Raw genomic sequence first — 57,671 nt, 5'->3', positions numbered from 1 at the left:
GCGCGGGCAAATTGTAGAGCAAGCCGAATGCGCCACGCTGTTCAGCTCGCCACAGCACTACTACACCCAAATGCTCATAAATGCCGAGCCCAGCGGGCTGCCGGCGCACAACCCGGTGGGCTCGCCGCTGCTGGAGGTGGATGACCTCAAGGTGTGGTTCCCGATCAAGAAGGGGCTGCTGCGGCGCACGGTTGACCATGTAAAGGCCGTGGACGGGGTCAACTTCAGCTTGCCGCAAGGGCAGACGCTGGGGATTGTCGGGGAGTCCGGGTCGGGCAAGTCGACGCTCGGCCTGGCGATCCTGCGGCTGATTTCCAGCCAGGGCGGCATCCGCTTCCATGGGCAGAACCTGCAAGGGCTGAACCAGAAGGCCGTACGGCCGCTGCGGCGGGAAATGCAGGTGGTGTTCCAGGACCCGTTTGGCAGCCTGAGCCCGCGCATGTGCGTGGCGGACATTGTGGGTGAAGGGCTGCGCATTCACGGCATTGGCACCGCGCAGGAACAGGAAGCGGCGATTATCGCGGCCCTGGAGGAAGTAGGCCTGGACCCGCGCACGCGCCATCGCTACCCCCATGAGTTTTCCGGCGGGCAACGCCAGCGCATCGCCATTGCCCGGGCGCTGGTGCTGAAGCCCGCACTGATCCTGCTGGACGAACCCACCTCCGCGCTGGACCGCACCGTACAGCGGCAAGTGGTGGAATTGCTGCGTAACCTGCAGCAAAAGTACAACCTGACGTACCTGTTCATCAGCCATGACCTGGCGGTGGTCAAGGCGCTGAGTCACCAGTTGATGGTGATCAAGCATGGGCAGGTGGTGGAGCAAGGGGATGCGCAGGCGATCTTCCATGCGCCGCAGCATCCGTATACACGGCAGTTGCTGGAGGCGGCGTTTTTAGAGGTGAATGCCGTTGGTTAGCTTTGGGGGGCTGCTGCTTCGGCCAAAATCCCCGGCTTCGATCCTGGTGATGACCTCGATGCATGAGCTGGAGGCGCTGCGGGTTTTGCTTGAGTCGGCATTGATCAAGGTACAGATACCCGCTGAGCCCAGAACTTCGCCCTAAGGCTGATCAACGTGCTGCAAAGGCCGGCCCTTTCGCGGGCATGCCCGCGAAAGGGCCGGCGCAGGCACTAGAGATTTTTCAGGGGATTGAACAATGACAACAGAAGACACCCAGTTCACCGTCGGCAAAACCACCTCCTAACAAGGCGAAAACGGCACCCACCCACTGTTCCGCATCGAGCCAGGCATCCCCTGCAGGGACGCCCGCGAGCAGTCTTCGGAATTGATGGGTTATGTTTGCGAGCTGCCTATTACCGGCTTGATGGATGAAAAGCCGATGATGATCTGGGCTGCGCATTATCTGAGCGACATGGCCAAGGTACTAATGGATGACGCCGAGCTGGGCATGATGCGCTGAGGATGAGGTTGCCGGGGCCCCGTTGGCTGTCCCCCATCGAACGTCATCCACTCCTCCGAGCAACCCTCCATTCAACCGGTCGTTTCGTTTATTGCGATTTTCGAATATTTCGAATATAACTCGAACTCAGGCTGTTGCATCGTCGCCACAGCCCCGCAATCGATACCGCTCTGGAGATGCTCATGACAACCGCCAACCTCTCTCGCAATGTTCTTCCTGATGAAAAAGAAATTGCCGTGTCTGTCGAGTCAAGCCGCACGCTAGCGGCGTTCCTCTCGACAAAATCAGATACCCAACGGATCGAACTGCTCAACGAGGAAAATCAGCGCCAGGTTGTTGAAGTGCCTACTTTCGCCCTACGCCTGTTCGGCGAGATTCTCAGCGAGCTGGCGTTGGGGAACTCGGTCAAAGTCGTCCCAATCCACGCCGAACTGACGACCCAGGAAGCAGCAGACCTGCTTAACGTCTCCCGGCCGCACTTGGTAAAGCTGCTCGACGAAGCGGTGATTCCGCACACCAAGACGGGCCGCCATCGGCGTGTCAGATTCTCCGACCTGGTTGCCTACAAGGACCAACGTGACGGGGTGAGCCGCGCTGCAATGGATGCGCTGGCAGCCCAAGCTCAGGAATTGAAGATGGGGTACGAATGAAGCACTCGCCCTTCACGGCCATATACGACGCGAACGTACTTTACCCTGCTCCCCTGCGTGATTTCCTGATGAACCTGGCGCTGACGGGTATTTACCGGGCACGCTGGTCAGCGGGCATTCATGACGAGTGGAAGCGCAATCTGCTACTCAACCGACCTGACCTTACGCCTGAACATGTGGATCGCACGTCGTCGCTGATGGATGCTGCGGTACCAGATGCACTCGTCACTGACTACGATTCACCGGTCGAAGGACTGGACTTGCCAGATGAGGATGATCGACATGTCCTCGCAGCAGCAATAAAGTGCAACGCCTCGGTCATCGTCACCTTCAATTTGAAGGATTTTCCCAAGTCGGTTCTCGGGGTCTTCGATATTGAACCCTTGCATCCGGACGACTTCATCGCTGACCTGTGGGACCTGGACAAGGCAGCAGTCCTCGAAGCTGCCCAGCGCCAGCGAATATCGTTGAAGAACCCACCTCATAGCGTGCAGCAGTATCTCGACAGGCTGCTTCAGCAGAAGCTTCCCGAGACAGTGAAATTGCTTTCAGGATTCAAGTTCCTCCTGTGAGTACTCTCAGCAGTGGCTTTCTGGGGAGCAAGGCGATTAGCCGGCAAGCAATAACGATGCAGCCCCGAACACCCAGAAAATTTTTCTGGGTTACCCCGCTCTTCGCCTCGCAACCAGAAATCAAGGGCAGTGATCAATTTTTCTGACAACAATCGTCTTCCATCATCAATCGATTCGGGCATAAATTCTTCACCGTCAACCCCAAGTACCAACGGTAGAGCCATGTCCAGCCCACAAAACCCGCCCGCTTCCCCTGCCCTGGCCACGCTGATACAGCGCTCTGGCCGGCCCAGCCCAACGCTGAGCGAAACCCACGCCCACGCCGTGCTTCAGGCCCACTACGGCGTTGCCGGCAACCTTTCGGTACTGGGCAGCCAGCAAGACCTGAACTTTCGCGTGACCACGCCCCAGGGTGGCTATGTGATGAAGGCCTGCCATGGCAGCTATGCCCAGCTGGAACTTGAAGCGCAGCACGCCGCCTTGGCCTTCCTGCGCGAGCAGGGTTTGCCGGTACCCGCCGTACGCTTGGCCCACAACGGCATGGGGTTGCTGGAACTGGACATCGACGAACAACCACTGCGCCTGCGGCTGCTCGATTACATCGAAGGGCAGCCGCTGACCCGTCTCAAGCACATGGAGCCACACCTGATGGCTGAGCTGGGCGGGCTCTGTGCGAAGCTGGACAAGGCCCTGGCCGGCTTCGACCACCCAGGCCTTGCGCGCACCCTGCAATGGGACCCGCAGCATGCCCAGGCGTTGATCGATCATCTGCTGCCGGTACTGCAGCACAGCGGGCAGCGCGCCCGCATCGAACACGCCACCCGCCAGGCCCGAGAGCGCCTGATGCCGCTGGTTGATGATTTGCCAAGCCAGGCCGTGCACCTGGACATCACCGACGACAACACCGTGTGGGCCCGTGATGCCCAGCGCCAGTGGCAACTGCAAGGCGTGATCGATTTCGGCGACCTGCTGCGCACCTGGCGCATCGCCGACCTGTCGGTAACCTGCGCTGCGCTGTTGCACCACGCCGAGGGCGACCCACTGCGCATCCTGCCAGCCGTGCGGGCCTACCAGGCGCTCAACCCGTTGACCGAGGCCGAACTGCGCGCGCTGTGGCCATTGGTGCTGAACCGCGCTGCCGTACTGGTGCTGAGCAGTGAAAAGCAGCTCGCCGTCGACCCGGGCAACCAGTACACCCGCGACAACATTGCCCACGAATGGGAAATTTTCAACACTGCCACCGCCGTGCCCATCGCCCTGATGGAGGCGGCCATCCTGCAGGCTGCGGGCCTGCAACCCAAGGCGCCGGACTTCAACGGTTGCGCACCCCTGCTCCCCGAGCTGGCCAGGCAGGCGGTAACACGGGTGGACCTGGGGGTACTCAGCACACACTGCGAGGCCGGCAACTGGGAGCAGCCCGGTTTCGACCAGCGTCTGCTGGCTTCGCAGGCCGCTCCGGCCTGCAGCCTGCACGGGCAATATCGCCTGTCGCAAACCCACATCGACCGCCCCGAAGAGCCCGCCACCTGCGCCCTCGGCGTTGAGCTGCACCTGCCCAACGGTACCCTGGTGCAAGCGCCAGCACCCGGCACCTGGCAGCGACACGGCGACGGCCGTGGCTGCCTGCGCACCGCGCATTGGGCTTTGTGGCTGCACGGCCTGGAAAACGCACCGGCAGAAGGCCAAGCCGTGGAAAAAGGCCAGTCCCTGGGCAACAGCTGTGGTTTCCTCAGCATACAGGTGTGCCTGGACGACGGCATCCAGCCGCCATTCTTCGCCACCCCGTCACACGCTGCCGCCTGGCTGGCCCTGTGCCCGTCGCCAGCCGCGCTGCTGGGCTTCGATTGCGATGCCCAGCCGCTACCCGATCCGCAAGCCCTGCTGGCCCGCCGCGACGCCAGCTTCGCCCGTTCGCAGAAGCACTACTACGCGCAGCCGCCACACATCGAACGCGGCTGGCGCAACTACCTGATCGACATGCAGGGCCGTTCATACCTGGACATGCTCAACAACGTCGCGGTGCTAGGGCATGGCCACCCTCGCATGGTCGCCGAGTCGGCGCGGCAGTGGTCGCTGCTGAACACCAACTCGCGCTTCCACTACGCCGCCATCACCGAGTTCTCCGAGCGCCTGCTGGCGCTGGCACCCGAAGGTTTCGACCGGGTGTTCATGGTCAACAGCGGCACAGAAGCCAACGACCTGGCGATTCGCCTGGCCTGGGCCTACAGCGGCGGGCGTGACCTGCTCAGCGTGCTGGAGGCCTACCACGGCTGGTCGGTGGCCACCGATGCCATCTCCACGTCCATCGCCGACAACCCGCAAGCCCTGGAAACCCGCCCGGACTGGGTGCACCCGGTCGAGGCACCGAACACCTTCCGCGGGCGTTTCCGCGGTGCCGACAGCGCCGCGGACTACCTGCAGGACGTCGACGCCAAACTGGCTGACCTGGATGCCCGTGGCCGCCAGCTGGCGGGCATCATCTGCGAGCCGGTGTACGGTAATGCCGGCGGCATCTCGTTGCCGGCCGGCTACCTGAGCGATGCCTATGCCAAGGTCCGCGCCCGTGGCGGGGTATGCATCGCCGACGAAGTGCAGGTGGGTTATGGCCGCCTGGGCGAATACTTCTGGGGTTTCGAGGAGCAGGGCGTGGTGCCCGACATCATCACCATGGCCAAGGGCATGGGCAACGGCCAGCCGCTGGGCGTGGTCATCACCCGCCGCGAAATCGCCGAGGCGCTGGAGGCCGAGGGTTACTTCTTCTCCTCGGCCGGTGGCAGCCCGGTCAGCTGCCGCATCGGTATGGCGGTGCTGGACGTGATGCAGGAAGAAGGCCTGTGGGACAACGCCCGCGACACCGGGCGCTACTTCAAGGCCCGCCTGCAGGCGCTGGTCGACAAGCACCCACTGGCCGGGGCGGCACATGGCTCGGGCTTCTACCTGGGGCTGGAGCTGGTTCGCGACCGCGCAACCCTGGAGCCGGCCACCGAAGAGACCATGACGTTGTGCAATCGCCTGCGTGACCTGGGCATCTTCATGCAGCCGACCGGGGACTACCTGAATATCCTCAAGATCAAGCCACCGATGTGCACCACCCGGGCGAGCGTGGACTACTTTGTCGACTGCATTGACCGAGTGCTGGGCGAAGGCCTGTAAGTATCACGGCGTGGGCCCGATGGCTGCGGCCCACGCCTGCAATGCCCCCGTTGCTGCCATGGCGATCTGTTCATCCGTGCGCCCGCTGAACTGGCGCTCGATCGCATCGGCGGCAATCAGCCCGGCAATGGTGGGCTTGCCTACGGCATCAGTCAGGTCCAGCCACTCACCCCAACTGGCAGGCACGTCATACCAGCGCAGGTAGCCGGAGGGTGAACACGGCCACCAGCGCTCATCGAACTGCAGAATCACCTTCTCCAGCTTGCCCATGCCCAGATGTACCAGCGCTTGTTGCTGTGTTTCAGGTAACGCCGGGGTGAAGTGCAACATCTTCAACGCCCCCACAGGGACAGTGCAAATGCAGAAATCGCACACCTCTTCATTCACCTTGACGCGCGCGCTCGACCAGTCGATGTGGGTTACCGGAGTGTTCAGGTGGATATCCAGGTCCTTTGCCAGCAAGTCGACAAGCTCGCTGTAGCCGCCTGGCAGCATGCTATCGCCATGCCCGACACCCTCTTCGTCCAGCGCACTGAGCGACAGTTGCTCCACTGGCAAACACGCTTCCAGGACAAGATTGGCGTCGATGGCAAACTGTGTGGCGCGCCTGCGCGCAGGGTCGAGTGTGGCCAAGTAGCGGTTGATCGCCTCAGACAAGGGCTGCCGCCGGTCGATACTTTTGGTCAAGGCAGCCCAGGCGCCGTCGACATCGGGCAGTACCCCGCCCCTTGCAGCTGCAAGCGGGCGGCTGAAGTCGGTCTCGACGCAAGCCAAGCCGTGCTGCTGCGCAACGGTGGCCAATGGGTTCTCAGCGAAATGCTGCAGCCATGCAGCGCCTTCATCCGCCTTTATGCCGCCCAGGTCGACAGAATGCGTGCGGCCACCTGTTCGCCCCCGTGCCTCCAGCACAGTGCAATCGACACCCTGCGCCCGCAGGCGTTGTGCTGCAGCCAGGCCTGCACAGCCCGCGCCGATCACGATCACCCTGCGCGCGCCGGCACTCAAGGCTGCCTCGGCGGCACGCAGCCCGTCATTCCAGGCGCCATGAGTCATTGCCGGGGCGCTGGCGTCACAGGCTTCCCCGGCGATGACCAAACGCTCATGCAGCACCTGGCCCAGGTCACTTCGATGCTGCGGTGTCCCTCCAGGCAACAGCGCGCTGTAGGCACCGAGGCTGAACGGGTCTGTACTCCAGTGAGTGACATGCCACGCGGTTGGTCTATGCACGCTCTTCTCCATCGGGGGGGACTGTCCTGTACGCGCATTAGTGTTCATAATTTCTAGCAATAAAAGATGATCATCATCAGGTTTACTGACAATGGCCTTTACCAGCGACTCCTTGGCAATTTTCCTCGCGGTGCTGGATGCCGGCTCGTTCTCCGCCGCCGCGCGCAAGCTGGGCCGCGTGCCTTCGGCCGTAAGCATGGCAATCGCCCAACTGGAAGCGGAGCTGGACCTGCCGCTGTTCGACCGGGCCACGCGCAAAGCCTTGCCCACCAGCGCCGCCCTGGCGCTTGAGCCCCAGGCCAGGCAGGTGATCTGCCAGCTCAACCTGCTGGATGCCCAGGCCCTGCAACTGCACAAGGGCCTGGAAAAACGCCTGACCATCGCCGTGGCGCCCGAGCTACAGACTGGCCGCTGGAGCCAGCCACTGGAAACCCTCGCCCAGGAATTTCCCAGCCTGGAAATCGAAGTGCGCTCCGCCACCCAGACCGAAGCCATTCGCCTGTTGCATGACGGCAGTGTGCAACTGGCACTGGTGTTCGAACGGCCCGGCATCGACGAACGTGAGTCGTTCCTCGAAGCCGGCAGCCAACTGCTGGTGGCCGTCGCCTCACCGCGCCATCCGGCCGGGCAGAACAGCGGCACGCCACTGCCTGAAGAGGCCTTTGCCGAACAACGGCAGATCATCGTGGCCTCGGGCAAGGCCACCGGGTCGGACCCGCGCATGGTGCTGTCGCGGCGCATCTGGCTGACCGACAGCTACCTGGCCACGCTGGAGCTGGTGCAGTCCGGGCTGGGCTGGGCCTATCTGCCGCAGCCGCTGGTTGAACCGCTGATTGCTTCCGGTGCACTGGCCGAGGTGCGCTTTGACAACATGGCCAGCCGCCTGCGCCTGTGGGTGGACATCATCTGGATCAAATCGCGCCCGTTGGGCCTGGGCGCTCGACGCTACCTGGAGGTAATGCGCCAGCTGTTCGAGAAGGAGCCACCCAGGGCGTGAAGCCCCTTGCAGGCGTCGCTGCCCTTTTGGAGATTGCCCAGGCCTTTAGGCTGCGCTGTCACGTATAGAACAGGGGTAATGAGCTCGTTGCTGTGGAAGCGGGTCAGGCTATCGGCGCCACCAATCTGTATCCCACCCCTGCCTCGGTGATGATGAACCGTGGCGCCGTGGGGTCATCACCCAGCTTCTGCCGCAGATGCCCGACCACGATCCGAAGGTAGTGGGTATTCTCTACATGGGTAGGCCCCCAGACATCCTTGAGCAGTTGCTGCTGGGTAATCACCCGCCCTGGGTGCCCGGCCAATAGCGCCAGCAAGGCATACTCCTTGCGCGTCAACGCCACCTCCACACCGTCCAGGGTCACCCGGCGAAAGGCAAAATCCACGGTCAGTGGCCCAAAGCTGGCTGCCACTTCCGAGCCCCCGGCCTGTGGCACCTGGCGTAGCAAGGCCCGCACCCGCGCCAGAAATTCCTGGATGCCAAAAGGCTTGGTCACGTAGTCATTGGCCCCGCCGTCCAGCGCATCCACCTTCTGCACTTCACTGGCGCGCACCGACAGCACCATCACCGGCACCGCGCTCCATTCGCGCAGTTCACGCAGCACCTGCTGGCCGTCCATGTCCGGCAGGCCCAGGTCGAGCACCACCAGGTCCGGCTTGCCCAGTGCAGCCTGGGCCAGCCCTTCCTGGCCGGTAGCGGCTTCGAGCACCTTGTAGCCCTGCGAGGCCAGGCTGATGCGCAGGAACTTGCGGATCTGCGGTTCATCGTCGATGACCAACAGGGTGGCGGACTGGCTCATGGGGTTTCGCTTTCGGCTTCAGGTTGAGGGGGTAGCGGCAAGCATAAAGTGATGCCGGTGCCCTGGCCATCAATGCCTTCGCCCACCAGAATCTGCCCGCCATGGGCGCCGATCATGCCCTGGCAGATTGCCAGGCCCAGGCCTGTGCCCTGCCCGCCGCGGTCACCACGGGCAGCGGTATAGAACATGTCGAAAATCTTCTCGCGGTCGGCGACTGGAATGCCCGGGCCCTGATCGCTGACGGTAAAGCGCAACTGGTCTTCATGCACGGCCACTTGCAGCTCCAGCCGACCATTGGCCGGGGAGAAGCGTGCGGCGTTTTCCAGCACGTTGACCAGCGCCTGTTCGATCAGCGCCGCATGCACGAACAGCAACGGCAGCTCGGCCGGTACGTCGGTGTGCACCCGCAGCGGCGCCAGCACGACGCGCAGGCGGTTCAGCGCACTGCCAACGATGTCGCCCGGGGCTACCCAGTCGCGGGCAAGCTTGAGGCCACCATGGCCCAGGCGGGTCATGTCCAGCAGGTTCTGGATATAGCGGTCGAGGCGTTCGGCCTCGTTGCGGGTGCCCTCCAACAGCTCGCGGCGGTCTTCAGGCGGGATCGCTTCGCCCAACGCCAGCAGGCTGTCGATACTGCCGCGCATGGCGGTCAACGGCGTGCGCAGGTCGTGGGAGACGGACGCCAGCAAGGCGCTGCGCAGCTGCTCAGTTTCGCCATGCAGGCGCGCAGCCTCCAACTGCTCGGCCAGACGGGCGCGGGCCAGGGCCTGAGCCAGTGGCTGGCCCAAGGCCGTCAGCAGACGCCGGCGTGGGTCGTTGAGCGGCTGCCCGTTGCGCGGGCGCACACCCAGCAGTGCCAAAGGCTGTTCGTCCACCGCCAGCGGCCACCACCACCAGCGGCCATTGGGCAAGGTGTCGCTGCCATGGCCAGCGGCCTGGCCGTGCTGCCAGGCCCAATCGGCGGCAGCCCGTTCGGTGTCGCTGAAGGCGTGGGCTTCGCCGCTGGCCACCTGCAGCTGGCCTTCAGCGTTGCGCTCCAGCAGGCACACCTGCATGTCTTGCCAGCCGTCCAGATGCTGGCCGGCGGCATTGAACACGGCCTGGCGGTCGGTGGCCACGGTCAGTCGGCGCGACAGGTCAAGCAACTGGCTGGTCTGCGCCTGGGTTTCGCGCAGCGCCTGCAACTGGCGGCGCTGGCGCGCGGCGAGGTTGCCGGTAAGCGCGGCCATCAGCAGGAAGAACACCAAGGTCAGCACGTCTTCTTCGCGCTGGATGCTGAACGAGAAATTGGGTGGAATGAACAGAAAATCGTAAGTCAGGAACGATAACGCGGCGCACGCCAGCGCAGGCCCCAGGCTGCTGCGCACCGCCACCAGCAACACCGCAGCCAGAAACACCAGCGAGATGTTGGGCAGCGCCAGCACACTCGACACCGCCCAGGCCAGCCCCGCCGCCATGACCGTGGCCAGCAGCGCCAGCAGGTAGTGGCGCCACACCCACACCCGCCGCACCGCCGACCGCGGTGCGTGCGGCTGCATGTCGCGGTCCAGCACGTTGATTTCCAGCCCATGGCTTTCGCGCAGCAGCCGCGCAGCCACACCGGCACCGAACAGGCGACGACGCAGGCGGTCACGGGACTGCCCCACCAGCACCAGGCTGGCCCGCCGTTCGGCGGCATGCTGGATCAACGTGCGCGCCACTTCGCCAGCCCTTAGCAGCACCACCTCACCGCCCAGGCGCTCGGCCAGCTGCTGCGCGGCCTGCAAACGGTGACGCGCGGTTTCGTCGCGCAGGCGGCCGTTGTCCACATGCACCAGGCTCCAGGGCAGGTGGCGGCGTTGCGCCACGCGGCTGGCATGGCGCACCAGGCGTTCGGCCTGGTCGTCGCCGTCCACGCCTACCAGAAGCCGCCCGCGCAAGGCCGGGGCCTCTTGGCCACGCTGGCGATAGCCGTCGGCGAGGTCGGCATCGACCTGCGCGGCGGCAGTTTGCATGGCCAGTTCGCGCAAGGCGGTGAGGTTGGTTTGCGAGAAGTAAGCATCGATGGCCGCCCGCGCCTGCTCGGGCACGTAAACCTTGCCTTCACGCAGGCGTTCGAGCAGTTCACGGGGGGGCAGGTCGATCAGCACCAGTTCGAAGGCTTCCTGCAGCACCCAGTCCGGCAGGGTTTCACGCACTTGTACCCCCGTGATGTCGCGCACCTTGTCGTTGAGGCTTTCCAGGTGCTGGACGTTGACCGTGGTGTACACGTCGATGCCGGCGGCCAGCAGCTCCTGCACGTCCTGCCAGCGCTTGGCGTGGCGGCTGCCGGGGGCGTTGGTGTGGGCCAGTTCGTCGACCAGAGCCAAGGCCGGCGCAGCCTTGAGCAGGCCGTCGAGGTCCATTTCCTCAAGGGTGACGCCACGGTACTGGCTGCGCAGCAACGGCTGCTGCTGAAGGCCGGCGAGCAGCGCTTCGGTTTCAGCACGGCCGTGGGTTTCCACCACCCCGGCCAGCACCTGCACACCCTGACGTTGCTGGCCGTGGGCGGCCTGGAGCATGGCGAAGGTCTTGCCGACGCCGGGGGCGGCGCCGAGGAACACCTTCAGCCGACCCCGGCCGGTGCGCGGTAGGTTAGCCAACAGCGCATCTGCGCGGGCGGAATCACTCATGTTTCATCCTTTGCTTTTTCAGGGGCAAGCACCGTAACTGTGGGAGCGGGTTCACCCGCGAATGCGTTGCCGGCAGCACTATCGCATTCGCGGGTGAACCCGCTCCCACAGGGTCCCTGCTACCGCTTCAATTTCATTTGGTAATTGCGAGCTTTTCCAAGGCCTTGTTCAACGCCAGTACATTGACCACCGGTGGGCCGATCAATGGGTGGAGGGTGGCCTCTTCCTGCAAGGCTTGCAAGCGCTCCACCGGCAGTTTCCGCGCCGCCGCCACACGTGGGATCTGATAGGCAACCGCCTCCGGTGGCAGGTGTGGGTCGAGGCCGCTGCCCGAGGTGGTCAGCAACGCCTGCGGCACCGGCCCCTGCTGCACCTGATACAGCGCAGCCGCCTCCCCCTTGACCCGCTCGGCCAGCGCCGGATTGCTTGGCGAAAGGTTGCTGGCACCGCTGGCCACCGTGGCGTAAGCGCCTGCCGACGGCCGTGCATGGAACCAGCCATCACCCTTGAATTCCTGGGCGATCAGTGCCGAACCGCGCACCTGGCCCTGGTCATCCCGCACCAGGCTGCCATTGGCCTGGTCCGGAAAAACAACCTGGGCGGTGCCGGTCACTGCCAGCGGATACAGTGCGCCGGTCACCAGCGTCATCAACAGGGCCAGGCTCAACGCCGGGCGTACATAAGCATTCATGGCGGCCTCCTCAGACCAGGTTCAGGGCATTGAGCAGCAGGTCGATCAGCTTGATCCCGGCAAATGGCACCAGAATGCCGCCCAGGCCGTAGATCAGCAGGTTGCGCCGCAACAGGTGCGCCGCACTGGCCGCCTGCACCCGCACGCCACGCAACGCCAGCGGGATCAGCACGATGATGATCAGCGCGTTGAACACGATGGCCGACAGGATCGCGCTCTGTGGGCTGGCCAGGTGCATCAGGTTGAGTACGCCCAGCTGCGGGTAGATGGCCGCAAACAGCGCTGGCAGGATGGCGAAGTACTTGGCCACGTCGTTGGCAATAGAGAACGTGGTCAACGCACCGCGGGTCACCAGCAACTCCTTGCCGACCTGTACTACATCCAGCAGCTTGGTCGGATCGCTGTCCAGGTCGACCATGTTGGCCGCCTCGCGCGCGGCCTGGGTGCCGTCGTTCATGGCCATGCCCACATCGGCCTGGGCCAGTGCCGGGGCGTCGTTGGCGCCGTCGCCGCACATGGCCACCAGGCGACCGTCGTTCTGCTCCTGGCGAATGCGCGCCAGCTTCTTCTCGGGGGTGGCCTCGGCCAGTACGTCATCCACGCCCGCTTCGGCGGCGATGGCAGCGGCAGTCAACGGGTTGTCGCCGGTCACCATCACCGTGCGGATGCCCAGCTTGCGCAGTTCGGCGAAGCGCTCGCGGATGCCGGGTTTGACCACGTCCTTGAGGTGGATCACGCCAAGCAGGCGCTTGTCGATACACACCAGCAGTGGTGTGCCGCCACTCTGGGCAATACGTTCCACTTCGCGGGCCAGCGCCGGGGGCATTTCCAGGCGTTGCATGCCGACGAACGCCAGCACTGCATCTACCGCGCCCTTGCGGTAGCGGTGCTGCTGGTAGTCGATGCCCGACAGGCGCGTTTCGGCGCTGAAGGCCACGGCTTCGAACTGACCGGCGGGAGGCTCGACGAAGTCGTGCAACTGGCGCAGGTACTCGACAATCGACTTGCCCTCGGCAGTATCGTCAGCCAGCGAGGCCAGCAAGGCGCCCTCCCCCAGTTCCTTGGCAGCGATGCCCGGTGCTGCATGCAGCGCGCTGCAGCGGCGGTTGCCGAAGGTGATCGTACCGGTCTTGTCGAGCATCAGCGTATGCACGTCACCGGCGGCTTCCACTGCACGGCCCGAGCGGGCAATGACGTTCAGCCGCACCAGCCGGTCCATGCCGGCGATGCCGATGGCCGACAGCAGCCCGCCGATGGTGGTGGGGATCAGCGTCACCAGCAACGCAGCCAGGAAGATCAGCGGCAGGCTGCCCCCCACAAATTGGGCGAACGGCTGCAAGGTCACCACCACGATCAGGAAGATCAGCGTCAGGCCGATCAGCAGGATGTCTAGGGCGATCTCGTTGGGAGTCTTCTGTCGCTTGGCACCTTCGACCAGGGCAATCATGCGGTCCAGGGTCGACTCGCCTGGGTTGCTGGTAATACGGATCAGCAGCCAGTCGGAGACCAACCGGGTGTTGCCGGTGACCGCCGAGCGGTCGCCGCCGGACTCGCGGATCACGGGTGCAGACTCGCCGGTAATGGCGGCCTCGTTGACCGCCGCGATACCTTCAAGCACCTCGCCGTCGCCGGGGATCATCTCGCCGGCTACCACGCGTACCACGTCGTCCTTGCGCAGCGCGCTGGCAGCAACCGTCTCGTAACTGCCATCACGCTGGCGACGCTGAGCGGTCAGGCCTTGGCTACCGGCCTTGAGGCTGTCGGCGCGGGCCTTGCCACGGCCCTCGGCGAGGGCTTCGGCGAAGTTGGCGAACAGCACGGTAAACCACAGCCACAGGGCGATTTGCACGGCAACACCCGTGCTCACGCCATTACCGGGGGCGAAGCACAGCACGGTGGTGAGCACTGCGGTCAGGGCCACCACCAGCATCACCGGCGAGCGTTTGAGCTGACGCGGGTCGAGCTTGACGAACGCCTGCACCAGCGCCGGGCGCCACAGCGCGGCGAAGCGGGTCTGGTCCTTGGCAGTGTGCCGGGTATTCACTTCAGGAATGGGCATGTTCATGATCGGTCCTCAAAAACCCAGGCTCAGGTGTTCGGCGATTGGCCCAAGGGCCAGGGTCGGCAGGAAGGTCAGGCCACCGACCAGCAAAATGGTCACCAGCAGCAGGCCGGTGAACAGCGGGCCGTGGGTGGGGAAGCTGTTCTGCCCCTGTGGCGCGCTTTTCTTCGCCGCCAGGCTGCCGGCCAAGGCCAGGATCGGCAGGATGTAGCCAAAGCGGCCGATGAGCATGGCCAGGCCGATCATCAGGTTGTGGTACACCGTGTTGGCGCCAAAACCGGCGAACGCCGAGCCGTTGTTGGCCGTGCCCGAGGTATAGGCGTACAGCAGCTGGCTGAAACCATGCGCCCCAGGGTTGGTGACCGCCCCCGCCGGGCCTGGCAGGCTGGCAGCAATGGCGCCAAGCACCAGCACGCCCACCGGCATCACCAGCAGGGTCGCCACCAGCAACTGCACCTCACGGGCCTGGAGTTTCTTGCCCAGGTATTCCGGGGTGCGGCCAATCATCAGCCCGGCCAGGAACACCGCGATCAGGACGAACAACAGCATGCCGTAGAGGCCAGCCCCGACGCCGCCGAAGATCACCTCGCCGACCATCATGTTGACCATCGCCACCATGCCGGTCAGCGGGTTCAGGCTGTCGTGCATGGCGTTGACCGAGCCGTTCGAGGCCGCGGTGGTAGTGACCGTCCACAGCACCGAACCGGTGGTGCCGAAGCGGCTTTCCTTGCCCTCCAGGGGGCCGGTCTGCTGCACCTGCGGGTTCTGCAGGGCCGGGTTGGGTTGATGCTCGGACCACAACGCCGTGCTGCCACCGATCAGGAACAGGGCAAGCATGCAGGCGAGGATGGCGCGGCTCTGGCGCAGGTCCTTCACGTAGTGGCCGAAGGTGAACACCAAGGCCACCGGAATGAGGATGATCGAAGCCACCTCGAACAGGTTGCTCCAGGCCGTGGGGTTTTCGAACGGGTGCGCCGAGTTGACGCCGAAGAAGCCGCCACCATTGGTACCCAATTGCTTGATAGCGATCTGGCTGGCAGCCGGCCCCAGTGGAATGGTCTGGTCAGCACCTTGCAAGGTCAGCGCATGGGCATAGTCGGCAAAGGTCTGCGGCACGCCCTGCCATACCAGCAACAGCGCCAACAGCAAGCACAGCGGCAGCAAGCAGTAGAGGGTGGCACGGGTCATGTCGACCCAGAAGTTGCCCAGCGTCGAGGTGCTGCGCCGGGCAATGCCACGGCACAGCGCAACCAGCACGGCCAGGCCGGTGGCAGCACTGACAAAGTTCTGCACGGTCAGGCCGAGCATCTGGCTCAAATAGCTGACCGAGGCCTCACCGCTGTAGGCCTGCCAGTTGGTGTTGGTCACGAAACTGACGGCGGTATTGAACGCCAGCGACCATTCCTGGCCTGGCAGGTGCTGCGGGTTGAGCGGCAGGTAGCCCTGCAATAGCAGCACGGCGAACAGCAGCAGGAACCCGACCAGGTTGAAGGCCAGCAGGGCCAGGGTGTACTGCCGCCAGTTCTGCTCCTGGCTGTCGTTCACCCCCGCCAGCCGGTAGCAAGCTTGCTCGACCGGGCCGAGTAGTGGCGACAGCCAGGTGCGCTGGCCTTCCATGACCTTGAAGTAGAACCGCCCGAGCCAGGGTGCCGGTAGCAGCACGATGGCAAAGAACGCCAGGAGCAAGGCGAAATCGTAACTGTGCATGGTCGCTCCCTAGCTGCGATCGGCGCGCAGCAGCGCCACCAGCAGATAAAACGCCAAGGCCACTGCCAGCAGCAGTGACAGCCCGTCGAGCATGTTCATGAGTGGTTCTCCCCGTGTTACGGCTTGGGCCGCTTTGGGGAAATTGTCTTAGGGAGGGGCGTAAAGGGGCGAGATCTGGGGATGGGGGGAGGTATAAAGAATGCGTAAAGATCAGCTTGTTGGGCTGCCTGTACTGGCCTCTTCGCCGGTGAATCCACCGGTACAACACAGGCCATGAAGACTGTGCAGTACATGTGGGAGCGGGCGTGCCCGCGAAGAGCCCGTTACAGGCTTATTGCTGTGGCGGCTGCTGTGCGGCGTTACGGCTCCAGTCCAGCAGCAGGCTGTAACCGACCGCCAGCAAGGTCGGCCCAATGAACAGGCCAATGAAGCCAAACGCAAGCAAGCCACCGAATACACCCAGCAGCACGATCACCAGTGGCAGGTTGCCGCCACGGCTGATCAGGTACGGCTTGAGCACGTTGTCCACGCCGCTGATGACGAAGGTGCCCCAGATACCCAGGAACACCGCCATGCCGTATTCGCCCTTCCACACCAGCCAGGCAGTGGCCGGGATCCAGGCCAGTGGCGGGCCCATGGGGATCAGGCTGAGCATGAAGGTCACCAGGCCCAGCACGATCGCCCCGGGCACCCCGGCAATCAGGAAGCCGATCAGCGCCAGCAGCGCCTGCGCCGCCGCCGTGCCGATCACCCCGTTGACCACCCGCTGCACGGTACCGGCTACCAGCTCCAGGTAATACTCGGCGCGCTCGCCCATCAGCCGGTGCAGCAAGCGCAACACGAAGGCTGCCAGACGCGGCCCGTCGCGGTAGAAGAAGAACACGAACACCAGGCTCAGGGTCAGTTCCAGCACACCGCTGCCGATCTGCGCACTGCGCGCCAGCAACCAGTTGCCCACCTGCCCGAAGTAGGGCTTGGCCGAGGCCAGCAAGGCCGCGCCTTGCTGGTCCAGCGATTGCCACCCGTTGACCAGGCGCTCGCCCACGAATGGAATGCCACCCAGCCAGGCCGGCGCATCGGGAAGGCCATCGACCTGCACGTCACGTACAAACGCCGTGGCATCGCGAATGTGATCGGCCAGGTTGAACCCCAGCCACACCAGCGGCAGTGCCACGATCAGGATCCAGGCCGTGGTCAGCAGGCTTGCCGCGAGGGTTTCACGCCCGCCCAGCACACGGGCCAGCAAGCGCATCAACGGCCAACTGGCAAAGGCCAGGATGGCCCCCCACAGCAATGCCGAAATGAACGGTGCCATCACCCACAGGCCGGCGCCCAGTAACGCCAGCAGCAGAATCTGGACCAGCAGGCGATCATTGTTAACCATGGTGGCGCTCGTTCAACGGATCAGTTCAAGGTGCAGGCCGTCTGTAGGCGCACTGCCGACCTCAAGGCGGCCATTGCGCACACCGGCCTTGACCAGCGCCTCGCGCCAGGCTTCGGCCTGGGCGCCACTGAGGCTGGCGCGCAAGGTGCTGTCGAGGTTAAGGCTGCGGGCCAGCAGGTTCACCCAGGTGTCTTGCGGTGCAGCAAGGTCAGGGTAGTCGAGCTTGCCGGTGTCACGCATTTCGCGCAGCACCGTGGCGGCGGTTGGCAGCAGCTCGCCCAGCGGGCTGCCGGCGACGAACTCCTCCACATGCAGGTAGGCGCGGCGGTTGCCACGGGTGACGCTGTACAGCGCGACCAAGGTGTCGGCCTCTTCTGCCGAGCGGCGCAGCAAGATGAACGCCTGCTGCTCGTCGCCACCGTTGAGGCGGGCATTGGCGAACACATCGTTGGCCCACAGGCTGGCCTCGCCGCAATCGCGGCCCTGGCACCAGAACAACGGGTAACCGCCGTCACGCTGCAGCTCTTCGCGGGCACTGGTGAAGGCTTCACGTGCAGTCCGTTCGACTGGCAGTTCGTAGGTTACCGAGCTGACCTGGCCGCGGCTCTCGACCTTGTTCTCGACCCGCAGGCGGCCGCTGATCTTGCGCAGCGGGCCCATGGGGTAGACACGCTCCTGCTCCACGGCCGGGCGCTGGTCAACGACCTTTGCGTCCACCGGCACCGGCAGGCTGCCCGCCCACAACAAAGGGCTGGCCAGCGCCAGGCAGGCGGCGACAGCAGTACGGATGGCAACAGGCGCGCTCATTGGCGAACCAGGCGGCGCGCGGCGCCGAAGTGAAGCTCCAGGATGTCTGGCAGTTGCATGGTTGTCTCCCTGTTCAACCCGCCAAGCCTCGACACTTGTCCGGTGCAAGTCAAGCAAAGCCAAAGAAGCGATTGATACAGTCTGCGACAAGGGCCGCGCCCTGCTCATCATTCAGGTGCAGGTGATGGCCACCGGGCAGCGTCACCTGCTCAAAGGGTAGCTGCTCAAGCAACGCGGCGTGGCGCGCCAGCATGCCGTCGGCGGCCACCACCAACAGCGCCGGGCAACTCACCCGGCGCACATGGGCCATGGCCTGGGCTTCACTCAGGCGCACCGGCGATGGCAGGGTGAGGCGGCTGTCACTGCGCCAGCTGTAGCCACCGGGTACCGGCATCAGGCCACGTTGCCCCAGCAATTCTGCAGCCTCGCGGCTGACCGCGACCATGCCTTTCATCCGCGCATGCACGCCTTCTTCCAGCGTTGCGTACACCGACTTGCGTTTGCCATCCAGCCGCAACTGGGCTTGCAGCGCCATCCCCAAGCGCTCGCCTGCGTCCTGCTCGGCACCGGTCGGCGGGATGACGCCGTCGATCAACGCCAGGTGGCTGACCCGGTCGGGCAAGGCGCCGGCCAGTTGTACCGAAATGATTGCGCCCAGCGAGTGGCCCAACAGGGCGAAACGCTGCCAACCCAGCTGCTCGGCAACCCGCAGCACGTCGTGGGCGTAGTCGGCCAGGGCATAGCCGGCACCAGGCGGACGGTGTTCCGAGTAACCGTGCCCGGCCAGGTCCAGGGCGACGATGCGCAGGCCCTTCAGTTGCGGCGCCAGGCGGGCGTAACTGTTGGCGTTATCCAGCCAGCCATGCAGGGCAATTACCGGCAGCCCGTCCTCGGGGCCGAACAGGTGAGCCGCCAGTTCGATATGGCCCAGGCTGAGGCGCACTTCCTGCACCTGCGCGCTCATGCCTGGCTCCAGCGGTCGAACAGGCCCTTGATCAGGCTGGCGGTGTCGGTCGGGCGCTCCAGCGGGAACATGTGGCCGCCGGGCACACTGTGGTATTCGCCTTTGGGCATACCGCGCACCGCCAGGGTGTGGTGACGGCGAATGACGTTGCTGCGCTCGCCGCGCACCATGGCCAGCGGCACCTGCAACTGCCGTGCGGGCGCGGGGCTGGTGTGCGGGATGCTGCGGTAGATACTGATTTCGGTGGCCGGATCGAAGCGCAGTTGCAGCCCCTGCTCCATCGCCTGCAGGCCATGTTCTACATAGGCTTCGAGGCAGTCGGGGTCAAAATGGCGAAACAGTGACTTGCCAGCAAAATAGTCCCGGGCACTGTCGCGGTCATTGAAAACTTCGCGGCGCCCCAACGTGCGGCCGGCCGGGGTAATGCGGTCAATGAAACCGAAACGCTTGGCGGTGCGCAGCAGCCACTGGTCGGCACGGGTGAGCACCGGCGAGTCGAGCATCACCACCCCACGGTAGTACTCGGGGCGACGCAAGGCAGCATGCAGGTGCAACACTCCTCCCAGCGAATGCCCGACACCCCAGATGGGCTGGTCCTGCTGCGCCAGGTGATGCAGCAGCTCATCGACCAGGCTCTGCCAGTTGTCGTCTACCGGAAAGCGCGGATCGTGGCCGTGCTGGGCCAGGTGCCGCACCTGGTAGTCCGGCGCCAGGGCAGCGAACAGCTTGCCATACGTGGCCGAAGGGAAACCGTTGGCATGAGCGAAGAAGATCTGCTGCGACATGGCGCCTGGTCCGGACGGAAGATGATGGCTCATTGTCGGCATCGGGGCGCGATTCAGCAACATTCGGAAAGGTCATCAACGAGGGCTATCAGGTCACGCCGAGCGGTCGAAGCTGGCCAAAGACCGGCGCAAGCAGGCCTGCATGTAGGCCAACTGGCTTTCCAGCGCCTCACGGGCCAAGCGCTGGTCCTGAAAGTCGAGTTGCAGACGGCGCAAGGCCAGGCAACTGGTTTGTAGCAGGTGGGAGACTCGCAGGCATGCGTCCTGCAGCGTGCGCAGGTCCCGATCGCTTTGCTGCCTGGTAGCAGGCTCCAGGTTGCCGTTGCGGTTGACCTTGTGCAGCAACTGGTAGAGCTTGGCGTCGGCCGAATCGCGCAGCAGGCTGTACTGGGCGAAGTCCAGCGTAACGCCTTGCTCCACCTTGTCCACGGTGGGTTGCAGGTCCAGGGAACTCAACAGCTCCCGCATTTCACCGCTCATCCGCTGCTCCCTGCCTGATTGCTTTGAGGCAACGCTAGCAAGGGGCCATCAAGTGCGGCAACTGACAAAAATGCCAGTTGCCTTATCGATTTGCCGGGGAATCACATCGGTGGGCTGATCGCTCGGAGGGTCATCAGCCCAGCCAAGGGCCACTCCCCTTCCAGCTCCGCCAGGCTGGCGGTGCTCATGGCGGCTGGTTGCTGTTGGTGACCATGCTCCAGCGCACCGATCAGATTCCCCACCAGCGGCTGGTGGCTGACCAGCAGTACATGCTCCAGCCCCAGGCGCTCGATTTCGCCGATGACCTGCTGCACATCACTCTCTGGCGTCAACCAGGGCACGGTACGCACCGGCTCCCTGAAACCCAGCGTGTCATGCACCAGCGCCGCCGTTTGCTGGGCGCGCACGTAGGGGCTGGCGATAATCGCCTGCAGCGGCTGCCCGAGCAGGCGGGCAGCGCTGTGCAGCACCTGCTCGCGACCATGGCCGGTCAGGCGGCGCTCGGCGTCAGTATTGGCCCGCGGCTCCGCCTCACCGTGGCGCAGCACCCACAGCTTCACAGCTTGGGTTCCTCGTCCCGCACCGGGTGCGGGGCCGGTGCCACGGCATGCGGCGCCTCGCCTTCCGGGGCACGCGGTGCTGGCCAGTCGGCAAATGGCCAGGGCTTCTGCTCAGTGTGGAAGCTGCCATAGCGGCCGATCTGCGCCAGGTACTGGCTCAGGCTGTCGCCGAAGTTCATCAGGCTGGCGCTGGGCGCGCCATACACCAGGCGGTAGATGAGTTGCACCAGTACCAGGCCGCCGAGCAGCAATTCGGCCAGTTGCCAGACCACCAGGAACACCAGCATCCACAGCACCCGCAGGATGATCGACTCGCGCTGGGCGCGTTCGGGCGTATCGTTCATGTGTTGCTCCTTGCTCGTGTCAGAGCCGCCAAGGGCTCAGTTGAAACCGCTGATGGAAATGAAATCGACATCGGTCTTGGGCTCGGCGCGCATCAGGTGCTCGATCACCTGGTTCAGTGTGCGGCCTTCGAACAGGATGGCATGCAAGCCCGCCACCAGCGGCATGTACACCTGTACCTCCTGCGCCTTGGCCTTGAGCACCTTGAGGGTGTTGACGCCTTCGGCCACCTCGCCCAGGCGGCTGACAGCCTGTTCCAGGCTCAACCCCTGGCCCAGCGCATGGCCCACCTGGTAGTTGCGGCTCTTGGGCGAGGAGCAGGTGACGATCAGGTCACCGACACCGGCCAGGCCAAGGAAGGTCATGGGGTTGGCACCCTGGCTGACGGCAAAGCGGGTCATCTCGGCCAGGGCCCGGGTAATCAGCATGCTCTTGGTGTTCTCGCCCATGCCCAAGGCCACGGCCATGCCAGCGATAATGGCGTAGACGTTTTTCAGCGCCCCACCCAGTTCGACGCCGAAGCGGTCGGCGCTGGCGTAGACCCGGAAGGTGCGCCCGTGCAGTACATCCTGCACTTGCTGGCAGAGTTGTTCGTCCTCGCTGGCGACCACTGTGGCGGTCAGCGCATGTTCGGCGATCTCGCGGGCCAGGTTGGGGCCCGACAGCACCCCGATGCGGGCGTCAGGGGCGATCTCTTCAAGGATCTGGCTCATCAGCTTGAAGCTCTGCGCCTCGATACCCTTGGTCAGGCTGACCAGGCCCTTGCCCCGCAACAGCTCGGCGTGGGGCGTCAGGACACTGCGCAAGGCACTTGATGGCAGCGCGACGAAGATCAACTCGCTGGCCTGCAAGGTGGCCAGCAGATCGTTGACCGGCTCCACGCCATCCTGCAGGCGGATGCCCTTGAGGTAGCGCGGATTCTCGCGATTGACGCGCATGGCCTCGGCCTGCGCCGTGTCGCGCATCCATTGGCGCACCGGCACACCGTTTTCCGCCAGCAGGTTCGCCACGGCGGTGCCGAAGCTGCCGCCTCCCAGAACTGCAACAGGTTGCTGTTCAGTCATATCCAATCCGTTAAAGCCAAAAATTAAGTGGCGACCCCGCCATTATACGGCTCGCCTGCTACAGAACCAGTGTCAGTACTGGCCTCTTCGCGGGCAAGGCCGCCCCCACAGGTACACACAGCGTTCAGCCGCTGTGAAAGCGGGCTCATCCAGGAAAGGGCCAGAACAGCCGACGCAGATCACTGGAAAATACGCCAAGGTCAGTTACCATGCCTGTTTCAATCCTGATACAAGGCTGCCCCGTGTTCCCTGGCTCGCCCCCGTTCCCGCGCCTGCTGATACTGACTGCCCTGCTCGGTGGCCCGGCCATGGCCGACGACCTGTTCATCGACAACAGCGACCTGCCGCAGGTTCTGACCGCCACGCGCCTGAAACAATCCCCGGCGGCAGTCCCGGGCAGCATGACCGTGCTCGACAGCGAGCTGATCCGCGCCAGCGGCGCCCGCGACATCCCCGAACTGCTGCGCCTGGTACCGGGCATGATGATTGGCTACGGCGCCGGCAACCAGCCGACGGTCAACTACCACGGCAGCAACGCCAGCGAAGCGCGGCGCATGCAGGTGCTGATCGATGGCCGCTCGGTGTACCGGGCTGGCCTGGCCACGGTGGACTGGAGCGACATCCCCCTGGCCATGGAAGACATCGAGCGCATCGAGGTGTTTCGCGGCCCCAACACGGTCAGCTACGGTGCCAATGCGCTGATGGCGGTGGTCAACATCCTCACCCGTAACCCCGCCGACAGCCATGGCACACGATTGAAAGTGACCCGCGGCGAGGACGGCATCAACGACTTCTATGCCAGCCACGGTTTCGGCTGGGATGGCGGCGACATGCGCCTGTCGTTGTCGGGCCAGCAGGACGACGGCTTCGACCACGACCAGTTCGGCCAGGACTACCGGGACAGCCGCCGGCTGACCCGTTTCAACCTCAGTGCCAGCCACAACCTGGCGGTCGACCAGACCCTGGAGTGGCAACTGGCGGCAAAAGAAGGCAGCAACCAGCGGCCCTATACCTACCAGCCGGTATTCCCCTACGTTACCCAGCGCGGCGACAATGCCGACGTCAATGCCAAGGACTACGCAGGGTCGGTGCGCTGGAACATCGACTTCAATCCCGACCACAGCCTGTATGTGCAGGGTTCGGCACAGCATTTCGACCGCCAACAGGTCTGGCGGGCGTGTGATGCCGCACTGTCGTTCAGCCCCGAACTGACCCGGCTGTGGCAGATGAACCCCAATTACGCCGAGCTGGTCGCACGCGGCGCCAACAACCCGCCACCCAGCAGCAACCCGGCAGAACAAGCGCTGGTCGATGCCATCAAGGATCAGTGGAACAACCAGGGCGGCAGCAGCGTGGTCTGCGGCGATGTGGACCAGAGCACCCGCGAAACCCGCTACGACCTGGAAATCCAGGACACCCTGAGCCTGACCGACAGCCTGCGCCTGCTCAGCGGCATGAACTACCGCTATGACCGTGCCGACTCGCAGACCTACTTCAACGGCAGCATCGACGACCAGACCTGGCGCCTGTTCGGCCAGCTGGAATGGCGCGCCGACGAGCACTGGATCTTGCAGGGCGGGGCGATGTTCGAAGACTCGCGCCTGTCGGGCAGCTCACTGACCCCGCGCGTTGCGGTCAACTACCTGATTACCCCGCGCCATGGCCTGCGCGCGGTGTATTCCGAGGCGGTGCGCTCGCCCGACATGTTCGAGAACAACATCAACTGGAGCTACACGGTCAAGAACCTCAGCCCCAATGCGTTCGGCCAACAGCATGGTGAGTATTTCGTCAAGACCCGCGGCCCAGGCGACCTCGATCAGGAGCGCATGCGCTCGCGCGAACTGGGCTACAACGGCTATTTCAGCGACCTCGATTTGAGCATGGACGTGAAGCTGTTCTACGACGAGATCACCGGCATGATCAGCGAGCCCCTGCGCAACAACCAGTACATCGCCAGCAACGCCAACAAGGCACGTTTCAGCGGCAGCGAGGCGCAACTGGACTGGCGCCCCACCCTGCGTGACCGCCTGCGCCTGACCTACGCCTATGTCGATGCCTGGGCCAGCAACCCCGACGACCGCCGCCTCAGCGCCCGCAACAGCGGCTCGGCCGGGTGGATGCGCGAATGGGGCGATGGCTGGTCGAGTGCGCTGTTCTACTACGGTGACGATGCGCTCAACCAGTACCGCTACGAGCGCCTGGACCTGCGCCTGGCCAAGCGCCTTCGGGTGCAGGGCAGCAACCTGGAGCTGGCGGCGCTGTGGCAACAACGCCTGGACGACGAGCCGACCACCACCGTTCAGAACCGCTACGACAGCCGCCACCGCCTCAGCTTCAGCGCGGAGCTGGCGTTCTGATGGCCCTGGTGCTGCGCCTGTTGCTGCTTTGCCTGTGGCCATTGGGGCCCTTGTCCGCCAGCGAAATTCTGCTGGTAGGCGCGCAAGACCAGCCCGGCATCCGCAGCTTTGTCGCCGCACTCGAAAGCCGTCGGCCGCACGATCATGTGCATTTCCAGACCACTGCCGACCTGCCCCCCCCTGGCAAGCTCAAAACCGACCAGCGCCTGATTCTGCTCGACAGTGCTGCCCTGGAGTGGCGCCTGGGTGAAAACGCCGGCCCGCCAGCCCTGGCCATGCGAATAAGCCGGGTGCAGGCTGAACAGCGCCTGGGAAAGTCGCGCCCGGCGTTTCTCACCTTGCTGTGGAGCGACCCGCCGTTGGGCCGGCAACTGCGCCTGGCGCGCTACCTGCTGCCACAGGCCCAGCGCATTGGTGTGCTGTACGGCGAGCACAGTGGTTTTCTGCTCGAAGAGCTGCGCCATGCGGCCCGCCCGCTGGGCCTGGAAATCATTGCCCAGGACTGGCCCGACCTGCGTGACAGCCGGCCCCTGCAGCACCTGCTGGGTAACAGCGATGTGCTGCTGGGCCTGGATGACCCGGACCTGTACAACTCCAAGACTGCGAAGAACCTGTTGCTGAGCAGTTATGGCCGGCAGATGGCGCTGATCGGCCCGAACGCCGGCTTTGTTCGCGCCGGCGCACTGGCCAGTACCTACAGCGACCAAGAGGACTGGCTGGCAGTACTTGACCAGTTGCTCGACCAGCCTCCGGGGCGCTGGCCGCGCAGCCTGTATCCGGCCCGTTTCGGCGTCAGTGGCAACCAGCAGGTGGCGCGCGCCCTGGGCCTGCAACCGATCGATCCGTCCGCCGCCGCCAAGGCCCTGGCCGAAGGAGAGCCCACCCCATGAGCAAAGGCCTGAGCTGGGACATCCACACCCGCACGCAAATCATAAGCCTTGGCCCTGCCCTGCTGCTGACCTTGCTGCTGATCAGCTTCTTCACCTTCGTGCGCATCCAGGACCTGCGCCAGGAGCTGAACCACACCGGGCAGCTGATCGCCAACCAGTTGGCCCCGGCCTCGGAGTACGGGGTGATCTCGGGCAACAACGAGGTGCTCGAAGGCCTGATGCGCGCCACCCTCAGCATCCCGCACGTGCGCTTCCTCGAGGTGCAGGACAGCCGCAACCACATCCTTGTGTACGTCGAGCAGTCCGACGAAAGCGCCAACCGCGCGCAGCGCGTAGAGGTGTTCCAGGCGCCCATACGCTTGCAGCAAATCCGCCTGGACAGCGACTTCCTGCAGCAGGGCAAGGCCGCCACACCCGCGATCGGCGATGACTACCTGGGCCGGGTGATCGTCGGCATGTCCGATGACGCCTTCAGCCAACGCCAACAGGAAATCGTGATCAAGGCCGGCATCCTGGCGCTGTTCGCCTTGCTGTTCACCTTCTTGCTGGCGCGCCGCCTGGCCCTGAGCCTGGCCAAGCCGATCAGCGACATGGGCCATGCGGTCAAGGCCATACAGCAGGGCCAGTACAACACCCCGCTGCCCGTGGTCGATGATAGCGAGCTGGGCCACCTGGCCCGCCATATCAACAACCTGGCCAACGCCCTGGAGCAGGCCAGCGATGAACAGAAGCAGGCCATTGCCGAGCTGATCCAGGCCCGCGAGGAAGCCGAACAAGCCAACCGAGCCAAATCGGACTTCCTGGCGATGATGAGTCACGAGCTGCGCACCCCGATGAATGGCGTGCTGGGCATGCTGCAGCTGCTGGAAACCACGCAGCTAAGTACCGAACAGGCCGACTACACCGCAGTGGCCAGCGAATCCACCGGGCATTTGCTGAAAGTCATCAACGATATCCTCGACTTCTCGCGCATCGAACGCGCTGCGCTTCAGCTGGAACACATCAATTTCAACCTGGGTGAGCTGATTACCAGCTGCGTCCTGTCGTTCCAGCACAGTGCCCAGCAGCGTGGCCTTGGCTTGCACCTGCAACTGCCGGCCGACATCGAGCAGTTGCAAGTGAACGGCGACCCCACGCGCATCCGCCAGATCCTGCTGAACCTGGTCGGTAACGCACTGAAGTTCACCGAACGCGGCCAGGTTCAGGTCGAAGCACGCTGGCAGGTGCTCGACCGGCAGTTGATCTGGCTCACCTGCAGTGTGCGCGACACGGGTATCGGGATCGATAGCGACCGCCTTGAAATGATGTTCGTGGCCTTCCAGCAGGCCGACAGCTCGATCTCCCGCCGTTATGGCGGCACCGGGCTGGGCCTGTCGATCGCCCGCACCCTGGCCGAACGCATGGGCGGCAAGCTGCGCGGTGAAAGCCGCGAAGGCCTGGGTTCTACATTTACCCTGGAGATGCCGCTGGCCCTGGCCAGCCCTCCCCCCAGCCAGCCGACGTTGCCAACGCACGCGAAAATGACGGCGCCCGGCAGTGATCAGGTGCTGCTGGTAGAGGACAATCCGGTCAACCAGAGCGTCATCGAAGCCATGCTGCGCAGCCTGGGCCTGGCGGTATGCACAGCCGAAGATGGACTTGAGGCCGTCGACCTGGTCAGCCGCCAGCGCTTTGCCGCCGTGCTGATGGACTGTCGACTGCCGCACCTGGACGGCTATGAAGCCACCCGGCGTATCCGCCAATTGCCCAACGGCACCGGGTTACCGATCATCGCCCTGACGGCCAATGCGATGCAGGGTGACCGCGAGCGTTGCATGGCCGCTGGCATGGACGACTACCTGAGCAAACCCTTGCGCCGTACCGAGCTGCAGCAGGTGCTGGAACGCTGGTTACCCGGTCAGACAACCGCGACTGGCGATAAATGCTAAAGTGCGGCAGTCTTAAACACTGGACAGGACCATCATCGGACCTGAAAATAGACGTTTCAGTGCACACCTGTACTTCTTTCACCGGGTGCACTGTGACTTTCACCACAACGCAATAGTCTACCTGTAGGCTGCCGTCTTGAACGCGATGCGTATCAGGCCGGCCGGGAAGATTCATCCCCTGCCGCAGGGGGTTATTGAGGAGCTCGCATGACCAAACAACACGCCTTTACTCGGGAAGACCTGCTGCGCTGCAGTCGCGGTGAGCTGTTCGGCCCAGGTAATGCGCAACTGCCCGCGCCGAACATGCTGATGGTCGATCGCATCACCCATATCAGCGAAGAAGGCGGCAAGTACGGCAAAGGTGAATTGGTCGCCGAGCTGGATATCAACCCGGACCTGTGGTTCTTCGCCTGCCACTTCGAAGGCGATCCGGTCATGCCGGGCTGCCTGGGCCTCGATGCCATGTGGCAGCTGGTAGGCTTCTTCCTCGGCTGGCAAGGCCTGCCGGGCCGCGGCCGCGCCCTGGGCTCGGGCGAGGTGAAATTCTTCGGCCAGGTACTGCCAGAGGCCAAGAAAGTCACCTACAACATTCAGATCAAGCGTGTCCTGAAGGGCAAGCTGAACATGGCCATCGCCGATGGCTCGGTCAGCGTCGACGGCCGTGAGATCTACACTGCCGAAGGCCTGCGGGTCGGCGTGTTCACTTCCACTGACAATTTCTAAGGGTTATTCGCATGCGCCGCGTCGTTATCACTGGTCTGGGCATCGTATCGTGCCTGGGCAATGACAAAGCTACCGTCACCGAAAACCTGCGTAAAAGCCGTCCGGGTATCCGTTTCAACCCGGAATACAAGGAAATGGGGCTGCGCAGCCAGGTTTCCGGGTCCATCGACCTCAACCTCGAAGAACTGATCGACCGCAAGGTATACCGCTTCGTCGGCCACGCCGCGGCGTACGCCTACCTGGCGATGCAGGACGCGATCAAGGACGCAGGCCTGACCGAAGAGCAGGTTTCCAACCCGCGTACCGGGCTGGTAGCTGGCTCCGGCGGCGCCTCGACCCTGAACCAGATGGAAGCGCTGGACACCCTGCGCGAGAAAGGCGTCAAGCGCGTCGGCCCATACCGTGTCACCCGCACCATGGGCAGCACCGTTTCGGCGTGCCTGGCCACCCCGTTCAAGATCAAGGGCCTGAACTACTCGATCTCGTCGGCATGCGCCACCTCGGCACACTGCATCGGTACCGCCCTGGAGCAGATCCAGTGGGGCAAGCAGGACATCGTCTTCGCCGGTGGCGGTGAAGAAGAGCACTGGAGCCAGTCGTTCCTGTTCGATGCCATGGGCGCCCTGTCGACCAAGCGCAACGAAACCCCGGAACTGGCCTCGCGTGCCTACGATAACGACCGTGATGGCTTCGTCATTGCTGGCGGTGGCGGCATGGTTGTGGTCGAAGAGCTGGAACACGCCCTGGCCCGTGGCGCCAAGATCTACGCCGAAATCGTTGGCTACGGTGCGACTTCCGATGGCTACGACATGGTTGCCCCGAGCGGCGAAGGCGCCATCCGCTGCATGCAGCAGGCACTGTCCACCGTCGACACCCCGATCGACTACCTGAACACCCACGGCACCTCGACCCCGGTCGGTGACGTTGCCGAGATCAAGGGCGTTCGCGCGGTATTCGGCGACAAGGCACCGAAGATCAGCTCGACCAAGAGCCTGTCGGGTCACTCGCTGGGCGCTGCTGGCGTGCACGAGGCGATCTACTGCCTGCTGATGATGGAAAACAACTTCATCGCCGGCTCCGCCAACATCGACGAACTGGACCCGGAGGTCGCCGACCTGCCGATCCAGCGCGAAACCTTGGAAAACGCCAAGATCGATACGGTCATGAGCAACAGCTTCGGCTTCGGCGGCACCAACGCCACCCTGGTGCTCAAGCGCTGGGAAGGCAAGTAAGACGCTGATGCGGTAATCGAAAACGCCCCGACTGGTTCGGGGCGTTTTCATTTGTGTTGCCTGTACCGGCCTCTTCGCGGGCGCGCCCGCTCCCACATGTTCCGAAGCCTCTACAGTACCTGTGGGAGCGGGCATGCCCGCGAAGAGGCCGGCACAGGCTATTGCTGATCCTTGGGCAACACTGCCAGAAAATTCTCCCGGGCCACTTTGTTGGCTACCTGTTCTGGCAATGCATCCAGAAACGGCCTGAACCCGTGCATCTGCTCCCCCAGGCTGCCAAAGCGCCCCACCACATCCGACCCCAGCATGAACCGCTCCGGGTACCGCTCGACCAATGCCACCCAGGCCTTGCGCGGCACGCCCTTGTCATCCAGCAGATAGGGCTGCAGCACACTCCACGACAGGTCGACATACAGGTTCGGGTAATCCTCCAGCAACCGCGTCAGCACCGGGAGCAAAAAGTCCATCTGCGTCTGGTGCCGGTGGATCTCCATGCTGCTGCCGGCGTGCGCCCAAATGAAGCGCGTGTGCGGGTGATTGCGCAGCGGCTCTTCGATCTCTGCCAGGTACAGCGGGTTACGCTCGCGTTTTGAAGTGATATTGGAATGCAGCAGTACCGGCAGGTCGCGCTCGGCCGCCAGATGGTAAATACGCGTCATGGCTTCGTTGTTGGCGCGCGGCGTGTCGCCACTGGTCAGCGCTGTCAGGTCATCGTGACGGGTGAAAACCTCGCCGATTCCCTCCCACAGCCCCGGGTACATATCGAGCATGCGCTCGATATGGCTGACAGCGTTCTTGTCCACCGGGTTGAAACCCGTCAGGAACGGGTGAAAGCGTTTGCGCTGCTCTATCGGCAACTGCTGCAGGGCGGCCGCCACGTAGGTATCGGTGGCGCTGTACCAGTAGGCATCGGCATCGTCACCGGCGTAATAACGCGGGCGCTTGGGCTCGTCTTCATGCCATTTCTTGGCCACCGGTATGCCGGAAATCATCGACTGCTCGATGCCTGCGGCATCCATGGCCTTTAGCAACGCCGGCATGCCTTCGCTCTCCTGGAAGAAGTCGACGTAGTGCAGGTGGGCATCGCTGTAGCGGTAGTCGCGTGCCTGTGCCGCCTGGCACAGCCAGCCAGACAACAACACGCAGGCCAGCGCTCGGGCAATCATGGGCAGCTTCCTTCTACGGGTATGGAAACAGTAGACCGGCCGGCAAACGATACGGTTCAGCCGCACCAGGCAAACCGCTATGCTTGAGGCATTTCCACCGCGCCTGGAGCCCACCCCATGAGCAGCCCCCTGATCATCCGCCCACGTGCCGAATCGGTCGAGGGCCAGCCGATCCTGCGTCCGCTGCCGGCAGCACAGTGCCGTAGCGTCGGCCCGTTCGTGTTCTTCGACCATATGCTCGAAACCGACTATGCCCCGGGGCATGGCATGGACATCCGTCAGCACCCGCACATCGGCCTGTCGACCCTGACCTACCTGTTCGAGGGGGCGATCCTGCACAAGGACAGCCTCGGCTCAGAGCAGCGGGTGCTCCCCGGCGATGTCAGCTGGATGACGGCTGGCAGCGGCGTGGCCCATGTCGAGCGTACGCCGGCAGATGCCCTGGCCCATGGTTCGCGCCTGCACGGCTTGCAAGTGTGGCTGGCTTCGCCGCGCGCGCACGAACAAGGCCCGGCGAGCTACAGCCATCACCCGGCGGCGAGCCTGCCGGTGAGTGACCACCTGGGGGTACGCATCTGCATGATTGCTGGCACCGGGTTCTGCCTGGAGTCACCGGTGCCGGTGCTCTCCCCTACCCTTTATGCGCACGTCCAGATGCAACCGGCGACGACGCTGCTGATACCGGCTGAACACGAGCAGCGGGCGCTTTACCTGCTGGATGGCGAGTTGCTGCTGGGCGATGAGGATGTGGAGCCTTGCAGCCTGGTAGTGCTGCCGGAGGGCGAGGACGTGACGCTGTATGCGGACGCAGAGTGCCAGTTGGTACTGATTGGCGGGGAGCCACTGGATGGGCCGCGGCGAATGAACTGGAATTTCGTGTCAAGCGACCCGGAACTGATCGAGCAAGCCAGGGCACGTTGGGCTGCGGGGGATTGGCCGGTGGTACCGGGGGAAACCTCAAGGATCGAGTTGCCCCGGTAATTTCGGGGCTGCTGTGCAGCCCATCGCCGGCAAGCCAGCTCCCACAAAGAGCGGCGTACGCTGTACCAGTGGGAGCTGGCTTGCCGGCGATGGGGCGCAAGGGGCCCCCTGCTATATCAGCGCTGGAACACTTCTGTCAGCAGGTTGTGCATCGCACGGAAAGCCCGTTCCGAGGTGCGGCGGTCATACTGCATCTTGCCCGGCACATTGGCATTCGGGTCGGTAAACGAGTGCACCGCCCCGCCATAGCTCAGCAACTGCCAGTCTACCTTGGCCGCGTTCATCTCCTCCTCGAACGCTGGCAACTGCTCTTTCGGCACCAACGGGTCGGATGCACCATGCAACACCAGCACCGAGCCCTTGATGTGCTTGCCATCTTCAGGCTTCGGGGTGTCCAGGGTGCCATGGAACGACACCGCCGCACGCAGGTCGGCACCACTACGAGCAAGCTCCAGTGCACAACAGCCACCGAAGCAGAAGCCGAACGTGGCAACCTTGCCAGGCTCCAGCAGCGCCTTCGACTGCCCCAGCAGTTGCGCCAGGGCTTCCTGCATACGCTTGCGCAACTCGCCACGGTCGTTTTTCAGCGGCATCATCGCCGCACCGGCCTCGTCGGCATTGGACGGGCGCACCGATTGGCCATACAGGTCGGCAATCAGCACCACATAACCCTTCTCGGCCACTTCCTTGGCGATGCGCTCGGCACCTTCGCCAATGCCCATCCAGTTCGGCGCCATCACCAGGCCTGGGCGGCCCAGCGCCCCTGGCTCATAGACCAGGCGGCTTTCGTAAGCCTTGCCGGACAGGTGATAAACCAGCGATTCGACGATTACCTTGCTCATCAAGCACTCCTTAGGCACTTTCGATAAAAAGCCCGCCATGAAAAAAGCCCGCCGAGGCGGGCTTTCCTTTACATCAACTTAAACAGACAGCTCTACCAGCAGCTTGTTCAGGCGACGAACGTAGGCCGCCGGGTCCTTCAAGCTGTCACCGGCCGCCAGGGCCGCCTGATCAAACAGAATGTGCGACAGCTCGGCGAAGCGGTCTTCGCTCTGCTCGTTGTCCAGTTTCTCGATCAGCGGGTGGCTTGGGTTGAACTCGAAGATTGGCTTGGACTCCGGTACCTTCTGCCCGCTGGCTTCCAGAATCTGGCGCATCTGCAAGCCCAGGTCCTGCTCGCCAATGGCCAGGATAGCCGGGGAGTCGGTCAGGCGGTGCGACACGCGCACGTCGGCCACGCTGTCACCCAGCGCGCCCTTCAGGCGCTCGACCAGGCCTTCCTTGTCCTTGGCGACTTCTTCCTGGGCTTTCTTGTCTTCTTCCGAATCCAGGTTGCCCAGGTCCAGGTCGCCACGGGCGACGTCGACGAAAGCCTTGCCGTCGAACTCGTTGAGGTAGCTCATCAGCCACTCGTCGATACGGTCGGTCAGCAGCAGCACTTCGATGCCCTTCTTGCGGAAGACTTCCAGGTGCGGGCTGTTCTTGACCTGCGCGTACGACTCGCCGGTGAGGTAGTAGATCTTGTCCTGGCCTTCCTTGGCGCGAGCCAGGTAGTCGGCCAGGGCAACGCTCTGCTCGCCGCTGTCGTCGTGGGTGGAGGCGAAGCGCAGCAGGCCGGCGATCTTCTCCTTGTTGGCGAAATCTTCGGCCGGGCCTTCCTTCAGCACCTGGCCGAAGTTTTTCCAGAAGCCCTTGTACTGCTCGGGTTCGTTCTTCGCGAGCTTCTCCAGCATGTCCAGCACGCGCTTGGTCAGCGCGGTCTTCATCGACTCGATGATCGGGTCTTTTTGCAGGATTTCGCGGGACACGTTCAGCGACAGGTCGTTGGAGTCGACCACACCTTTGATGAAGCGCAGGTACAGCGGCAGGAACGATTCGGCCTGTTCCATGATGAACACGCGCTGCACGTACAGCTTCAGGCCGCGCGACGCTTCGCGCTGGTACAGGTCGAAGGGTGCACGGGCCGGCACGTACAGCAGCGAGTTGTATTCGAGCTTGCCTTCGACCTTGTTGTGGCTCCAAGCCAGCGGGTTTTCGAAGTCATGGCCGATGTGCTTGTAGAACTCCTGGTATTCCTCGTCCTTGATCTCGGTACGCGGACGGGTCCACAGGGCGCTGGCACGGTTGACGGTTTCCCACTCTTCGGCTGGCTGCTCTTCGCCTTCGGCGGCAGCCTGCTCCTTCGGCAGCTGGATAGGCAGGGCGATGTGGTCGGAATACTTCTTGACCACGTTGCGCAGGCGCCAGCCATCGGCGAACTCTTTCTCTTCCTGCTTCAGGTGCAGGACGATACGGGTACCGCGCTGTGGCTTGTCGATGGTGGCGACTTCAAACTCGCCCTCGCCTTTCGACGACCAGTGCACGCCTTCGGCAGCAGGCTGACCGGCGCGACGGCTGTACACGTCGACCTTGTCGGCCACGATGAACGCGGAGTAGAAGCCCACACCGAACTGACCGATCAGGTGCGAGTCCTTCTTCTGGTCACCGGTGAGGTTCTTCATGAAGTCGGCGGTGCCGGACTTGGCGATGGTGCCCAGGTGAGCGATGACGTCTTCGCGGCTCATGCCGATGCCGTTGTCCTCAAGGGTAACGGTGCCGGCATCCTTGTCGAAGCTCAGGCGAATTTTCAGTTCATCGCCACCTTCAAGCAACTCTGGCTTGGCCAGGGCTTCGAACCGCAGTTTGTCCACCGCGTCGGAGGCGTTGGAAATCAGTTCCCGCAGGAAGATTTCCTTGTTCGAGTAAAGCGAATGAATCATGAGGTGCAGCAGTTGCTTTACCTCGGTCTGGAAGCCCAGCGTTTCCTTTTGTGTTTCCACAGTCATGGTCTTCGAAACTCCGATCTGATTGCAGTGGCGCCTGGCGGCCGGTTCGGCCTGCGTTAATGGCGGATGTCATTCAGATGGGGGCTGCCCGGATGATTTCAAGGGCTTTTCCGGCTCGATCTTGAAATGCGCACGGGCGGTGGCAATTGGCGCCTGCCTGTCGCCCTGCCATGCGGTAATGGCCACATTGGTCACCCGGCGGCCCTGGCGCCACAGCTGGCATTGGGCGTAGGTATCGCGAAAATGCCCAGCGCGCAGGTAGTCGATGGAAAAATCGATCACCTTCGGGATACTCGCGCTTTCGCTGTAGATCAGCAGGTACAGCGCGGCGGACAGCTCCATGAAACCCGCAATCACGCCACCATGGATGGCGGGCAGCAACGGGTTGCCGATGTTGTCGGGGTTTGCTGGGAGGCGGAACAGAAGGTCATCGCCCTGGCGCTCGCATTCGATGCCAATCAGCCCTGCGTAGGGAATCAGTGCCAGCAATGGCCGGTAATCACCGACCGCGTGGGCGGCGTTGAGTTGCTGGCGAACCGCGTACGGAATCATGCGCCTCCCTCCTTCAGGTTATTGCCGAACCGGATACCGCCCTTGATCTCCTGGCCCAGGCGCATGAAGGTCCCCACCACCTGGCAGATCGGCTGGTCGGGGTCGTCCTGGTAGGCGGTGCCACGGGTGAAGATCACGTCGCGGGTAACCCGGTAGCACTGGGCGTGGCCGTAGATGTCCTTGCCGGCTTCGGCCGGGTGCATGTAGTCGATGCGCAGATCCAGTGTCGGGCACACCTCGAAGCGCGGCAGCACGCAGAGGGTGGCCATGCCGCAGGTGGTATCCATCAGCGTGGTCAGCGCCCCGCCATGTACCGCGCCCGTTTGCGGGTTGCCGACAATGGCCGGCGACCAGGGCAATACCAGGGTCATGCCATTGCCATCGGCCTGGGCCACACGCATGTTCAGCAACTGGCAATGTTTAAGGGCCGAGAGAAAACGCTCGGCCATGGCCATCAAGGTTGAATCGCTCATTCGCTGTTTCCACCCGCACTGCCGCAGCGGCATAAAAATGTTAAAAAGTCTATATAGAACGGGGCGTTATATATCTGTAATCTTCGCGGAACTTATTCCGCGTAGTTGCACTCGAAGGAACAAGTCACTTATTCCACCAAGGAGAAACACCCCCATGCGTAAACCTTTTGCTTTTGCTCTGATGCTGGCCGCTGCCATGGGCCTGGCCGCTTGCGATAAAGCGAGCGAAGACAAAGCCCAGGACGCACAGCAACACGCCGAGCAAGCCCAGGAGAAAGCGGGCGAAGCTCAGGATAAAATGAACGAAGCCGCCAAGGAAAACGCTGAAGCCGCCAAAGATCAGGCTGAAGCCGAGCAGAAGGCTGCCGAAGAAGCCGCTCCGGCTACTCCGGCTCCGGAAGCCGCGCCAGCTACCCCTGCGCCAGAAACTGCTCCGGCAGAACCTGCCAAGCAGTAATTGGCTAAAACAAAAAAACCCGACACTGTCGGGTTTTTTTGTACCTGCAATTTACGGATTAAACGTTTCAGTTACCCGTGACCGTACTTTCCCGGGCCGGTTCACCCGGCACACTTTCCGTGGGCGTGAACACCATCACATCCAGCACATCCGAATGGAACTCGCGACGGTAGAGAATCAACACTACCCCCCACGCTCATGGCCATGAACAACCACGGGCTGATGAACCAGCTCAACATGGCCATGCCGAAGTAATACGAACGCAGGCCCAGGTTGAACTGGTTGGCGGCAAGCGACAATACCCGCGCCGCCCGCGAGGCGAATGCCTTGCGCTCCAGTTCGTTGACCAGCCGCTCTCCGATCATGGGCGCCGAACCCACCAGCACCGCTGCAAAGTTGTATTGGCGCATGCACCAGCTGAACGTGAAAAACGCGTAGACGAAGACCGTGGCCAGGCACAGCAGCTTGATCTCCGACATGCCCTGGGAGGTCTGCTGCACCAGCGGCAAGTCGGCCAGCAGCGACAGCACCCGGTCGGAGGCACCGAGCACGGTAAGGATGCCGGCGAGGATGATCAGCGTGCTGGAGGCAAAGAACGACGCGTTGCGTTCGAGGTTGCCGATCACGCTGGCATCGGCGATACGGTTGTCGCGCAGCAGCATGCGGCGCATCCAGTCCTCACGGTACAGGTGCAACACGCTGGCCAGGCACGCGGTGTCGCGGCCCTTCCAGATGGCATAGCGGGTATAGCCACCCCAGCACAGGGCAAACCAGGCGATAGCCAGCAGGTTGTTGAGGTTGGTTTGGATGAAGTTCATGCAGGGTTCCCGAAAGGGCCAGATGCCTAGAGGATAGGGATCAGGTTTCGACGCTGGCAAGCGGCAAAAGACACAGCTGCACAGCGAAATGTGCATGGCTGGCGCAATCAGCTGCAGGAGCGCAAGGCAAAGGGGTTGCCCAAAAAAAGCCCCGCGTCCTTCCGGATGCGGGGCTTTCGCGTCTAGTCCCTTGGCGAGCACCCTTCGGCTTGTGGCCGGTGCCGCCCTCAGGCTTCAACTTTTCAGGTCAGGCCAGCGCCTCGCGCGGCTTGCCAAGCATGCGGTCGCAGGCCACGGCGCCAACCAGGGTCACCACCGAAGGCACCAACCAGGCAAGGCCCTGGTCGCTCAGCGGCAAGTGCGCCATGAAGTCCGGCAGCACGTGGGCAATGCTGCTGCCCTTGATTGCGTCGACCATGCCGAACAACAGCGACACCAGCATCACCGGTGCCAGGATGCGGGTCGGCGAGTTCCACAGGTCTTTCACGAAGCTCAGGCCCACCACCACGATGCAGGGTGGGTAGATGGCAGTGAGTACCGGGATCGAGAACATGATCAGCTTGGTCAGGCCCAGGTTGGAGATCAGCAGCGAGGAGCCTGCCAGGATCACTACCAGCGCACGGTACGACAGCGGCAAGATCTGGCTGAAGTACTCGGCACAGGCGCAGGTCAGGCCAACCGCAGTCACCAGGCAAGCCAGGGCGATGAGTACGGCGAGGAAGCCGCTGCCCAGCGAGCCGAAGGTGTGCTGCACGTAGGCATGCAGTACCGCCGCACCGTTGGTAGCGTCAGCCGCGATATCGTGGCTGCCGGCACCCAGGCGGAACAGGCTGATGTACACCAGGGCCAGGCCGACACCGGCGATCAGGCCGGCGATGATGGCGTAGCGGGTGATCAGCTTCGGCGACGTGACACCGCGCGAGCGGATGGCGTTGACGATGACGATACCGAACACCAGCGCACCCAGGGTATCCATGGTCAGGTAGCCATCGGAGAAGCCCTTGGAGAACGCGGCGGCGGCATAGGCCGGCTGTGCTTCACCAATGGTGCCGGCCGGCAGCGCGAAGGCAGCGATGCCCAGCACGGCCAAGGCGATGATCTTCAACGGTGCCAGGAAGCGGCCGACGGTGTCGAGCAGCTTGCCCGGGTACATGGAGACGGCCAGCACCACGGCGAAGTACACCAGGCTGTAGATGAACAGCGCCAACGGGCTTTCACCGGTCAGCGGTGCAACACCTACTTCGAACGACACGGTCGCCGTACGCGGGGTGGCGAACAGCGGGCCGACCGACAGGTAGCACACAGCCGCCAGCAGGCCGCCGAAGAATTTGCCGATCGGGCTGCTCAGGGCATCCATGCCGCCACCGACCTTGGCAAGGGCGACCACGGTGATGACCGGCAGACCCACGGCGGTCACCAGGAAGCCTAGTGCTGCCATCCAGACGTGCGGGCCGGACTGCAGACCGACGATAGGCGGGAAGATGATATTGCCCGCGCCAACGAAAAGCGCAAACGTCATAAAGCCAAGCGCCAGGATATCCTGGCCTTTGAGAACTTTCATTTAAGGTAGTACCACACTGCTGAAATCGGGATTCGAGAAGGGATTTCCCCAGGGGTGAGGGAAATGCTGCCCGGCTTGATAGGCCAGACCCGTTTAGCGTGTCGTTCCCTTTTGGGGAGCGGGCACAGAGTGGCGCGTAGATTAACCGTTTTACCCGACAAACGCACTGTTACAGTGCTGCTTGTCCGATGTGCGTACATGTTTGTCGTCTGGATATCTGTGCCAAGCGATAATTTATTGCCGATTAGCGTGAATGTCTGGTGGAAAAACCTGATAGGAACTATCGAATGTTCCATGTCGATAAAATACCCGGCGCAACAACGACAAAGGCCACCCGAAGGTGGCCTCTGTGCGCGTGGGGGGTGTAGCAGTATTACTTCTTGGCTTCCCAGCCAGTCAGCTCGGCCAGGGCCTTGCCGATGTCAGCCAGCGAACGCACGGTCTTCACACCAGCGTCCTGCAGGGCGGCGAACTTCTCGTCCGCAGTGCCTTTGCCGCCGGAAATGATGGCGCCAGCGTGGCCCATGCGCTTGCCCGCAGGTGCAGTAACACCGGCGATGTAGGAAACGACTGGCTTGGTCACGTGGGCCTTGATGTAGGCCGCGGCTTCTTCTTCAGCCGAACCGCCGATCTCACCGATCATCACGATCGCTTCGGTCTTCGGGTCTTCCTGGAACAGCTTCAGGATGTCGATGAAGTTGGAGCCCGGGATCGGGTCACCGCCGATGCCGACGCAGGTCGACTGGCCGAAGCCGGCGTCGGTGGTCTGCTTCACAGCTTCGTAGGTCAGGGTGCCGGAGCGCGAAACGATACCGACCTTGCCTGGCAGGTGGATGTGGCCTGGCATGATACCGATCTTGCACTCGCCCGGGGTGATGACACCTGGGCAGTTAGGGCCGATCAGGGTCACGCCCAGCTCGTCGCACTTGACCTTGGCATCCAGCATGTCCAGGGTAGGAATGCCTTCGGTGATGCAGACGATCAGCTTGATGCCGCCGAAGGCAGCTTCCAGGATCGAGTCTTTGCAGAATGGAGCCGGTACGTAGATGACCGAAGCGTCAGCGCCGGTAGCTTCCACGGCTTCCTTGACGGTGTTGAACACCGGCAGGCCCAGGTGGGTGGTGCCACCCTTGCCTGGGGTTACGCCGCCGACCATCTTGGTGCCGTAGGCGATGGCTTGTTCGGAGTGGAAAGTACCCTGCGAGCCGGTGAAGCCCTGGCAGATGACTTTGGTGTCTTTATTGATCAGGACGCTCATTACTTGCCCTCCGCAGCTTTGACAACTTGTTGAGCAGCGTCGGTCAGGCTGGTTGCCGCAATGATGTTCAAACCGCTTTCTGCCAGTACTTTAGCGCCCAGTTCGGCGTTGTTGCCTTCGAGGCGAACCACAACCGGAACCTTAACGCCGACTTCTTTCACTGCACCGATGATGCCTTCGGCAATCATGTCGCAACGAACGATGCCGCCGAAGATGTTGACCAGAACGGCCGCGACATTGCTGTCGGACAGAATGATCTTGAAGGCTTCGGTAACGCGCTCTTTGGTAGCACCGCCGCCAACGTCGAGGAAGTTGGCTGGCTTGCCGCCATGCAGGTTGACGATGTCCATGGTACCCATGGCCAGGCCGGCACCGTTGACCATGCAGCCGATGTTGCCTTCCAGGGCCACGTAGTTCAGCTCGAAGCTGGCAGCGTGGGCTTCACGAGGATCGTCCTGCGACGGGTCGTGGAAGGTTTTCAGCTTAGGCTGACGGTACATGGCGTTTGCGTCGATGTTGATCTTCGCATCCAGGCAGTGCAGGTCGCCGTCGGCCTTGATGACCAGCGGGTTGACTTCCAGCAGGGCCAGGTCGTGTTCTTTGAACAGCTTGGCCAGGCCTACGAAAATCTTGGCGAACTGCGCAACTTGCTTGCCTTCCAGACCCAGCTGGAATGCCAGTTCACGACCCTGGAACGGCTGAGCGCCGACCAGTGGATCGATAGTAGCCTTGATGATCTTCTCAGGAGTTTCGTGAGCGACTTTCTCGATGTCCACACCACCTTCGGTGGAGGCCATGAACACGATACGGCGGCTCGAGCGATCGACTACAGCGCCCAGGTACAGCTCTTTGGCGATGTCAGTGCAGGATTCGACCAGGATCTTGGTCACTGGCTGACCGTTGGCGTCGGTCTGGTAGGTTACCAGGCGCTTGCCCAACCATTGCGCAGCGAACGCCTTGGCGTCTTCCTTGCTGCGAACCAGCTTGACGCCGCCCGCTTTACCGCGACCACCTGCGTGAACCTGGGCTTTTACAACCCACTCGGAACCGCCGATCTTGTCGCAAGCTTCTGCTGCAGCTTCAGGGGTATCGACTGCGAAACCCTTGGAAACTGGCAGGCCGTATTCAGCGAACAGCTGCTTACCCTGATACTCGTGAAGATTCATGCTTTTTACCGTCTTCGTTAGGTACTGCGCTTCGGCGCTGCGCCATTACTGGCGCCGCACCACCTGTGACCGTTGACCCCGGGTTTTCCCGTGTGATCCGGTCCGGCGGACGTTCCGCGGTGAGTCATGCACGCAAGACTCACGACGGGCTGCCCGCCGTGGTTTCTTATAATTAACGCTTCTTACGGTTGGCCACGTGAATGGCGCCGCCATTCACCGCCAGCGCTGCTTCATGCAACGCTTCGGACAGGGTTGGATGGCTGAAGACCATCATGCCCAGATCCTCGGCACTGGTGCCGAATTCCATTGCGATTGCACCCTGCTGCACCAGTTCGGCAGCCGATGGGCCAATCACGTGTACACCCAGAACGCGGTCGGTCTTGGCATCGGCGATGACCTTGACGAAACCACCGGTGTCGTTGGCTGCCATCGCACGGCCGCTGGCCGCGAACGGGAAGGTGCCTACGTTAACCTCAACACCCTCGGCCTTCAAGGACTGTTCGGTCTTGCCGACCCATGCAATTTCCGGGTGGGTGTAGATAACCGACGGGATCAGGTCGTAGTTCATCTGGGCCTTGTGGCCCTTGATGCGCTCGACAACCATGATGCCCTCTTCCGAGGCCTTGTGGGCCAGCATCATGCCGCGTACCACGTCACCGATGGCGAACACGCCCGGAACGCTGGTGGCGCAGTGATCGTCGACGAAGATGTAGCCACGCTCGTCGATGGTCACGCCGCTGTCGGAAGCCAGCAGGTCGGTGGTTACAGGGCGACGGCCGACCGCAACGATCAGCTTGTCGAAGGTGATCTTCTGCTCGCCTTCGGCGTTGGTGTAGGTCACTTCGACTTCGTTGCCGTTGACTTTCGAGCCGGTAACGCGAGCGCCCAGCTTGATGTCCAGGCCTTGCTTGGTCAGGGTCTTCTGGGCTTCTTTCGACACGGCAGTGTCGGCAGCCATCAGGAAGGTGTCCAGGGCTTCCAGGACGGTGACTTCAGCACCCAGGCGAGCCCATACCGAGCCCAGCTCCAAGCCGATCACGCCGGCACCGATAACGCCCAGGCGCTTCGGTACGGTCTGGAATTCCAGGGCGCCGGTGGAGTCGACGATGACGTTCTGGTCGACCGGAGCCGGTGGAATGTCGATCGGGCGCGAGCCGGAAGCCAGGATCACGTTGTCGGCTTCGATGACTTCGGTGGTGCCGTCAGCCTTGGTGACTTCGACTTTCTTGCCAGCCAGCAGCTTGCCGTGGCCCTGGATCGAAGTAACGCCGTTGGCCTTGAACAGGGTGGCAACGCCACCGGTCAGGTTCTTGACGATGCCAGCCTTGCGGCCAACCATCGCGGCAACGTCCATCTTCACTTCACCAGTGGAGATACCGTGGACGTTGAAGCTCTCTTTGGCTTCCTTGTACTTCCAGGAGCTGTCCAGCAGCGCCTTGGAAGGAATGCAACCTACGTTCAGGCAGGTGCCGCCCAGGGCCAGCTTGCCCTCGGCGTCAGTGTACTTCTCGATACAGGCAGTCTTCAGACCAAGTTGGGCAGCCTTGATGGCAGCTACATAGCCGCCAGGACCTGCACCAATCACCACTACGTCGAATTTCTGGGTCATAAAAGATTCCTTATCAGCAACTAGCTACAAGCCGCGAACCGCGCGGCATGGCTTCTTGCGAAGCCAAGGCCGGCACGGTACGCAGCCAGAGGGTTAGATGTCCAGCAGCAGGCGGGACGGATCTTCCAGCAGGTTCTTGATAGTGACCAGGAAGGTTACCGCTTCCTTGCCGTCGATCAGGCGGTGATCGTACGACAGCGCCAGGTACATCATCGGGCGAATCACGACCTGGCCATTGATGGCCATCGGGCGCTGGATGATGTTGTGCATGCCGAGGATGGCGGCCTGCGGCGGGTTGACGATCGGGGTCGACATCATCGAACCGAAGGTACCACCGTTGGTGATGGTGAAGGTGCCACCGGTCATCTCTTCGATGGACAGCTTGCCGTCACGGGCCTTCTTGCCGAAGGTGGCGATGCCGTTCTCGATTTCAGCCAGGCTCATCGATTCGGCGTTACGCAGTACCGGTACCACCAGGCCACGGTCGCTGGACACGGCAACGCCGACGTCGGCGAAGCCGTGGTAGACGATGTCGTTGCCGTCGATCGAGGCGTTGACCGCCGGGAAGCGCTTCAGGGCTTCGGTAGCAGCCTTGACGAAGAACGACATGAAGCCCAGGCGCACGCCATTGTGGGTCTTCTCGAACAGGTCCTTGTACTTCGAACGCAGGGCCATGACTTCGGTCATGTCCACTTCGTTGAAGGTGGTCAGCATCGCCATGTTGGACTGGGCTTCGACCAGACGCTCGGCGATCTTGGCACGCAGGCGGGTCATCGGCACGCGCTTCTCGGTGCGGTCGCCAGCAGCGACGACAACCGGGGCAGCAGCAGCGGCAGGCTTGGCAGCCGGGGCAGCGGCAGGTGCCGACTTCTTGTTGGCAACAGCAGCAACCACGTCTTCCTTGGTGACGCGACCGCCTTTACCGGTACCGGCAACGGAAGCCAGGTCGATGCCGTTTTCTTCAGCCAGCTTGCGGGCGGCCGGGGCGGCAACCGGGTCATCTTCGCCAGCATCGGCGGCAGCAGCAGCCGGAGCAGCAGCAGGAGCGGCTGCGGCGGCAGGAGCTGCGGCAGCACCGCCTTCAACGATCGAACCCAGCAGTTCGTCGGACAGGACGGTGTCGCCCTCGCCCTTGACGATGTCGCCCAGCACGCCATCGGCGGTAGCCAGTACTTCCAGGACAACCTTGTCGGTCTCGATGTCGACGATCAGCTCGTCACGCTTGACGGCGTCGCCCGGCTTCTTGTGCCAGGTGGCAACGGTGCCATCGGCAACCGATTCCGGGAAGGTTGGGGCTTTGATCTCGATAGCCATTATCTGTGTTTCCTTAAATTCGGTTTCAGGTGCGCGAAGGCGTTAGACAGTGAAGGCGTCTTGCAGCAGTTTTTCCTGCTGTTCGGCGTGCTTCGAAGCGTAACCACAGGCTGGTGCGGCAGACGCGTCGCGACCGGCGTATTCCAGGACCAGTGCCTTGTTGTGGCGGCCCAGGATACGGCGCATGTGGTGCTGGCTGCTGTACCAGGCGCCCTGGTTCATCGGCTCTTCCTGGCACCATACGGCGTGCTTGAGGTTGCTGTATTGCGCCAGGATTTCGACCAGGTCGTCTTCCGGGAACGGGTACAGCTGCTCGAGACGCAGGATGGCGATGTCTTCGCGGCCTTCGGCACGGCGTTTTTCCAGCAGGTCGTAGTAAACCTTGCCGCTGCACAGCACCAGGCGCTCGACCTTGGCCGGATCGATTGCGTCGATTTCCGGGATCACGGTCTGGAACGAGCCTTCTGCCAGTTCTTCCAGGGTCGAGATGGCCAGCTTGTGGCGCAGCAGCGACTTCGGCGTCAGGACTACCAGCGGCTTGCGCAGCGGGCGGATGACCTGGCGACGCAGCAGGTGGTAGATCTGTGCCGGAGTGGTCGGTACGCAGACCTGGATGTTGTGCTCGGCGCACAGCTGCAGGTAACGCTCCAGACGCGCGGAGGAGTGCTCCGGGCCCTGCCCTTCGTAACCGTGTGGCAGCAGCATGGTCAGACCGCACAGGCGGCCCCACTTGTGCTCACCGCTGGTGATGAACTGGTCGATCACCACTTGCGCACCGTTGGCGAAGTCGCCGAACTGGGCTTCCCAGATCACCAGCGCGTTCGGCGTGGTGGTGGAATAGCCGTATTCGAAGGCCAGCACCGCTTCTTCCGACAGGAAGGAGTCGTACAGGTCGAAGCGCGGCTGGCCCGGGAACAGGTTCTGCAGGGGAATGTAGGTGCTGGCGTCCTTCTGGTTGTGCAACACCGCGTGACGGTGCGAGAAGGTGCCGCGGCCGATGTCCTGGCCGGTCATGCGGATCGGGTGACCTTCGAACTGCAGGGTGGCGTAGGCCATGGTCTCTGCATAACCCCAGTTGATCGGCAAGCCACCGGCCTGCATCTTCTGGCGATCTTCGTAGATCTTCGAGACCTGACGCTGAACGACGAAGCCTTCTGGCAGTTCGAGCAGCTTGGCCGACAGGTCTTGCAGGGTCTTGAGGTCGAAGCGGGTGTCGTGACGCGCAGTCCAGGCGTGGCCCAGGTACGGACGCCAGTCGACGAACAGCTCGCGGTTCGGTTCCTTGACCAGGCTTTTCACAACGTGCAGGCCATTGTCCAGCGCGTTGCGGTACTCGTCGATCTTGGCCTGAGCGCGCTCGGCGTCGATACGACCGGCCTGGATCAGCGCCTCGGCATACAGCTCACGGGTAGTGCGCTGCTTGCTGATCTGCTGGTACATCAGCGGCTGGGTGCCGTTCGGTTCGTCAGCCTCGTTGTGGCCGCGACGACGGTAGCAGACCAGGTCGATGACCACGTCACGCTTGAACTGCATGCGGTAATCGATGGCCAGCTGGGTGACGAACAGCACTGCTTCCGGGTCATCGCCGTTCACGTGCAGGATCGGCGCCTGGATCATCTTGGCAACGTCGGTGGCGTACTCGGTGGAGCGCGCGTCCAGCGGGTTGCTGATGGTGAAACCAACCTGGTTGTTGATCACGATGTGCACGGTACCGCCGGTCTTGAAACCGCGGGTCTGCGACATCTGGAAGGTTTCCATGACCACGCCCTGGCCGGCGAATGCTGCGTCGCCGTGGATCGAGATCGGCAGCACCTTGTCGCCGACGGTGTCGTTGCGACGGTCCTGACGGGCGCGCACCGAACCTTCAACCACTGGCGAGACGATTTCCAGGTGGGACGGGTTGAACGCCATGGCCAGGTGAACTTCGCCACCGGTGGTCATCACGTTCGAGGAGAAGCCCTGGTGATACTTCACGTCACCGGAGCCCAGCTCGTTCATCTTCTTGCCTTCGAACTCGTCGAACAGCTCGCGCGGGTTCTTGCCGAAGGTGTTCACCAGTACGTTCAGGCGGCCACGGTGGGCCATGCCGATCACGACTTCCTTGGTGCCGTAAGAACCGGAACGCTGGATCATTTCATCCAGCATCGGGATCAGGCTCTCGCCGCCTTCAAGGCCGAAGCGCTTGGTGCCCGGGTACTTGGTGCCCAGGTACTTTTCCAGGCCCTCACCGGCAGTCACGCGCTCGAGCAGGTGAGCCTGCACGTCAGCGGAAAACTCCGGACGACCGCGCACGCTTTCCAGACGCTGCTGGAACCAGCTGCGCTGCTCGGAATCGACGATGTGGGTGAATTCGGCGCCAATGGTGCGACAATATGTCTTCTGGAGTGCATCGAAGATGTCGCGTAGGCTCGCCTCCTCTTTGCCGATGAACAGGTCGCCGGCACGGAAGGTCGTATCAAGATCGGCATTGGTCAAGCCGTAGTGATTGATCGACAGGTCTACGGGCGCTGGACGCTGCCACAACCCCAACGGGTCAAGCTTGGCAGCCTGATGGCCGCGCATACGATAGGCCTGGATCAGTCGCAGAACTTCAACCTGCTTCTTCTCGTGTTCACTGCTCACGCTCCCGGCGGATACCGGTTGGGCGCGGCGCTGGTTCTTTGCCAGCAGTACGAAATGGTCGCGGATTGTCGAGTGCGATACATCAGTAGCGGTGCTGCCGTCGGCTGGCAACTTCTGGAAGTAAGTGCGCCACTCTTCTGGCACAGCGTTAGGGTCGTGCAGGTAGAGCTCGTAGAGCTCTTCCACATATGCAGCGTTACCACCTGAAAGGTGGGCGCTATCCCACATGCGCTGCATCACGCTTTCTTGCATGCTTGGTCACCCTCGATTAGGGGACTGATCGGCGAGAGCCACAGCAAACCTGGAAAAGTCCGAATAAAGCGACTGAACCACGCCACTTGGATCCTGCTGATTTTCCGGGTACCAGCCCGGAAAGCCCCTGCTGGTCTCATATCTTCATAGGTATGAACGCGGGCTTTGTGGGCCCTTGTTCGGGTTTTACCTCAGTGCGGGCTCAGCGCCCGCACCTCGGCTTACTGCAGTTACAACACTTTGTATCAGGTGCCGCTTTGCAGCAGCATGTTACGTACGTGACCGATTGCCTTGGTCGGGTTCAGACCTTTCGGGCAAACGTTTACGCAGTTCATGATCCCGCGGCAGCGGAATACGCTGAACGGGTCATCCAGGGACGCCAGGCGCTCCTGAGTCTTGGTGTCACGGCTGTCGGCCAGGAAGCGGTAGGCCTGCAGCAGTGCGGCAGGGCCCAGGAACTTGTCCGGGTTCCACCAGAACGACGGGCAGGAAGTCGAGCAGCAAGCGCACAGGATGCACTCGTACAGGCCGTCCAGCTTGTCACGTTCTTCAGGCGACTGCAGACGCTCGATGGCCGGGGCCGGCGTGTCGTTCTGCAGGAATGGTTTCACCTTCTCGTACTGCTTGTAGAAGATGCTCATGTCGACGACCAGGTCACGAATGACCGGCAGGCCCGGCAGCGGGCGCAGAACCAGCTTGTTGCCCTTGACCACGCCCGACAGCGGGGTGATGCAGGCCAGGCCGTTCTTGCCGTTCATGTTCATGCCATCGGAACCGCACACGCCTTCACGGCAGGAGCGACGGTACGAGAAACCCTCGTCCTTTTCCTTGATCAGCGCCAATACATCGAGAACCATCAGGTCCTTGCCGCCGGTATCGACGTCGAACGACTCCATCTTGGGCGCCGAGTCGGTGTCGGGGTTGTAACGATAAACTTCGACTTTCAACATAGCAGCCACCCTTAGTAAGTCCGGATTTTTGGCTCGAAGGCCGGAACGGTCTTCGGCGCAAAGTTGACGCCACGCTTGGCAACGCGCTTCTCACCCGGGTAGTACAGGGTGTGGCACAGCCAGTTTTCGTCGTCACGGTCTTCGAAGTCTTCACGGGCGTGAGCGCCGCGGGACTCTTTACGGGCTTCGGCCGCGATGGCGGTAGCTTCGGCGACTTCCAGCAGGTTCTGCAGCTCCAGCGCTTCGATACGCGCGGTGTTGAAGGCCTGGGACTTGTCGTTGATCTTGACGTTGGCGATGCGGTCACGCAGGCCGGCCAGCTGCTCGATACCCTTCTGCATGTATTCGCCAGTACGGAATACACCGAAGTAGTTCTGCATGCAGCTCTGCAGTTCGCGCTTGAGGCTGGCAACGTCTTCGCCAGTGGAGCGCTCGTTGAGCTTGTTCAGGCGGTTCAGGGCAACTTCGATGTCGGTGTCGCTGGCGTCGAGATGCTCGATGCCGTCGCTCAGCGCCTTCTCCAGGTGCAGGCCGGCAGCACGGCCGAATACCACCAGGTCGAGCAGCGAGTTGCCGCCCAGGCGGTTGGCACCGTGAACCGATACGCACGCCACTTCACCTACGGCGAACAGGCCAGGGATGATGTGATCCTTGCCTTCTTCGTCCATGGTGATGGCCTGGCCATGAATGTTGGTGGCAACGCCGCCCATCATGTAGTGGCAGGTCGGAACGACCGGCACCGGCGCGACGACCGGGTCGACGTGGGCGAAGGTCTTGGACAGTTCGCAGATACCTGGCAGGCGGCTGTGCAGCACTTCCTCGCCCAGGTGGTCCAGCTTCAGCAGTACGTGGTCCTTGTTCGGGCCCACGCCGTTGCCGGCGATGATTTCCTTGACCATGGAACGGGCAACCACGTCACGGCCGGCCAGGTCTTTCGCGTTCGGCGCGTAACGCTCCATGAAGCGCTCGCCGTGGGCGTTGATCAGGTAACCACCTTCACCGCGGCAACCCTCGGTGACCAGTACACCGGCGCCGGCGATGCCGGTCGGGTGGAACTGCCACATCTCGATGTCCTGCACCGGTACACCGGCACGCAGGGCCATGCCGATACCGTCACCGGTATTGATCAGGGCGTTGGTGGTGGAGGAGTAGATACGGCCCGCACCGCCAGTGGCCAGAACGGTGGCCTTGGACTTGATGTACATGGTTTCGCCGGTTTCGATGCAGATCGCGATCACACCGACAAAGGCGCCTTCCTGGTTCTTCACCAGGTCAACGGCGTAGTACTCGTTGAGGAAGGTGGTACCGGCTTTCAGGTTGCCCTGGTACAGGGTGTGCAGCAGCGCGTGACCGGTACGGTCGGAAGCGGCACAGGTACGGGCGGCCTGGCCACCTTTACCGAAGTCCTTGGACTGGCCACCGAACGGACGCTGGTAGATGCGACCGGTTTCGGTACGCGAGAACGGCAGGCCCATGTGGTCCAGCTCGAAGACCGCAGCCGGGCCTTCCTGACACATGTATTCGATAGCGTCCTGGTCACCGATGTAGTCGGAACCCTTGACGGTATCGTACATGTGCCAGCGCCAGTCGTCGTTCGGGTCGGCCGAAGCGATGGCGCAGGTGATGCCGCCCTGGGCGGATACGGTGTGCGAACGGGTCGGGAAGACCTTGGTGACTACGGCAGTCTTGTGGCCGCCTTGAGCCAGTTGCAGCGCTGCGCGCATGCCGGCGCCGCCGCCACCGATGATGATGGCGTCGAAGGAAATGGTTGGAATGCTAGCCATGGATCAGATACCCCAGAGAATCTGCACACCCCAGACGAAGTAAGCGAACATCGCAACGCCGCATACCGCCTGGAACAGGAAACGAATCGCAGTTGCCGACTTGCCGAACGACATAGGCGTCAGGTAGTCGGTTGCAATGGTCCACATGCCGACCCAGGCGTGAGCGCCCAGGGCAACGAGGGCCAGCAGACTGAAGATCCGCATCGCGTTGTTGGAGAACAGACCATGCCACTGGGTGTAGTCGATGCCTGGGTGGGCGATCACGTAGCCGATCAGGAAGAGGAAGTAAGCCGCGAGAACGACCGCAGAAACGCGCTGCGCCATCCAGTCATAGAGGCCCGAACGCGACAGGTTCGTGACATTGGTTACCATACCCAAACTCCCACCAGAACGATCAGCACCACGGAGATGACGATCACGATTTTCGAGCCCAGCTTGCCGCCTTCCAGCGTCTCACCGATGCCCATGTCCATGATCAGGTGACGAACACCTGCCACGAGGTGATAAAGCAGGGCGGACAGCAGGCCCCAGGTCACGAACTTGGCCAGCGGGCTGGTCAGACACGCCTTCACCTCACCGAAGCCTTCCTCGGAACCCAGCGATTTGCCCAGTGCATAAAGCATGATGGCAAGGCCGATGAACAGGATGACGCCGGAGATACGGTGCAGGATGGACGTGTACGCAGTGACAGGGAGCTTGATGGTCCTTAGGTCTAGGTTTACAGGTCGTTGGCTTTTCACGGCTTTTTTCACACTGAAGAGCCCCTAGCGAATCAGGGCAAAGTTGTTGGTAAGTGTACTGGTCAGGTACCCACCACCCAGGGAACGGCGACCCCCAGCAGTTCGGGCTTGCAAGCCCCTGGCGGTCGGGTGCCGAGTATAGACAGTTAGGCTGCTTATGACAACGTGACGGGGTAGCCCAAATAGCGCATTGCCTTTAACGAACAAAAGGCGTAAATGGGCGAGAATTTCGGGAAAAATCAGGCTTGAATGCCTGTTTCAACAAGCCTTTAGGCAAATTGACATCTGAATTTATCCCTCTATAGTGGTGCGGGCCCTGCGTGGGGGGTCTGTCTGATGATTTCTAGCATTAATAGGAGGCCACATGGCTGACAAAAAAGCGCAGTTGGTCATCGAGGGCGCTGCCCCCGTCGAGCTGCCCATTTTAACCGGCACCGTTGGTCCTGATGTAATCGACGTCCGCGGGTTGGGGGCCACTGGTCACTTCACCTTCGACCCTGGTTTCATGGCGACTGCCTCGTGCGAGTCGAAGATCACCTACATTGACGGCGACAAAGGTATCCTGCTGCACCGCGGCTACCCGATCGAGCAACTCGCCGAGCAATCCGACTACCTCGAAACCTGCTACCTGCTGCTCAACGGCGAACTGCCGAATGCCGAGCAGAAGGCCCAGTTCGTCAGCACCGTCAAGAACCACACCATGGTTCACGAGCAGCTGAAGTCTTTCTTCAACGGCTTCCGCCGCGACGCTCACCCAATGGCGGTGATGTGCGGCGTGGTCGGCGCCCTGTCGGCGTTCTATCACGACTCCCTGGATATCAATAACCCGCAACACCGCGAAATCTCCGCGGTACGCCTGGTCGCCAAGATGCCGACCCTGGCCGCGATGGTTTACAAGTACTCCATGGGCCAGCCGATGATGTACCCGCGCAACGACCTGTCGTACGCGGAAAACTTCCTGCACATGATGTTCAACACCCCCTGCGAGATCAAACCGATCAGCCCGGTGCTGGCCAAGGCAATGGACCGGATCTTCATCCTCCACGCCGACCACGAGCAGAACGCCTCCACTTCCACCGTCCGCCTGGCCGGCTCGTCGGGTGCCAACCCGTTCGCCTGTATCGCTGCCGGTATCGCCGCACTCTGGGGCCCGGCCCACGGCGGTGCGAACGAAGCCGTCCTGACCATGCTCGATGAAATCGGCGATGTCTCGAACATCGACACCTTCATCGCCAAGGCCAAGGACAAGAATGACCCGTTCAAGCTGATGGGCTTCGGTCACCGCGTGTACAAGAACCGCGACCCGCGCGCCACCGTGATGAAGCAGACCTGCGACGAAGTCCTGCGCGAGCTGGGCATCAAGAACGACCCGCAGCTGGAACTGGCCATGCGCCTCGAAGAGATCGCCCTGACCGATCCGTACTTCATCGAGCGCTCGCTGTACCCGAACGTCGACTTCTACTCGGGGATCATCCTCAAGGCAATCGGCATTCCGACCAGCATGTTCACCGTGATCTTCGCCCTGGCACGTACCGTGGGCTGGATCTCGCACTGGAAAGAAATGCTCTCCAGCCCGTACAAGATCGGCCGTCCGCGCCAGCTGTACACCGGCGAGCAAAAACGCGACATCACTGCACTGAAAGACCGCAAGTAAGCTTTTTAGCCGAACGCAAAAAGGCTGCCCTTGGGCAGCCTTTTTTTATTCCAGGTCCTGATGGCCGCAGCTCGACCCTTGCGGGAGCCACGCGTTAAACCTCAGTTTTTCTCAGCCCGCTCGCGCAGCCCTTTCAGGGTATTGAACGGCGCATCCACCACGAACTTGTTGGCCACCATCGCCGGCACGCTACCACCCGGCTCGGTGTGCACCTGGTAGGTCACTTCCGTACTGTCGCCCTTGGGCACCAGCTTCCAGAAGCCCTCAACCTTGGCTACCCGCACAAAGCCCTTCTCTTCCGGTAGATAGGTCGGTTCTTCCTTCAGGTTCCGCACCAGGCTGCCGTCCGCCCCCTTGACAGTCGTCACACGCAAGATCGAATCACGCGGCGTCACCGGCCATGGCGTATTGAACTGGGTGTAGGTCCAGCTCTGGTCACCCTCATGCTTGAGCAGCTTCTGCGACTTGCACTCATGAATCCATGCACAGGCCCCGACCGCGTCTTCCTGCAACGCCTGCACCTTGGCCAGCGGTGCCTTGATCACGGTGACGCCCTGATAGGCCTTGTACTTGGAACCAGCCACTTCGCTGAGGGATATCTTGATCCCCTCCTCGTCCTTGGCCACCTGCCAGTTTTCGGCCCAGGCCGCAGGCGACAGCAGAACACCCACGCCACACAGCAGTGCAATACGCTTGAACGATCTCATCATGTTTATCCTTGTTGTCGAAGATCCAGCCTGTCACGCCGCCGTCATCTGTTCCCACCAGCCAAGAATCCTGATTGCCTCGTCACGATCACTGCCGCACACCTCGACATCTGCCTTGAAGCCGCCACATACCGCCGGCCGCTCGGGCTTGCCGAACAGGTCGCAGAGGTTGGCAGCCGTCAGGTGCAGGCAGCGCTCGCCAGCCGGCTTGCCATTGGGCATGCGCGGCATCGCAGAAGTGATGGACGGGGCGATGCAGCAGGCACCACAGCCCTCACGGCAATTCATGGTTATTCACCAAAATCAGGACTCCCTGGAACAAAACGGGACGAACGTCCCTGGATAGTAACCGCTCAAACAGGCGTTTGAAATTACTGGCACGATGAAATTTGCCGTGACCCGGCAGTCAGTTCCCGGCTACTGGCGATACTCGAAATCGATGGCTGCCCCTTCCACGTCATGACGGCTGTCATTACGCAACTGCAGCTGCATTTCGTTATTGATCAAGCGGCCATTGAGCTGGAACGGGCTGTCGCTGGTTTCCGGCTTTTCGGTAAACATGGGCGGCAGCAAAGGTTTGCGCCGCTGGATGGGCGACGGGGTACCCACATTCGGCTCCAGGTTGTCGACCATATCGACAGGCAGGCTGAGGTCCAGCTTTGCCTTGGGCAATGGTTTGGCGACCGCTTTGCTGACCGGCTTGTGCGCCTTGGCCTTGCTGTTGCCAGCCTTCTTCACCACCTGCTTCTGCGCAGGCTTGGCTGGCGCCTTTTTTTGCACATTTTTGCCCTGGGCTGCCTGCACCTGGCTTGCCGGCTGCGCAGCCAACGCTGGGCTGCCCAGGTAGCAGAACGGTGCTAGGCACAAGATCAAGGCAAAACGGCGCAAAGCTTTCATGGCAAATGGACAGACTGGCAAGAAAGGTGCGTATGCTCCATGTTCCACGGGCGGCTGGCAAGCCTTACAAAAGTGTGAGCGCAGGCTCCCTGCACAACTGCTGAGCCAGCAAACCCAGCGTAATCACTGCCCGCTCGGCCTCTTTGTTCCACGGGATGCCACAATTAAGGCGGATGCAGTGGTTGAACTGTTCTGTGTTACTGAATATTAACCCCGGCGCGATACTGATGCCTTGCTCCAGCGCCCGCACATGCAGCTCCTGGGTATTGACCCGCCCGGGCAGGCTTATCCAGAGGATGAAACCGCCCGTGGGCCGGGTCATCTGGGTACCCTCGGGGAAGTGCTGCTGCACCGCCAACTGGTAGGCACTGAGGTTCTTGCGATACTCCTGGCGGATGTAGCGCAGGTGCCGGTCGTAACCGCCATTTTCCAGGTAGGCCGCCACCCCCATCTGCGTCACGCTACAGGCCGAATGGGTGGTGAAGGTCTGCAGGCGCTGAATTTCGTCCTGATAGCGCCCGGCGATCATCCAGCCAACGCGCACACCAGGGGACAGGGTCTTGGAGAAGCTTGAACAGTAGATCACCCGGTCCAGGCGGTCGAATGCCTTCAGCGCCTTGGTCTTGCCTTGCTCGAACATCAACTCGCCATAGATGTCGTCCTCGATAATCTGAATATCGAAGTCTGACGCCAGACGCAGCAATTGCTTTTGCCGCTCCTCAGGGACCGTGCCACCCAGCGGATTGCTCAGGCGCGCCGTCAGTACGAGGGCCTTGATCGACCACTGGTTAGCCGCCAGCTGCAAGGCTTCAAGGCTGATACCCGTGGATGGATCGCTGGGGATTTCGATCACTTTCAGGCCCAGCAAATCGGCCAGTTGCAGCAACCCGTAATAGGTCGGCGACTCGGCAGCGATCAGATCGCCCGGGCGGGTCAAAACGCGCAGGGACATTTGCAGGGCATCGACACAGCCATGGGTCACGATCACTTCACGCGGGTCGACCAGCACGCCGGCATCGCGCATGCGAATGGCGATCTGCCGGCGCAGCGGCTCGAAACCGGGGCTGAACATGTAACTGAAGGCGCGCGGACTGTGAAAGCGGGTGACCTTGGCAATTTGCTGATGCAGGGCACGCACTGGCAGGTAGTCGACATGCGGCACCGCAGCGCCGAACGGGAACACGCCATCACGGCGCGCCTCGGTCAGCACTTGCTGGATGATGCTGGCACGGGTGACCAGGCCCGGGCGCTCCACCCGGGCAATGTCCGGGGTTTGCGCGGTCAGGGCCGGCGTCTGGTGCACGTAGTAGCCAGATTGTGGCCGCGCGCGGATCAACCCTTGGTCTTCGAGGTTGGCATAGGCCTGCAGCACCGTGGCATGGCTGACATTGAGCTGGGCACTCATCTTGCGCACGGAGGGTACCCGCTCGCCTGGCTGGTAGACACCACGACGGATGTCATCGGCCAGTTGCTGGGCGATACGCTGGTACAGCAGCAGGTTGGTCATGGCGGCGGCTCGTTGTTCTTGTACGGCTCAGTGACGGTAGAGGATACCGTAACAGTTACAAAGTGTACTGGGACAGAATGCAACATAGTCGACAATACAATAGCGTGATAGCTATCGAAACGACTAAGCCGACAAAAAGCGGGGCCGCATTGCGGCCCTTTCGCGGCACAAGGCCGCGCCTACAGGTTCTGCACATGTCCTGGGCTTGACACCACCCTGTGGGAGCGGCCTTAGCCGTGAACACCGGCAAAGCCGGTGCCGTCCTCCGCACGCCAGCGATCAGCGCGCAGGCGCGAGCCTGCCCTTGTCGTCGGAGAACACGATCTCCACGCGGCGGTTCTGCGCCCTGCCCCGCTCAGAGGCGTTGGCCTCGATCGGGTACTGGTCGCCATAGCCCTCGACCTGCAGGCGCTTTTCGTCGATGCCAAGGTCCACCAGCATGTCGGCCACGGCCTGCGCCCGGTCGCGGGACAGTTTCAGGTTGTCTTCGGCCGCGCCAGTGCTGTCGGTATAACCTTCGATACGCACTACCCGCCGCGGGTTGAGCTGAAGGAACTGCACCAGCTTGAGCACGGTACGGCTGGCCGAATTCTTCAGCTCGGCACGGCCAGTATCAAACAGCACGTCACCCAGCGTCATCACCAGGCCACGATCAGTCTGCTCCGAAGCCAGCGCAGCGATCTGCGACTCGACCCACTTGCCCTGCTGCTGCACGCTGGCCAGCTTGGCCTCGCGCAACGCCAATTGCAGGCGCTGACGCTCGAGGTCAAGCTTGGCCTGGCGCTCCTGGTTCAGCGCCAGCTTGGCATGCTCACTGGCAATTTCACTGTAGCGCTGGCTAAGGTAAGCGTAATGACGCACATCGGAACCGGTGCCGATATAGCTGGACAGGCGCTCGGCACGGGCCAGCGACTCACCTGCGCGGATCACGTCACGTGGCGCACTGCGCAGCACATCGGAATCATCCTTGACCTTGGCGAAGGTGGCACTGGCTTCATCCAGCGCAGCAGAGCTGCGCTGGCTGGCACAACCTTGCAAGCCTGCTGCCAGCGCCAGCAACGCCAGCGCGGCCAATGGTGTACGGCGCATCATGGCTGCACCTCCAGTTGCTTGCGCAAGCGCTTGACCCGCGACTGCAGCAGTTGCAGTTGCTCTTCGCTTTTCTGGTTCAGCACCTGGGCCTCGGCCAGGCGGGCATCAAGCTCGGCCTGCTCGGCGCGCATGCGCGCATCACGGTAGTCCTGGGTCAGCATGTTGGCCTTGGCCCGGGCCAGCTTGTCTTCAGCCATCTGCAGCGTTTCGACCTGCTCGGTGGCACCTACGGCCCTGGCCTGCTCCAGTGCCTGTTCGGAAATGCGCATCTGCTCGTCAGGGGCCGGATCATTGGCGCAGCCAGCCAGGCCGAGCACGGCCAAGGCAAGGATTAGTGGTTGGGTTCTCACGCAATCTTCCTAGTGTTTGGGGGCGTCCGCCGGCACCTGCAACTGCGCTTTCCAGCGCTCGACATTACGTTGCAGGACCGCCTCGGACGCACCGGAGATCGGCAATTCTGTCAGTTTTTTTGCCAATTGCCCACGCAACCAGCTGTCATTGCATGCCGAGTTGTGCGACAGGGCCAGGTACAGGCCTGGCCGGTCCACCGGCAGGCCGCGGGCGATCAGGTCATTGTTCATGCCCAGGCTCTGGGCCATGGCCATGCCCGAATAGCGGCCAGCAAGCACATAGTCCACCTGGCCAAGCACCAGTTTCTGGAACGCCTGGGTCAGGTTCTGCGCTGGCACCAGCTTCAGCTGGGCCTTGGCAAACGCGGTAAAGGCCGGGGTCAGGCGCGCGCGTTCGGACAAGCTGCCCTGGTACTGGGCCAGGTCCGCAGGGCCATCGAAGGTCAGCGTGGCATCGTGGCGTGTCCACACCAGGTATTCGTTGAGTTGAAGGGGTGGGTGGATGTAGTCCAGCGCGGTCAGTTGTTCCACCTGCATCGGCGTATCGAGCAGCAGGTCCATACGCCCGCTGCGCACTTCCTCCAGGGCCTGGTCGCGACGGCCAGCACTTAGCACCTCCACCTTCACCCCCAGCTCGCCAGCCACCTGGCGCAGCAGGTCGACGTTGGCGCCGATCAGGTGTTTCGGGTCTTTCGGGTCCTGCCACGAATAAGGCGGAGCATCAGGGCTGCCGGTTGCCACCAGGCGCTCGCACTTGCCTGCTGCCATGGCCAATGGCGTCACCAACGCCACCATGCATGCCAGCACCCTGCCCGTTCCGCGCAACGTCATCCCTCACTCCTCAACCCATAAAAAAACCCGACCCTCAATGCGAGGGCCGGGTTCTTTATAAGTGAAGCAGGCGGATCAGACCAGCTTTTCCAGCTCCGGAACCGCTTCGAACAGGTCGGCAACCAGGCCGTAGTCGGCCACCTGGAAGATCGGCGCCTCTTCGTCCTTGTTGATCGCAACGATCACTTTGGAGTCTTTCATGCCGGCCAGGTGCTGGATCGCGCCGGAGATACCGACGGCGATGTACAGCTGTGGCGCAACGATCTTGCCGGTCTGGCCGACCTGCATGTCGTTCGGCACGAAGCCTGCGTCGACCGCAGCGCGCGAAGCGCCGACGGCCGCGCCGAGCTTGTCGGCCAGGCTGTACAGGTGCTTGAAGTTGTCACCGTTGCCCATGCCGCGGCCGCCGGAAACGACGATCTTGGCAGCGGTCAGCTCTGGGCGGTCGGACTTGGCCAGCTCTTCACCGACAAAGGCCGAGATACCGGCGTTGTGCGCGGCACTCACCGCTTCAACAGCAGCCGAGCCACCTTCGGCAGCGACCGGGTCGAAGCCGGTGGTACGCACGGTGATGACCTTGATCGAAGCGCTCGATTGCACGGTGGCAATGGCGTTACCGGCATAGATCGGGCGCTTGAAGGTGTCGGCGGACTCGACCGAGA

General features: G+C 62.6%; 51 protein-coding genes and 2 pseudogenes (1 of these 53 running past the window's edge). 14 read left to right on the top strand and 39 right to left on the bottom strand.

The features are described 5' to 3' along the window. The 5 genes and pseudogenes from WF331_RS20270 to WF331_RS20250 all read left to right on the top strand — a co-directional run. On the top strand, positions 1-916 hold the 3' portion of the coding sequence (locus tag WF331_RS20270; protein ID WP_340623241.1) for an ABC transporter ATP-binding protein. The gene continues 695 nt to the left of window position 1, outside the view; only the last 916 of its 1,611 coding nucleotides appear in the window; the start codon falls outside the window, past its left edge; it ends in the stop codon at positions 914-916. Between the two features lie 238 nt (positions 917-1,154). Continuing rightward, positions 1,155-1,418: pseudogene (locus tag WF331_RS20265) on the top strand (DUF3077 domain-containing protein). Positions 1,419-1,600: 182 nt separating this feature from the next. Further along, a complete protein-coding gene (locus WF331_RS20260; RefSeq protein ID WP_016498727.1) occupies positions 1,601-2,068 on the top strand; it encodes a helix-turn-helix domain-containing protein in 468 nt (155 codons plus the stop codon). After that, positions 2,065-2,640: a PIN domain-containing protein gene (locus WF331_RS20255; RefSeq protein ID WP_016498726.1), complete on the top strand. Its 576-nt coding sequence runs from the start codon at positions 2,065-2,067 to the stop codon at positions 2,638-2,640. Before WF331_RS20260 ends, WF331_RS20255 begins: the two co-directional genes overlap by 4 nt. A gap of 222 nt (positions 2,641-2,862) precedes the next feature. Further along, on the top strand, positions 2,863-5,793 hold the full coding sequence (locus WF331_RS20250) for an aminotransferase (RefSeq protein ID WP_340623240.1): 2,931 nt from the start codon (positions 2,863-2,865) through the stop codon (positions 5,791-5,793). 3 nt (positions 5,794-5,796) lie between these two features. Here WF331_RS20250 and WF331_RS20245 read toward each other — a convergent pair whose 3' ends face one another. Further along, positions 5,797-7,032 carry a flavin monoamine oxidase family protein gene (locus tag WF331_RS20245; protein WP_284400006.1) on the bottom strand — a complete coding sequence of 412 codons (1,236 nt, stop codon included), beginning with the start codon at positions 7,030-7,032 and terminating at the stop codon, positions 5,797-5,799. A gap of 79 nt (positions 7,033-7,111) precedes the next feature. Between WF331_RS20245 and WF331_RS20240 the strand changes: the two genes are divergently transcribed. Further along, a complete protein-coding gene (locus WF331_RS20240; RefSeq protein WP_049277296.1) occupies positions 7,112-8,017 on the top strand; it encodes a LysR family transcriptional regulator in 906 nt (301 codons plus the stop codon). 103 nt (positions 8,018-8,120) lie between these two features. Here the strand turns inward: WF331_RS20240 and WF331_RS20235 are convergent, their stop codons facing one another. From WF331_RS20235 to WF331_RS20170, 14 genes are all read right to left on the bottom strand, one after another. Continuing rightward, on the bottom strand, positions 8,121-8,816 hold the full coding sequence (locus WF331_RS20235; RefSeq protein ID WP_049277298.1) for a response regulator: 696 nt from the start codon (positions 8,814-8,816) through the stop codon (positions 8,121-8,123). Continuing rightward, positions 8,813-11,467, bottom strand: coding sequence for a sensor histidine kinase (locus WF331_RS20230; protein WP_016498721.1), 2,655 nt, complete (start codon positions 11,465-11,467; stop codon positions 8,813-8,815). Before WF331_RS20230 ends, WF331_RS20235 begins: the two co-directional genes overlap by 4 nt. Positions 11,468-11,600: 133 nt before the next feature. Continuing rightward, positions 11,601-12,158, bottom strand: coding sequence for a potassium-transporting ATPase subunit KdpC (kdpC, locus tag WF331_RS20225; RefSeq protein WP_340623239.1), 558 nt, complete (start codon positions 12,156-12,158; stop codon positions 11,601-11,603). Positions 12,159-12,168: 10 nt separating this feature from the next. Continuing rightward, positions 12,169-14,223 carry a potassium-transporting ATPase subunit KdpB gene (kdpB, locus tag WF331_RS20220; protein ID WP_016498719.1) on the bottom strand — a complete coding sequence of 685 codons (2,055 nt, stop codon included), beginning with the start codon at positions 14,221-14,223 and terminating at the stop codon, positions 12,169-12,171. 9 nt (positions 14,224-14,232) lie between these two features. Next, positions 14,233-15,927, bottom strand: coding sequence for a potassium-transporting ATPase subunit KdpA (gene kdpA / locus WF331_RS20215; RefSeq protein WP_016498718.1), 1,695 nt, complete (start codon positions 15,925-15,927; stop codon positions 14,233-14,235). 9 nt (positions 15,928-15,936) lie between these two features. Next, complete coding sequence (gene kdpF, locus WF331_RS20210; RefSeq protein ID WP_003251485.1) at positions 15,937-16,026, bottom strand: K(+)-transporting ATPase subunit F; 90 nt, start codon at positions 16,024-16,026, stop codon at positions 15,937-15,939. 232 nt (positions 16,027-16,258) lie between these two features. Beyond that, a complete protein-coding gene (locus tag WF331_RS20205) occupies positions 16,259-17,311 on the bottom strand; it encodes an AI-2E family transporter (protein WP_340623238.1) in 1,053 nt (350 codons plus the stop codon). Between the two features lie 12 nt (positions 17,312-17,323). Beyond that, positions 17,324-18,118, bottom strand: coding sequence for a DUF4892 domain-containing protein (locus WF331_RS20200; RefSeq protein ID WP_016498716.1), 795 nt, complete (start codon positions 18,116-18,118; stop codon positions 17,324-17,326). Positions 18,119-18,227: 109 nt separating this feature from the next. After that, positions 18,228-19,082: an alpha/beta hydrolase gene (locus WF331_RS20195; protein WP_340623237.1), complete on the bottom strand. Its 855-nt coding sequence runs from the start codon at positions 19,080-19,082 to the stop codon at positions 18,228-18,230. Then, the gene (locus WF331_RS20190; RefSeq protein ID WP_016498714.1) at positions 19,079-19,867 is read right to left on the bottom strand and encodes an alpha/beta fold hydrolase; all 789 of its coding nucleotides are present in this window, start codon (positions 19,865-19,867) and stop codon (positions 19,079-19,081) included. The genes WF331_RS20195 and WF331_RS20190 overlap by 4 nt, the downstream gene beginning before the upstream one ends. Positions 19,868-19,960: 93 nt before the next feature. Further along, the gene (locus tag WF331_RS20185; RefSeq protein ID WP_284364447.1) at positions 19,961-20,347 is read right to left on the bottom strand and encodes a hypothetical protein; all 387 of its coding nucleotides are present in this window, start codon (positions 20,345-20,347) and stop codon (positions 19,961-19,963) included. Positions 20,348-20,448: 101 nt separating this feature from the next. Further along, complete coding sequence (gene sixA, locus WF331_RS20180) at positions 20,449-20,907, bottom strand: phosphohistidine phosphatase SixA (protein ID WP_284364445.1); 459 nt, start codon at positions 20,905-20,907, stop codon at positions 20,449-20,451. Continuing rightward, entirely contained in the window at positions 20,904-21,251 is a 348-nt protein-coding gene (locus WF331_RS20175; RefSeq protein ID WP_016498711.1) for a DUF4389 domain-containing protein, read from the bottom strand. The genes sixA and WF331_RS20175 overlap by 4 nt, the downstream gene beginning before the upstream one ends. A gap of 36 nt (positions 21,252-21,287) precedes the next feature. Continuing rightward, a complete protein-coding gene (locus tag WF331_RS20170; RefSeq protein WP_016498710.1) occupies positions 21,288-22,313 on the bottom strand; it encodes an NAD(P)H-dependent glycerol-3-phosphate dehydrogenase in 1,026 nt (341 codons plus the stop codon). 209 nt (positions 22,314-22,522) lie between these two features. On the opposite strand from WF331_RS20170, the gene WF331_RS20165 reads away from it, so the two are divergent. The 5 genes from WF331_RS20165 to fabB all read left to right on the top strand — a co-directional run bounded on the left by WF331_RS20165 (position 22,523) and on the right by fabB (position 29,443). Then, on the top strand, positions 22,523-24,670 hold the full coding sequence (locus WF331_RS20165) for a TonB-dependent receptor plug domain-containing protein (protein ID WP_172488771.1): 2,148 nt from the start codon (positions 22,523-22,525) through the stop codon (positions 24,668-24,670). Beyond that, a complete protein-coding gene (locus WF331_RS20160; RefSeq protein WP_016498708.1) occupies positions 24,670-25,560 on the top strand; it encodes a hypothetical protein in 891 nt (296 codons plus the stop codon). Before WF331_RS20165 ends, WF331_RS20160 begins: the two co-directional genes overlap by 1 nt. Then, positions 25,557-27,488, top strand: coding sequence for an ATP-binding protein (locus WF331_RS20155; protein ID WP_340623236.1), 1,932 nt, complete (start codon positions 25,557-25,559; stop codon positions 27,486-27,488). Before WF331_RS20160 ends, WF331_RS20155 begins: the two co-directional genes overlap by 4 nt. 207 nt (positions 27,489-27,695) lie before the next feature. Beyond that, the gene (gene fabA, locus WF331_RS20150; RefSeq protein ID WP_016498706.1) at positions 27,696-28,211 is read left to right on the top strand and encodes a 3-hydroxyacyl-[acyl-carrier-protein] dehydratase FabA; all 516 of its coding nucleotides are present in this window, start codon (positions 27,696-27,698) and stop codon (positions 28,209-28,211) included. An 11-nt stretch (positions 28,212-28,222) separates the two neighbouring features. Continuing rightward, positions 28,223-29,443, top strand: a complete 1,221-nt coding sequence (gene fabB, locus WF331_RS20145) for a beta-ketoacyl-ACP synthase I (protein ID WP_016498705.1) — start codon at positions 28,223-28,225, stop codon at positions 29,441-29,443. A gap of 158 nt (positions 29,444-29,601) precedes the next feature. Here fabB and WF331_RS20140 read toward each other — a convergent pair whose 3' ends face one another. Beyond that, entirely contained in the window at positions 29,602-30,609 is a 1,008-nt protein-coding gene (locus WF331_RS20140; RefSeq protein WP_016498704.1) for an amidohydrolase family protein, read from the bottom strand. A gap of 117 nt (positions 30,610-30,726) precedes the next feature. Between WF331_RS20140 and WF331_RS20135 the strand changes: the two genes are divergently transcribed. Then, positions 30,727-31,590 (top strand): pirin family protein, encoded by an 864-nt coding sequence (locus WF331_RS20135; protein ID WP_340623235.1) that lies wholly within the window; start codon positions 30,727-30,729, stop codon positions 31,588-31,590. Between the two features lie 116 nt (positions 31,591-31,706). Here WF331_RS20135 and WF331_RS20130 read toward each other — a convergent pair whose 3' ends face one another. The 4 genes from WF331_RS20130 to WF331_RS20115 form a co-directional block, all read right to left on the bottom strand. Further along, complete coding sequence (locus WF331_RS20130; RefSeq protein WP_016498702.1) at positions 31,707-32,432, bottom strand: dienelactone hydrolase family protein; 726 nt, start codon at positions 32,430-32,432, stop codon at positions 31,707-31,709. Between the two features lie 78 nt (positions 32,433-32,510). After that, on the bottom strand, positions 32,511-34,415 hold the full coding sequence (gene htpG, locus WF331_RS20125; protein ID WP_016498701.1) for a molecular chaperone HtpG: 1,905 nt from the start codon (positions 34,413-34,415) through the stop codon (positions 32,511-32,513). A gap of 69 nt (positions 34,416-34,484) precedes the next feature. Continuing rightward, positions 34,485-34,967 (bottom strand): PaaI family thioesterase, encoded by a 483-nt coding sequence (locus WF331_RS20120; protein WP_016498700.1) that lies wholly within the window; start codon positions 34,965-34,967, stop codon positions 34,485-34,487. After that, the gene (locus WF331_RS20115) at positions 34,964-35,440 is read right to left on the bottom strand and encodes a PaaI family thioesterase (RefSeq protein ID WP_229609602.1); all 477 of its coding nucleotides are present in this window, start codon (positions 35,438-35,440) and stop codon (positions 34,964-34,966) included. Before WF331_RS20115 ends, WF331_RS20120 begins: the two co-directional genes overlap by 4 nt. Before the next feature lie 154 nt (positions 35,441-35,594). Between WF331_RS20115 and WF331_RS20110 the strand changes: the two genes are divergently transcribed. Next, on the top strand, positions 35,595-35,897 hold the full coding sequence (locus tag WF331_RS20110) for a hypothetical protein (protein WP_016498698.1): 303 nt from the start codon (positions 35,595-35,597) through the stop codon (positions 35,895-35,897). Positions 35,898-35,964: 67 nt separating this feature from the next. Here WF331_RS20110 and WF331_RS20105 read toward each other — a convergent pair. The 11 genes and pseudogenes from WF331_RS20105 to sdhC all read right to left on the bottom strand — a co-directional run bounded on the left by WF331_RS20105 (position 35,965) and on the right by sdhC (position 49,983). Then, positions 35,965-36,715, bottom strand: a pseudogene (locus WF331_RS20105) (DUF599 domain-containing protein). 247 nt (positions 36,716-36,962) lie between these two features. Then, positions 36,963-38,276: a branched-chain amino acid transport system II carrier protein gene (gene brnQ, locus WF331_RS20100; RefSeq protein WP_016498696.1), complete on the bottom strand. Its 1,314-nt coding sequence runs from the start codon at positions 38,274-38,276 to the stop codon at positions 36,963-36,965. Between the two features lie 373 nt (positions 38,277-38,649). Next, positions 38,650-39,534 carry a succinate--CoA ligase subunit alpha gene (sucD, locus tag WF331_RS20095; protein WP_003254203.1) on the bottom strand — a complete coding sequence of 295 codons (885 nt, stop codon included), beginning with the start codon at positions 39,532-39,534 and terminating at the stop codon, positions 38,650-38,652. Next, complete coding sequence (gene sucC, locus WF331_RS20090) at positions 39,534-40,700, bottom strand: ADP-forming succinate--CoA ligase subunit beta (protein WP_008091914.1); 1,167 nt, start codon at positions 40,698-40,700, stop codon at positions 39,534-39,536. Before sucC ends, sucD begins: the two co-directional genes overlap by 1 nt. 172 nt (positions 40,701-40,872) lie before the next feature. After that, positions 40,873-42,309 carry a dihydrolipoyl dehydrogenase gene (lpdA, locus tag WF331_RS20085; protein WP_019472037.1) on the bottom strand — a complete coding sequence of 479 codons (1,437 nt, stop codon included), beginning with the start codon at positions 42,307-42,309 and terminating at the stop codon, positions 40,873-40,875. A gap of 93 nt (positions 42,310-42,402) precedes the next feature. Further along, entirely contained in the window at positions 42,403-43,623 is a 1,221-nt protein-coding gene (odhB, locus tag WF331_RS20080) for a 2-oxoglutarate dehydrogenase complex dihydrolipoyllysine-residue succinyltransferase (protein WP_016498694.1), read from the bottom strand. A gap of 42 nt (positions 43,624-43,665) precedes the next feature. Next, positions 43,666-46,497: a 2-oxoglutarate dehydrogenase E1 component gene (locus WF331_RS20075; RefSeq protein WP_016498693.1), complete on the bottom strand. Its 2,832-nt coding sequence runs from the start codon at positions 46,495-46,497 to the stop codon at positions 43,666-43,668. A gap of 245 nt (positions 46,498-46,742) precedes the next feature. Beyond that, a complete protein-coding gene (locus WF331_RS20070) occupies positions 46,743-47,447 on the bottom strand; it encodes a succinate dehydrogenase iron-sulfur subunit (protein WP_008091906.1) in 705 nt (234 codons plus the stop codon). 11 nt (positions 47,448-47,458) lie between these two features. Further along, positions 47,459-49,231, bottom strand: a complete 1,773-nt coding sequence (gene sdhA, locus WF331_RS20065) for a succinate dehydrogenase flavoprotein subunit (protein ID WP_016498692.1) — start codon at positions 49,229-49,231, stop codon at positions 47,459-47,461. A 3-nt stretch (positions 49,232-49,234) separates the two neighbouring features. Then, positions 49,235-49,603, bottom strand: coding sequence for a succinate dehydrogenase, hydrophobic membrane anchor protein (gene sdhD, locus WF331_RS20060; protein WP_016498691.1), 369 nt, complete (start codon positions 49,601-49,603; stop codon positions 49,235-49,237). Then, positions 49,597-49,983, bottom strand: a complete 387-nt coding sequence (sdhC, locus tag WF331_RS20055; protein WP_008091902.1) for a succinate dehydrogenase, cytochrome b556 subunit — start codon at positions 49,981-49,983, stop codon at positions 49,597-49,599. Before sdhC ends, sdhD begins: the two co-directional genes overlap by 7 nt. 352 nt (positions 49,984-50,335) lie before the next feature. Between sdhC and gltA the strand changes: the two genes are divergently transcribed. Next, positions 50,336-51,625, top strand: coding sequence for a citrate synthase (gltA, locus tag WF331_RS20050; RefSeq protein WP_016488282.1), 1,290 nt, complete (start codon positions 50,336-50,338; stop codon positions 51,623-51,625). 101 nt (positions 51,626-51,726) lie between these two features. On the opposite strand, the gene WF331_RS20045 is transcribed toward gltA, so the two are convergent. The 8 genes from WF331_RS20045 to WF331_RS20010 all read right to left on the bottom strand — a co-directional run. After that, complete coding sequence (locus WF331_RS20045; RefSeq protein ID WP_016498690.1) at positions 51,727-52,332, bottom strand: START domain-containing protein; 606 nt, start codon at positions 52,330-52,332, stop codon at positions 51,727-51,729. Positions 52,333-52,365: 33 nt separating this feature from the next. Continuing rightward, positions 52,366-52,620 (bottom strand): YkgJ family cysteine cluster protein, encoded by a 255-nt coding sequence (locus WF331_RS20040; protein ID WP_009684718.1) that lies wholly within the window; start codon positions 52,618-52,620, stop codon positions 52,366-52,368. A gap of 129 nt (positions 52,621-52,749) precedes the next feature. After that, the gene (locus WF331_RS20035; RefSeq protein WP_016498689.1) at positions 52,750-53,229 is read right to left on the bottom strand and encodes a hypothetical protein; all 480 of its coding nucleotides are present in this window, start codon (positions 53,227-53,229) and stop codon (positions 52,750-52,752) included. Between the two features lie 64 nt (positions 53,230-53,293). Beyond that, on the bottom strand, positions 53,294-54,736 hold the full coding sequence (locus WF331_RS20030) for an aminotransferase-like domain-containing protein (protein WP_016498688.1): 1,443 nt from the start codon (positions 54,734-54,736) through the stop codon (positions 53,294-53,296). Positions 54,737-55,015: 279 nt separating this feature from the next. Continuing rightward, positions 55,016-55,828, bottom strand: coding sequence for an OmpA family protein (locus WF331_RS20025; protein ID WP_016498687.1), 813 nt, complete (start codon positions 55,826-55,828; stop codon positions 55,016-55,018). Next, positions 55,825-56,178: a DUF4398 domain-containing protein gene (locus WF331_RS20020; protein WP_049275988.1), complete on the bottom strand. Its 354-nt coding sequence runs from the start codon at positions 56,176-56,178 to the stop codon at positions 55,825-55,827. The genes WF331_RS20025 and WF331_RS20020 overlap by 4 nt, the downstream gene beginning before the upstream one ends. A gap of 9 nt (positions 56,179-56,187) precedes the next feature. Next, positions 56,188-57,009, bottom strand: a complete 822-nt coding sequence (locus WF331_RS20015; protein WP_016498685.1) for a substrate-binding periplasmic protein — start codon at positions 57,007-57,009, stop codon at positions 56,188-56,190. Between the two features lie 75 nt (positions 57,010-57,084). Further along, on the bottom strand, positions 57,085-57,671 hold a 587-nt coding region (locus WF331_RS20010; protein WP_340623234.1), incomplete at its 5' end, for an electron transfer flavoprotein subunit alpha/FixB family protein.

This window comes from Pseudomonas sp. YNh (assembly GCF_037993085.1).
Lineage (GTDB): Bacteria > Pseudomonadota > Gammaproteobacteria > Pseudomonadales > Pseudomonadaceae > Aquipseudomonas > Aquipseudomonas putida.
The sequence above is the reverse complement of the archived record's forward strand: the minus strand, read 5'-3'. Positions and strand labels throughout refer to the sequence as shown.

Bases quoted from the DNA above. Each gene is read 5' to 3' on its own strand.
- WF331_RS20200 (WP_016498716.1), bottom strand. From the start codon at position 18,118: ATGAGCGCGCCTGTTGCCATCCGTACTGCTGTCGCCGCCTGCCTGGCG.
- WF331_RS20260 (WP_016498727.1), top strand. From the start codon at position 1,601: ATGACAACCGCCAACCTCTCTCGCAATGTTCTTCCTGATGAAAAAGAA.
- WF331_RS20110 (WP_016498698.1), top strand. From the start codon at position 35,595: ATGCGTAAACCTTTTGCTTTTGCTCTGATGCTGGCCGCTGCCATGGGC.
- gltA (WP_016488282.1), top strand. From the start codon at position 50,336: ATGGCTGACAAAAAAGCGCAGTTGGTCATCGAGGGCGCTGCCCCCGTC.
- WF331_RS20075 (WP_016498693.1), bottom strand. From the start codon at position 46,497: ATGCAAGAAAGCGTGATGCAGCGCATGTGGGATAGCGCCCACCTTTCA.
- WF331_RS20040 (WP_009684718.1), bottom strand. From the start codon at position 52,620: ATGAATTGCCGTGAGGGCTGTGGTGCCTGCTGCATCGCCCCGTCCATC.
- WF331_RS20185 (WP_284364447.1), bottom strand. From the start codon at position 20,347: ATGAGCGGTGAAATGCGGGAGCTGTTGAGTTCCCTGGACCTGCAACCC.
- sdhA (WP_016498692.1), bottom strand. From the start codon at position 49,231: ATGGCTAGCATTCCAACCATTTCCTTCGACGCCATCATCATCGGTGGC.
- odhB (WP_016498694.1), bottom strand. From the start codon at position 43,623: ATGGCTATCGAGATCAAAGCCCCAACCTTCCCGGAATCGGTTGCCGAT.
- htpG (WP_016498701.1), bottom strand. From the start codon at position 34,415: ATGACTGTGGAAACACAAAAGGAAACGCTGGGCTTCCAGACCGAGGTA.
- lpdA (WP_019472037.1), bottom strand. From the start codon at position 42,309: ATGACCCAGAAATTCGACGTAGTGGTGATTGGTGCAGGTCCTGGCGGC.
- sdhD (WP_016498691.1), bottom strand. From the start codon at position 49,603: ATGGTAACCAATGTCACGAACCTGTCGCGTTCGGGCCTCTATGACTGG.
- WF331_RS20160 (WP_016498708.1), top strand. From the start codon at position 24,670: ATGGCCCTGGTGCTGCGCCTGTTGCTGCTTTGCCTGTGGCCATTGGGG.
- WF331_RS20245 (WP_284400006.1), bottom strand. From the start codon at position 7,032: ATGGAGAAGAGCGTGCATAGACCAACCGCGTGGCATGTCACTCACTGG.
- fabA (WP_016498706.1), top strand. From the start codon at position 27,696: ATGACCAAACAACACGCCTTTACTCGGGAAGACCTGCTGCGCTGCAGT.
- WF331_RS20190 (WP_016498714.1), bottom strand. From the start codon at position 19,867: ATGTCGCAGCAGATCTTCTTCGCTCATGCCAACGGTTTCCCTTCGGCC.
- kdpC (WP_340623239.1), bottom strand. From the start codon at position 12,158: ATGAATGCTTATGTACGCCCGGCGTTGAGCCTGGCCCTGTTGATGACG.
- sucC (WP_008091914.1), bottom strand. From the start codon at position 40,700: ATGAATCTTCACGAGTATCAGGGTAAGCAGCTGTTCGCTGAATACGGC.
- WF331_RS20070 (WP_008091906.1), bottom strand. From the start codon at position 47,447: ATGTTGAAAGTCGAAGTTTATCGTTACAACCCCGACACCGACTCGGCG.
- WF331_RS20030 (WP_016498688.1), bottom strand. From the start codon at position 54,736: ATGACCAACCTGCTGCTGTACCAGCGTATCGCCCAGCAACTGGCCGAT.
- WF331_RS20255 (WP_016498726.1), top strand. From the start codon at position 2,065: ATGAAGCACTCGCCCTTCACGGCCATATACGACGCGAACGTACTTTAC.
- fabB (WP_016498705.1), top strand. From the start codon at position 28,223: ATGCGCCGCGTCGTTATCACTGGTCTGGGCATCGTATCGTGCCTGGGC.
- WF331_RS20240 (WP_049277296.1), top strand. From the start codon at position 7,112: ATGGCCTTTACCAGCGACTCCTTGGCAATTTTCCTCGCGGTGCTGGAT.
- WF331_RS20235 (WP_049277298.1), bottom strand. From the start codon at position 8,816: ATGAGCCAGTCCGCCACCCTGTTGGTCATCGACGATGAACCGCAGATC.
- kdpF (WP_003251485.1), bottom strand. From the start codon at position 16,026: ATGAACATGCTCGACGGGCTGTCACTGCTGCTGGCAGTGGCCTTGGCG.
- WF331_RS20230 (WP_016498721.1), bottom strand. From the start codon at position 11,467: ATGAGTGATTCCGCCCGCGCAGATGCGCTGTTGGCTAACCTACCGCGC.
- WF331_RS20155 (WP_340623236.1), top strand. From the start codon at position 25,557: ATGAGCAAAGGCCTGAGCTGGGACATCCACACCCGCACGCAAATCATA.
- WF331_RS20250 (WP_340623240.1), top strand. From the start codon at position 2,863: ATGTCCAGCCCACAAAACCCGCCCGCTTCCCCTGCCCTGGCCACGCTG.
- WF331_RS20165 (WP_172488771.1), top strand. From the start codon at position 22,523: ATGCCTGTTTCAATCCTGATACAAGGCTGCCCCGTGTTCCCTGGCTCG.
- WF331_RS20175 (WP_016498711.1), bottom strand. From the start codon at position 21,251: ATGAACGATACGCCCGAACGCGCCCAGCGCGAGTCGATCATCCTGCGG.
- WF331_RS20205 (WP_340623238.1), bottom strand. From the start codon at position 17,311: ATGGTTAACAATGATCGCCTGCTGGTCCAGATTCTGCTGCTGGCGTTA.
- WF331_RS20045 (WP_016498690.1), bottom strand. From the start codon at position 52,332: ATGAGATCGTTCAAGCGTATTGCACTGCTGTGTGGCGTGGGTGTTCTG.
- WF331_RS20115 (WP_229609602.1), bottom strand. From the start codon at position 35,440: ATGAGCGATTCAACCTTGATGGCCATGGCCGAGCGTTTTCTCTCGGCC.
- WF331_RS20140 (WP_016498704.1), bottom strand. From the start codon at position 30,609: ATGATTGCCCGAGCGCTGGCCTGCGTGTTGTTGTCTGGCTGGCTGTGC.
- brnQ (WP_016498696.1), bottom strand. From the start codon at position 38,276: ATGAAAGTTCTCAAAGGCCAGGATATCCTGGCGCTTGGCTTTATGACG.
- WF331_RS20195 (WP_340623237.1), bottom strand. From the start codon at position 19,082: ATGAGCGCGCAGGTGCAGGAAGTGCGCCTCAGCCTGGGCCATATCGAA.
- WF331_RS20035 (WP_016498689.1), bottom strand. From the start codon at position 53,229: ATGAAAGCTTTGCGCCGTTTTGCCTTGATCTTGTGCCTAGCACCGTTC.
- WF331_RS20170 (WP_016498710.1), bottom strand. From the start codon at position 22,313: ATGACTGAACAGCAACCTGTTGCAGTTCTGGGAGGCGGCAGCTTCGGC.
- kdpA (WP_016498718.1), bottom strand. From the start codon at position 15,927: ATGCACAGTTACGATTTCGCCTTGCTCCTGGCGTTCTTTGCCATCGTG.
- WF331_RS20025 (WP_016498687.1), bottom strand. From the start codon at position 55,828: ATGATGCGCCGTACACCATTGGCCGCGCTGGCGTTGCTGGCGCTGGCA.
- sucD (WP_003254203.1), bottom strand. From the start codon at position 39,534: ATGAGCGTCCTGATCAATAAAGACACCAAAGTCATCTGCCAGGGCTTC.
- WF331_RS20130 (WP_016498702.1), bottom strand. From the start codon at position 32,432: ATGAGCAAGGTAATCGTCGAATCGCTGGTTTATCACCTGTCCGGCAAG.
- WF331_RS20015 (WP_016498685.1), bottom strand. From the start codon at position 57,009: ATGACGTTGCGCGGAACGGGCAGGGTGCTGGCATGCATGGTGGCGTTG.
- WF331_RS20135 (WP_340623235.1), top strand. From the start codon at position 30,727: ATGAGCAGCCCCCTGATCATCCGCCCACGTGCCGAATCGGTCGAGGGC.
- kdpB (WP_016498719.1), bottom strand. From the start codon at position 14,223: ATGAACATGCCCATTCCTGAAGTGAATACCCGGCACACTGCCAAGGAC.
- WF331_RS20120 (WP_016498700.1), bottom strand. From the start codon at position 34,967: ATGATTCCGTACGCGGTTCGCCAGCAACTCAACGCCGCCCACGCGGTC.